This is a genomic window from Sporomusa sp. KB1 (assembly GCF_007830295.1).
GTDB lineage: Bacteria > Bacillota > Negativicutes > Sporomusales > Sporomusaceae > Sporomusa.
On the sequence record NZ_VLKC01000002.1, the window covers coordinates 4,954,346 to 5,012,016 of the forward strand.

Here is a 57,671-nt window from a genome sequence, read left to right on the forward strand (position 1 = left end):
TTGCCGCCAAACTCTTTTTTCAAGGAGGCCAAATACCAGCTGCCAAACCGAATGTTCAGGTCCGGATCTATCAAATCGGCGGTCATGTATTCTGTTTCTCCAAGCTGTTCGGCTATCCATCGACCGGTTTCAGGCATAATTTGCATTAATCCTAATGCCCCTTTGGGTGACCGGGCTTCACTAATAAATTTACTTTCTGTTCGAATAACACCGGTGACTAAAAATGGGTCGAGTTCTCGTTCCAGTGCATAGGTATATACGGCTTCCTGATATAAAAATGGATACATATACTTCTTCTGAAACCAATCACTGGCGAATACAGCATATACTCCTATGGCAGCTAATAACAGACCAATTATCAGGACTTTCAGCCAAGTCCAGATACGCAATAAAATCACTCCGTAATAAGAAAATCACTGTAGAAAATTATGTGTACACTCGCTAAAAAATACCACTAATTTTAACTGCTCTTCAATATATACAACATGTTACAGCCTGGATCTGCACATTTTAATGCGGAATATCTATCTCTTTCCAAGCTTTTTGGACATTTTTTTTGGTAATTTCGATAGCGTCACCGTTATTAATAACAACATCGGCATATTTCAGCTTTTCCGTAAGTGAAAGCTGGGCATTGATTCTGGCTTGTGCAGCCTCCCTGCCACTATTGTCACGCGCCATTAGCCGCTTGAGCTGCGTCTGTTCATTGACATAGACTACCCATACGGCATCAACCCTGGTATGCCACCCCACTTCAATTAAGAGCGGGGCATCAAGTACAACCACAGCAAAACCGCCTGCCGAGGCAGCAGCCATAGCCGCTTTTGCTGCTGCTTCAATATGTGGATGGGTAATCTCTTCTAGTTCAGAGCGAGCCTGCTTGTTGGCAAATACCAATTGGCCCAGATGTTTGCGGTCAATTTCGCCATTATCCTGAACAATATCCTGACCAAATTTTTCAATAATTTCTTGCCAGGCTGGTTTTCCCGGTTGCGTAACCTCTCGGGAAAGCTTGTCAGCATCAACAATAAATGCACCTAATTCACTAAGCATCCGGCTTACTGTGCTTTTACCGCTCGCAATTCCTCCGGTTAATCCAATTAAATACATGCTTTATCCTCCCGGCTACTTCTGGCAGTTAGGACAATAATGCGTACCACGGCCAGCCACTTCCTTGCGGGCAATGATACCGCCGCAGCGCTGACAAGGCTCGTTGGTTCGTCCATAAACCTGCAGATACCGCTGGTGACTGCCACTCTGGCCGGCGCCGTCGCGATAATCACGAAAGGTAGTGCCGCCATGCGCTATGCCGTCAGCAATAACCTGATTAATCGCCTGATGGAGGTAGTTTGCCTCTTGTGCAGTAAGGCTGCTTGCTATACGTTCCGGATCAATGCAGGCAACGGCTAAGGCTTCATCAACATAAATATTACCAAGACCGCCAATCAACTTCTGATTAAGCAGCACCGTCTTTATCTTAGCCCGGCGTTTACTTAGCATGTCAGCAAAATATTCTAATGTAAATTCTGCTGACAATGGCTCCGGTCCCATAGAGGCCAGGCCGGCAATACGCCACAGTTCCTCCTCTGGCATCAGATAAAGTGTTCCCAGCGTACGCGTATCAGCATATAACAAAATGTCATCATTATCAAGTTTAAATAAAATATGAGTAAACTTATCAAGCTCACTGCCTGGCGTTTTATAATACAAACGTCCGGTCATCCGTAAATGAATAATGAGTACAAAATTGTTATCAAGATAAAAAAGCAGATATTTGCCGCGGCGCACCAATTTCGTAATCGTTCTATCTGTAAGGACAGCCTGGAATTCAGCTGCTGTCGGCCATTTTACAAGGCGGGGCAAACCAATATCCACTCGAATAATCTTGCGCCCCTCTACCCTGTCTGCAAGTGTCCGACGAATTGTTTCGACTTCCGGCATTTCCGGCATAATGCATCCCCTTCTTACTTAGCTTTGGCCCAATTGGGGCCTGCTTTAACATCGGCCACTAACGGTACGGTAAGTTCCACCGCTTGCTCCATAGCTTGTTTTACAAGTGAGGTTACCTGATTAAGTTCCTCTGCTGTTACTTCCAGCAATAATTCGTCATGTACCTGTAATAACAGCCGGCTCTTAAGTCCTTTGGTCTTAAGGGCAGCGTAAACCTTATTCATAGCAATTTTAATGATATCAGCTGCAGCACCCTGAATAGGAGTGTTCATCGCCGTACGTTCCGCAAAGGAACGTTGATTAAAGTTGCGGCTATTAATATCAGGCAGCTGACGTCGACGCCCAAACAGAGTAGTTACATAGCCATCCCGATGGGCACTGGCAACACTCTCGTCAATATAGCGTTTTACCCCCTGGTATTTGGCAAAATAGCTGGCAATATAATGAGCGGCTTCTTTCCGGCTAACGCCGATATCCCGTGACAAACCATAATCACTGATACCATACACGATACCAAAATTGACGGCTTTGGCTCTAGAGCGCAGTTCTGGCGTAACCTCTGACATGGTTACACCAAAAACCTCAGCTGCCGTCCGGGTATGTATATCCTGATTATGCCTAAATGCCTCCAGCAAACTAGTATCTCCAGCCATATGGGCCAGGATGCGCAGTTCAATCTGCGAATAGTCGGCAGACATAATATATTGATAGCCCTCACCGGGAACAAATAACTCCCTGATTTTCCGGCCCATATCAGAACGAACAGGAATATTCTGCAGGTTAGGCTCAGAACTGCTTAGTCTGCCGGTAGCCGTAACCATTTGGTTAAAGCTGGTATGGATTCTGCCAGTTTCTGGCTGGATTAACACTTCCAAGCCATCAAGATAGGTTGATTTGAGTTTTGTCATCATCCTGTACTCTAACAGCTTGTCAATAAGTGGATGCTGACCTGCTAGTTTTTCCAATACTTCCGCGTCAGTAGAGTAACCGGTTTTCGTCTTTTTAATAATCGGAAGCTGCAACTTTTCAAACAGAATGACACCCAATTGCTTCGTAGAATTTATATTAAAATTTTCACCGGCAAGCAGATAGATTTCACTAACAAGCTGGTCAATTTTAGCGGCAATACTTACTGCCATCTCCTTAAGGTATTCTTGATCAACGCGAATGCCAGCGACCTCCATGGCTGCTAAAGTCTCGACAAGTGGTAATTCAACTTGTTCGAACAAGTTGTCCAGTCCGTCCTCAGCCAGTGCTGCGGCAAGACTGGCTTGCAATTGCCCCACAACCTTGCTGGCCCAGCAGGCAAACTCCGGTCGTTGCATCATCTGCTTGTCCCCGGCCGGCAAAGAGGCAGCCTGCCCCAAATATTTTTCTGCCAAAACATCAAGCGGGTAGGAAGCTGCCGTAGGTTCAAGCAAATAGGCGGCAATCAGCACATCAAATAGCTGTGCTTGTAATGCAGAGCCTCTTAGCTGGCAGATATGATACAGTTTCTTCGAGTCGTAGGTATCTACTATTATACCGGTATCAGCCAAAAGATCAAAAACAACCTCCCAGCCTTCACAGTCAGCAGGAATAAAAACGGTTTTATCTGCGCAAGTAATACCCAGACCGAGCAGTCCGGCTAACGGCGAATGCCCTGCCGGCAGCGGATAACAGCTGATTCGCTTCAGATCTTTTGCTTCCGTATAAAGTGCGATTGCCGCCGAGCGGCTGGTGACCGTAACCAACGGCAAAAACTCCACCTCGTTCGCAGGTTCCTCAGCGGCACCTGGCGCACAGTTTCCCGGAAACAGCGTATCGACCTTGTTTATCAGGCTTTTAAATTCAAATTTTATAAACAATTCTTTGACAGCTTGTTTTGCCGGAGTAATGCCCAAAGTTTCAGGAATAAAATCGATGTTCATATCACGAATAATGGTTGCCAATTGCTTAGATAATACTGCTTGGTCTGTATATTGCCGGAGATTTTCCTGCAGTTTTTTCCCGGCAACTTTATCAATATTATTCAGGACATTTTCCATGGAACTAAATTCGGCCAATAGCTTGAGCGCCGTTTTTTCGCCAATGCCTGGAACGCCTGGTATATTATCAGAAGTATCTCCCATTAACCCTTTCATATCAATCATCTGACTTGGAGTTAGCCCATATTTTTCTTTAAGTGCCGGAACATCAATGGTTTCCGTTTCTGTTATACCCTTTCTAGTAAGCAATACCTTGACTGCTGGTCCTATCAATTGCAACGCATCACGGTCACCGGTAACAATAAGAACTTCAAACCCCAGCTTAGCTGCCTTTTCAGATAATGTCCCAATAATATCGTCAGCCTCATAGCCTTGTTCCTCCAGGGTAGTTATACCAAGTGCCTGGAGTAACTCACGCACCAGCGGAAATTGTTCAGATAACTCACTGGGAGTAGCCTGCCTCTGCCCCTTATACTGCTGATAGACCTCTGTTCGAAAGGTAACCCGGCTTTTATCAAACGCCACAGCAACTAAATCCGGGCTGTACTCTGTTAACAGTTTGACAAGCATAGTAGTAAACCCATATACCGCATTAGTATATAGCCCATCTGCCGTACGCAGCATGGGTAATGCATGGAATGCGCGATGCACTAAACTACTACCGTCAATTATAATAAATTTTTGGGACATATGCCCACCACCTTATGCTCCAATATTGTATCCAGTCTATCTGTATTGGCTATTAGTACTTTAAATCCCTTCTCTATTTTTCTAAATATACTCCAACCTTATGTATTAAGAAAAAACGAGATTGCTTTCGCATACGACGAAGCAATCTCGTTTCAAAATAGTCCTTGCCTTTACGGATAAATAAATTCTATCGTTTTAGCTTCTTTATTCCAATATACATAGGCATTAAAATATTGATTGATATTTGTGATTTTGATGAACGGAACACTATCTACCATAACAATAGGTATGGTAACAATTTCCCCCTTAACTGCCATAGTTAATAATTGTTTCTCCTGATTCCAGTTAACTTTATACCCGAGAGCCTCTGCCAATGGCAGTGCCGGTACTGCTGCTATTCCCTGCAGCTCATGTACCTCAAGATTGACTGGCTTATCATTCAGGAAAACTCCCTGGTATTCCAAAAATAACGTATTTTCTTCGTTTTTCCAGCTTGGCTGGCTGGCAAATAATGCTGTCAGCTTGTCTGTAGCTACATATACCACATTGTCAACTACAATACCCGGTACGGTGGTTGCTCCATATTGAACGACCTTGGTTTTCTCATCCCACTTTATTTGCCGCTTGAGCGTCCCGGCAACCGCATAGATGGGAACATAGCGCACATCCTGAACAATTAGCCCTTGTTCACTTATTTGCTTACCGTTAACCTGAATCGCAAACCGATTTGCAATAACGACCTGCTCATCACTTGGATCATTAATCATTTCGCGCAATAACTCGTCAGGTACCAGCGTATTTAGGCGGTACGTATTCAGTTTGTTTCTAACATCCTGGACAGTAATACTGCTATAACCATAAATATCAGGATAAACAGCCAGTAACACCTGCCCCCGGGCATTGGTTCGAACCTTTACCCGGTCATAGGTTATTTTTACTGGTGTTCCGCAATTAACCAACTCAAAAAGTTCTTCTACATCAACTTCCTGCATGCGAATACAGCCATTTGACACAGCGTCACCAATTGACTCAGGTGCATTGGTACCATGGATTCCGTAATTATTCCAGATACCCAGCCAACGGTAGCCTAATGGGTTGTCTGGTCCGGATGGTACTACTTTCCCCGGCTGATCTGGCGGATACCAGGCAGGATTTATATCCTTACTGATAATAGCAAACGTACCAATTGGGGTAGGAGTAGATGCTTTTCCAATAGCTATGGGGAATTCTTTTATTACTTTATTGTCTGCAAACAGTTCAATCGTTCGACTAGGCAAATTCACCGTAATACTGGGTCCAGCCAGCGCAATTGTTGTGGAGTAGCAACTAACAATAATTAATAAAAAAAGTGTAGTAAACCAAAACCTAAACCGGAGTAACACTTGCATCCCTTCTTCACATTAATTTTTGTAACAATAACATAATATGAAGAATACCAGGCAATATTACCCCTACTTGCAATAATATTTGTAGTGATTTTCATTATCTCCTTACTGTAGGTTAAGTATCTGCTGATCTATTATCCGTAAATGCCGGTGGCGGTCATCAATTATAGGAAGATAGATATGGATACAAGCACCTGTGTTTATCTGGTTAGCTGGGCTGATATTGATAAAGCCACCATGCTCGCCAATAATCCGATGAGCAACAGGCAGGCCAAGTCCCATATGCTCAAGTTTCGTTGTATAAAATGGTTCAAATATCCGGGGCAGAATTTCAGGATTTACCCCTGATCCAGTATCACTGATAGCAATAACCAGCATATTAAGCTCAGAATTAAGCCAAGTCTTTACTGACAGTACCCCTTCTCCCGGCATTGCTTCCATAGCATTTTGCATTACATTTACAATGGCCTGTTTTATTAAATTACTATCCACCTTGAGCAGCGGCAGGTTAGGAGCCAGCTGTTTATCGATTTCAATTTTTTCACCATCCAGTTGTTTAAAGGTCAAAAGCAGTGCTTCCCCAATAGTGCGATTTATATCAATATTATCTTCTTTATTAACTGGTGGATTGGCAAATAAAACAAGTTCCTTTACTACACTATTGATAGCAGATACTTCATCTAGCATCATTTCCAGCACATCACGTCCCACCGTGTAGCGATCATCTTCCAAACGGCCGAGCATTACCTGCAAATAGCCGCTGATGGTAGTAAGCGGTGTCCGGACATGATGCGCTACCCCTGCCGCCAATTCGCCTAGCGACATTAGCATTTGCGTTACCTGTATTTGTTTGATTGTGGCCCGAACTGCTGATAAATCCTGGATAATAACAATCAATCCATTGGCTTGTCCAGCATTGCTCCGAAGCTTGAGCGTATCAATATGGGCATAGATAAATTGATCTTGTACTTTTAATTTTAAATTAATCGTATTTAATTCTTCATATTCTTGCAGATGAAAGGCTTGTAAAAATTTATCGCCATGCTGCTTAAAAACATCATCCGCCCTTCTGCCAATTGACCTGGCCCGCTCAACTCCACAAATTTTTTCAGCTTCGCGATTTAGATTTTTTACCCGAAAATCATTGTCTAGGAAAATAATTCCGGTTGTAGTGTCAATGGAGTCTTGATAATCATCTTCTCCGTGCAAATATACTATTTTACTGTTGAGCGCTTCTGCAGCCGACATTTTCGATCTCCTCCTACCGACCATTTTTATTAATTCTTGTAGTAAACATTCTTGTAAATTTTTGTAATTCCTGCCAAATCAGCAGAATAACTTTTCGTAAAAAACCGACACTTTTTAATATTTACATGTCGAATTAACTCCAGGCAGCCATTCAGACCTTTTGTTGTCTACTATTTTCACAGTTGCCTAATTCGACATGTTGCCGCCGTTCCGGATTACTATCCACTATTTTTGCAGCATAATAAGGTACTAAGCTTCATTAATTTCCATTATTTGTAATTCAATGAATTCTTTTTACATTTTTTACCATGTATTAGCCGAATATAAAAGGCAGCAGCCTAGGTAATTACACCTTTTGCCGCTGCCGTTTCATTTGTTTAGCCTTTTAAATTTATGCAAATAACCGCTGCCAGAATGACTTGGTTTTTTTGGTTTCCCTTTGCTCTATAGCCTGACGCAACTGGGTATCTACCAACTGGAAATGATCAGTCAGCTCTTTTTCCAGCCGTTCCTCCAATTTGTTTACCTCTTGCTTTAAATTGTGCAATTCTTCCTGCTGTTCATTAACAATACTAATCGTAGCCGCTATTTGCTGTAAAGCTTGATTTTGTGAAGCAACCACAGCCATTATCGCCGAACCGTCAAGCTGCGTTAGTGACGTCAAGGCTTGCGATTGATGGATTTCATCCTTTTGCGAATATGTTGCGCTGCTTTCCTGCGTTTTTTCCTCGGCCTCATTAACGTCAATAAAGCGGGTAAAACGCTGATTGAGGTCACTGGCAATATCATCAGCACTTTTGTTTTTATGCATACCTTTGGCAATAGTCTGAAACACGACAACCGCCTCGGGATAAAAGCGTTTCTTTTTCCCTTCACCGGCAGCTGGCAAATAATCCATGAATAAATCACGGTAATACCGCAAAGTGCTTTGAGGAATGCCCAGTTCCTGCGATATCTCTTTGATACTTAGCAATTCTGACACAAAAACCACCTCTGCAATTTTGTTGTTGCGATACTATTCGCGATCACAAAGTAGTTTTCCTGCTATTTTTATGAATTTATGTAAAAAAATTACAAATATTTTTTTTACGTCCTCATTTTACTATATTACAAAAAATATCGTAGACTAAAGAGTAACAAAAATGATATTGAGAGCAAACGAAAAAAAGTTCTAAGTAAACTTAGAACTTTTAATGGTGCGGGTGAAGGGACTTGAACCCCCACCTAGTTACCCAGAGCAGATTTTGAGTCTGCCGCGTCTGCCATTCCGCCACACCCGCATAAATTTTGAGGAGGAAATATCCCACCCGAGCAATTATTTTGTTTATGTCCTGCATCGGACATTTGTTATGATATCATTTAGGCGTATTATTGTCAAGTACGTTTATAGGGATTTTTTTATTTTATGTTTAAAGGAGAATATCGTTTGCTGACAAATATATATCTTGGTTAACCACTATAGCTGGGGAAAAGTCCCCCGCGCGATAACCAGGAAGGATTGAGCCTTATGCCGATAATGAACATCAATGGACAAAACATTACCTATACCATCCGAATGGATAAGCGTCGCAAGGCCATTCAGTTACGGATACTCCCCTCTGCTGTTGTAGAAATTGTCACCCCTGGTAAATTGACTCAGTCTGAGATTGAACATATTTTTACTGCCAAAAACAAATGGCTTAGCAAACGCTTAGACAAACTGGCTTCACTGGCTGAAAACCCTGTTAATCAGCAATTGGAATCTGGCTCACAGCTACTGTATAAAGGGGAGCCCCATACTTTGACAATCTTACCTGGCAGCACCAAGGTAGAATTAGTCTTACTTCCCTGCGAATTACAGTTGCAATTGCCACAGAACTATGCTGACCATCAACAGGCTGCAGCTATTGTGGAACAAATAGTAAAAGCCTGGCTTGTTGACCAGGCTGGGAGTTTATTTCTTGATAAAACCAAGCAGTGGGCCGCGGTTATTGGTGTTCGCCCTGCTAAGATAACTATCAGAGACCAAAAAACCCGGTGGGGCAGTTGCTCAAGCCTTGGTAATATTAATTATAACTGGCGGATTATCATGGCTCCCCTTTGGGTAACTGATTATCTGGTAATTCATGAACTGTGCCATATGCTTGTTCCTAATCATTCTGCTAAATTTTGGGAACAAGTCAGCCGGTTTTCACCAAACTACCAGGAATGCCGTAAATGGCTAACCGATAATGGCAAGCTGTTATCCCGGCTATTTTAGCTTATTTTGCTGGTACCAATTGTTTATTCTGGAGATATTTCAGCAATATCTCGGCAGTAGTAGTCGTTAACTTGAAACAAGTATGCCGTTGCTCCTTGCTACCAAATTCATGAGGGTTAAGCACCCGGCAACAGGTAGCACCAAATTGCCCGGAAAAAATATCATGGAACTCTTGCGCGCTGTCATAAACAGGTCCGCGGCTTTGCTCTTTATTGGACCGGCCTTGTAGCATTCCCAGTACCATCGTAGCACCGGAAAGCGCGCCACACATACAACCGGCATGTCCCAGCCCACCGCCAAAGCCTGATGACATCTTTAGTGCTTCATCAGAAATATCTAATTTATAAAAGTCCCGGAAGGCCCTAACAACTGATTCGGCACAATTAAAGCCGTCTTTAAAGTGTTGTCCTGTCAACTCCTTAGCTGTTAACTGTACCTGATTTTGTTCGCTCATAATATCCTCCATTTAGTTAGTGTTTTATTATTTTGCTATATTATCCTCAAATTCCTGCTTTAACACAAAACAATTCTGCCAGCGTTCTATCCAGAGAAAGTTAACCTCTCCATCTGGGAAAAAAAAGAACACTCCAGTGATGGAGTGTTTACCGAATACGTTTAACTACCAGCGAAGCCAGCAAGCCCCCCAGGGCACCAGTAACTAATTGCGGCCAACTCATTGCAAGCATTATCCCGGCAGCCAATTTGGAAGGAATGGCTATAAAGGTTAGCAACCAAGTAAATGCTAGGTATAAAAATCCCGTTTTGCCTACTGTTGCTAAAACAGTACCTGGAATGCGCCCCCACTTACAGGCAAACAAAAACAGGCAAATATAAGCCGCATTCCCTAACGCAACAGGAAGAATAAACACCGGTAATGGCAGCAGCATTTGAAAATAGGCTACCAACGGAGTAACTGCCGCAATAATGAGCGCCGGCCATAAACCTGCCTTTTCGGCAGCAATAAGTAATGAAGAGTTGACCAAACTTCCAATAATAAAAGTAGATAGAAAAGGCGGCAGGGGAATAAAAAACCGCAGTGACTGAAAAAGCAAAGTAAGCGCCAACAATAGTGCCGTTCTCGTAATAATCCGATTGTCTGACATAATTTCTCCTGTTATCTGCGCCGACGGCGAGTGTAGTCGCGGCCAAACATCATATAGGCTAAAAGAGCCAATAGAACAAGATTGCCAATCATTCCACCAATTATTCCTAAGTCAACCAGTACATTGACGGCGGTTAACCCGCCAAGAAACAGCATCGAATGCCTCATATCTGTAAAAGGATCGCGCCGTAATAACAAATAAGCTACTCCCAGTACGGCTAAATCAATAAACACCCACGCTAAGGCGCTGAAAACAAGATACTTAAGCATACTGCCGATAATCATCGCTGCCAGTATTTTAAACCATGTTTGATTCATTGTTACCTCCCTCTACTTTCTGTGATAGCCCATGACTATCCATTAACTAAAGCCTCACTAACAATTAATTATGCCCAAGTTTATAAAATTCCTGCCTTCCTCTGATTAACTATAAAAAATATCAGAAATAGTATATTTTTTTTAAAATAATGTTTATAGTTTTGTTAATTTGAGCATACTTTTTATTGCAGACTAACTTTCCAAGGAGTGAATACCATGAGTGAAGAAAGAGATTTTTCCTTTACATTGTTTGAGCCACATCGCACCCGCCTGCCCAAAAATGATCAACCGGCAGTGGAAGTACGTCCCAATGGCCGTATTGTCTTTAACAAAAATGCCACCCAGTTGTTAGAAAACAGCAACTTTTGCATGCTTGGTTATGATCCTGAAAACCGGGCACTCGGCATTTTGCCGACAGAAGAGTTGAAACCAAACGCTTTTCCTGTACGTTATGCAGCCAAAGGCGCCTATATCGGCGCAAAAAAGTTTTTTAAGCACTTTGATATCTTACCAAGCCAGTTAGTTGAAAATACTCCATTCAAAAGTGGTTCCTTTATTGGCCTAACTTTATAGCCTCTATATTTTATTATCAGACAAAAACAAAAGTTACTCCCAATGAGTAACTTTTGTTTTTGTACCCTAACAGCAAGGTTAGCTTTCCTTAAAAGAAAAGCGGATAAAGGCAGGTCCGGCGCAAACCGTATTTTCTTAAAAAAGAACTGTTTTCTCTTGTCAATTATTATCAATATGCTGTAAAATTAAAGCAACCGTTATTAAGAAGATAGGAGAACAAAAGATGGACAATCAATTGAACACACTCACTGCGGCAGAATTAAAAGTTGCTTTTGAGGCACAAGGATATATTAGTGATAAGGAACTAATAACTACGGTCTTTCTAGCCTTAAAACTAGAAAAACCACTATTAATTGAAGGCGCGCCTGGTGTTGGTAAAACTGAAATTGCCAAAGTCTTAAGCAGCGTATTTAATACTGAGCTTATCCGGTTGCAATGCTATGAAGGTTTGGATGAAAACAAAGCCTTATATGAATGGAATTATCAACGGCAATTAATTAAAATCCAAATGATCCGGGATAACGCTTCCCAAGATATTTCCGAGCAGGATATCTTTTCCCCGGAATACTTATTGGAACGGCCACTGCTCAAAGCTATTCGTGCCGAAAAACGTGCGGTGTTACTTATTGATGAAATTGATAAAACAGATGAGGAGTTTGAAGCTTTTTTATTTGAAATCCTTTCTGATTTCCAAATCTCCATTCCCGAGCTTGGCACCATCAAAGCCAAGCATATTCCTATCGTAATATTGACAAGTAATCATGACCGTGAGCTTTCGGAAGGCTTACGCCGCCGTTGTGTATATCTATATATTGATTATCCCTCGATTGAAAAAGAAATCAATATTATTCGCACGAAAATCCCAGAAGCTACAGAAAAACTAGCCCTGCAGATTGCCACCGCTGTCAACCACCTGCGGCATAGCCTGACACTCAATAAACAGCCATCGATTGCTGAGACGCTGGATTGGACAAGATCTTTGATTGCTATGCATGCTGATTACCTGGATTCTACATTAGTAAAACAAACTATGGGCTTGCTATTAAAAAACCGCGACGATTTGCTGGCATTTCAAAAAGATTTGGGCGTAGACGGATTATGTGCCGCAGTCAAACAGGCTACTGCCACTAATAAAACGCAAGCTTGTGACTGCCATGGCACAGCAAGCTGTAAGGGCTGATTATCTTGAACTCGCTTGCTGATAATATTGTCGGGTTTATCCAGATCTTGCGCCAGCTTGGAGTACGGATCAGCACGGCTGAAACCATTGATGCTGTAGATAGCTTAACAGTCATTGATAATTTTGATCAGACAGAATTCCGCGCAGCATTAAAAAGCACCCTTATAAAACATGCCGAAGATCAAACCGCCTTTAATCAGGCCTTTAACCTATTCTTTGTGCCGCCAGAAGCAAAAAAAGAGCAGCAAACTGCCTGGGATTCCAAACAGCAGCTTGATCTGGAACAAACCAAACAGGCCGAAGAAGAACTGGTTTTCCAGGGACGCCCGCTGGAAATTCCTGATGACCTTAAAGATGTCTATAAACGCTTACCTGAACAGGAAAAGCAGCGACTGCAGGAATTTTTAGAAAAGACCTCCACAGGTAACAAGGTCCAAGAATCCTTTCAACCAATAGTTGAAAACCTGCTTAGGAGTTCACTTTCCTTTTGGCAGCGCCAGCTATCACCTGAAGATTTAGCTCAGCTTGCTGCTGCCCGCCGTCAATTGCTGGGACACGACGAACTTGATCATGTCGTAGACTCGGCGGCAGGGCTTGGCGGTACTGGCGGCAACCCGCTCCTCTATAAAAATATGCAAGATATTGCCGAACATGAGATCCCACAAGTTACAGCCCTAATTAAACGATTAGCCAGCCGTTTAACAACCCGTATCTCCCGTCGCTTTCGCATAACCGGCCGACGCAAGCTTATTGATATACGCAAAAGCATCCGTCGCAATATGCGTTATGGCGGTATTATGATTTCCTTAAAGTATAAAACCAAAAAAATTCATAAACCTAATATTATTGTTGTTTGTGATGTATCCGCCTCGATGACAAAATATGTCCGGTTTACCCTACCGCTGCTGTTTGGCCTATCCAGTGTTGTAAAAAATATTGAAAGCTTTATTTTTGCCACTGATTTGGAAAAAGTAACCGATTATTTCCGCCGTGGTGCTGACTTTGCCCAGGTTACGGAAAAATTAGCCACAAATTCTTCCCAAATGGGACAGGGTACTAATTTATTTATTGCCTTATCAAGCCTGGAAGAAGATCATAAGCAATTGCTTACGCCATCTACTCTACTCTTTATTATCAGTGACGCCAACACATTAGCACCGCTGGAAACGGCCGGTCAGTTATCCCTAATCAGCAAAAAGGTTAAACGTGTTTTGTGGCTCAATACCCAGCCCAAGGAACGTTGGCCCCAAAACAGTGCCATACCACTGTTTGCCAAATTCTGCGCCATGTTCGAATGTTACTCGCTAGCCCACCTGACTAAAATATTATCTCTCAACCTAACTCGGCAATCTTGATATATACGTGCTTAGTATAAAAAAATAAAGGATGTGTTCTTATGTATTTCGACGGACCTTCATTGCTTGCCCACTACCAACGCTGGCTAACCACCTATCGTGAGCCAATTGAAGAAAAGCTCACTACTGCGCTAAGCCACAGAGATCAAAAGCAAGCAATGCACAACGCTATGGAAGTGCTGTTAACCGAAGTTTTACCGATGGCCATATCAGAAATGATTTTGTTTAACAATGGCCGACTGGAAGAAGCAATCCAAGAACAAGATGGCGGTTGTTCAAGCTGTGCAAGTAACATAATTAAATAAAAAACTGCTGGAAGCCTTTGGCCTCCAGCAGTTTTTTATCTTAGTACGCGAGTCAAGACTCTCCACCTGAATCCCCAATGTTTCAGCTATGCTGAAACGAGTTCACGCACTAGCACAACGTGCAGTCACCACAGCTTTGGGGAGGAATCGGCATGCCATACACGGCCAGCTGTTTGCCAAACAATGTGGTTTCAATATCAACGCGTAAAGGAACTTGGCCATTATAATTGATAATCGAACTATGAGCATAGACTTCAACACCATCAATAGTTACTGCTTCATAATCAGCTTGTTCATAATCCACGGGTTTTCCCAATTGTACAGTCGGCAGATCAGCTGTCTTCGTAGCCGTGCAGCTAGGTATCAGACGTTTGGCGATCCTTACCGAAATTACATTACCTTCTTGGGCAATATATTCCTGTGCCCGTTCTGTAACTGTCATGTTCATAATTTTCACCCTCCTTAGTTTACTTACGCTGACATTCTTTGTCAATCAAGGTCCAGTACTCCTTCTGAATTTTGCGAGTGACAGGACCAACGCTGCCGCTGCCAACAGGCTGATTATTTAAAGTTACAATGGGTGTAATCTCGGTACTGGTCCCTGAAATAAAAGCCTCTTGTGCCGATTTAACAAACGCCTCATCAAACTTTTTCTCGACAACCACAATACCCAGGTCTGACGCTATTTTTTCGATAACCAGTGTACGGGTGACACCAGTTAAGATCAGGTTGCACTTAGGATGTGTCCAGACCACATCATCCTTAACGACAAAAAAGTTACTGCTTGTGCCTTCGGTTACAATACCGTCACGAACTTGGATACCTTCCCAGCACCCTGCGCTCTTGGCCTTTTGTTTTCCTAATACATTACCGAGAAGATTAAGCGATTTAATATCACATCTGAGCCATCTTTCGTCTGGAATTAGCATAGCTTTGCACCCTTCGGCTTTATTCTTATCAATGGCAGCGCTGGAGGGACGAATTGACATTGTTAACCGCGGCACAACATTTTCGGGAAAGCTGTGTGTCCTGGGGGATACTCCGCGCGTGATTTGAAGGTAGATGGCTGCATCCATAATACCGCTTTCTTTGATAAGCAGCTCATGAAATTCAGTCAATTCTTCAAACGTATATACGGCCGGAATTGCTAGTTCACGTAAGGAACGGTATAACCTGTCCATATGTGGCTGCAAAGCAAAGCAATGACCATTATACACCTTTGTTACTTCATAGACCCCATCGCCAAACTGATGACCCCGATCTTCCATCGATACAATATTTTCACTTATATCTATTATTTTACCATCTACCAAACCGATTGGCTTCATGAAAAAATCTCCTTATAAATTATTATTATAGATAAGCTATTATTTATACAAATTATGCAGCATTTCATGATTTCCTGCTGCTATTATATATTTTTTTGCTTCTTTATCAGTAAGTATGGCTTCCGCTAGGCTACTCTTATCTTGCTGCTTATCTTGTTTTAGCCGTAAGACGCTCAAAAGACACATAACCTCTGGGAAATTAGGAGTTATCTGGTAATGTTATAAAAGTTTCTTGCAGCCAAACGCGTTACAGCCTATAATTGATAATAGTGTCTTATCTACTGGTAACAGCTAAAATAGTAATGTAATATACGCTGTGGCAACATAACCAGTTGCAGCTTACATCGTAAGGAGCAAAAAAAACTATGGCTAATCAACGCATTGTGGCTCTTGATTATATTCGCGGTATATCTATGTTAGGTGTGCTAGGCATCCATACCGGTGCTTATTCGCTGACATATGAGGCTGCTAATTTACATCTATTTGCTATCTATGAAATAGTTACCCGCTTTAGCGTGCCGATATTTTTCTTTGTATCAGCTTTCGGCTTATTTCTCAGTCAACCGCTAAAAAAGGAATTTCACTACCCCACGTTTATGGTTAAACGCTTTCGAACTGTACTATTACCTTATTTAACTTGGTCTATTCTTTATATGTTGCATTATACCTGGATAAGTGGCGCAACAGACCTCTGGCACAGGCCGCTTATATATAAATACTTTTTGTTTGGGTTAGCTTCTTACCAGTTATATTTTTTAGTGATTTTAGTTTGGTTTTATGCCCTTATGCCCTTATGGCGGCAACTTGTCAGCATGATTCTTAAAGCCCCGTTCGTAGGATTAGTCAGCTTGTTACTTGTTCAAATAGCTTTTAATTATTATTCCAGTTATCTGCTTCACGCAAATTATAATAATCATTATCTTAACCTTATGATCCAGCACCGCATGAGCTATTGGGTTCTTCATTATCTGTTTATCTTCATCCTTGGTGGAATTTGTGCCGAACGCTATTCACAGTTTCTCGCACTCCTAAAACAAAACAGCAGACGAATCACAGCCTGTTTTATTCTTACCTTAGCCGGAATACTGTCCCATTATTACTACCTTGTCTACCAACAGCACTACACGCTGGAAGCAACAGCTAATACTGTTCACCAGCTCAGTCCACTGGGTGTGCTATATACCGCCAGTGCAACCTTATTCTGGTTTAAAACCTTTACCAGACCATTACCTGAATCACTAGCCGCTATGTTACACCAATTAGGTAAGTACTCTTATTTAATTTATCTTATTCATCCATTGGTAATGTATTATTTACTTATTGAACTTAATCAACGTTCCCAGGCGTTAACGCCATTGACTACTATTGGCTTTTATGTAACAACACTTGCTTTAAGTTCTGGCTTGGCCTGGAGCATCAATAAGCTAGGGGTCCACGTCCCCTTACTCGGGTTGTTACTTACTGGTTCATTTCCCAAGAAAAACAGACTTGACGCGAAAGCATAAACAACTATAAGTTAAGGCGGACATACTAATTGTCCGCCTTTGGTTTAGGATAAATAACCTATTTGTTTCAAATGCTCCCGATCCGCCACTGTAATAACATTTTCAGCATTAAAGCTATCTTCTTCATCGAGCAGCATCTTCTGCCGGCGTTTAATCTGTGTACAATATTGAAATAGCAGTTGGCAAAACCGTTTTATCGATTTGTGTTGACCTGAATTAAGCGGGCACTTAATCCATTCTTGATATATCTGTTCAATAATATCTGCTATGGTTGTAGTAAAATTTTGTCTTGACACAAATTCTACCAACTGCAGGCATTCGCGTATCAGTATATAAAGCGCCTTTTGACGAAACAAATCACGCCTTGGAGCAGCAGTAAGTTCAGCAGCTAACAGACGGCGTCCTATTTCAAAGAGCGGGTAAATAACGGTAAAGCTTTCTGTCAAACTTCGCTGGGTTACAGCCAGTCTGGCTGCTTGAACAACCCCGTCAAGTGACTGTCGCCAAATACTAATGTTTTTAATTTCCACCGCTAATTCGAGGCTGAACATGGCTATCTGTCCACTTAACTGACTAAATGGATCAAGACTATCCATACTTGATAAATGAGCACATTCTACAATGAGGCTTGCCAATGCCTTCTCTGACAAAGTATTTTTTTCGGCCAATTGGTCAATATATTGCGTTATTAGCTCAAACATAGGAACATTACCAGCTTTAACTATCCGGTGTAGCCACGCTGTTAATACCCAGGCTGCCTGTTCGTGCAAGGGACTGTCTCCTTGTTCAGTCGCCAGCCAGCTGGCTATTTTTACCAATATTTCACGAACAAGGCCAGTGTCTTTCCGTCGCAAAGCAGTTAACCCGGTTAATCGTATAGCCCGAATAACAGCCCGACAAACAGCCTCATCCTGAATCCCGCTGACGGAAAAAATAACGTCCACCGCACGCGCTGCCAAAAAGTTCTGTCGTTGTTTCAAACTCATAACGGCAATCAAACCAAGCTGCTCAATAGCAACCGGCAGCTCTATCACAGTCATATTTTTCAGCAATGGCCGAAACGCGTCAATACAATGACCAGCAACATCAAGCTGGTTAGTGCGCAAAGCTAAATAAATAACAGCAGTCAATCGTGCTGGCTCTCCGTCCCTGCCCAGACCGTGACCTAACGCTAACTTTAGCAAGTCAAGAGCTTGATAAGCGTCATCTGCTCTACCGGCGGCCAGACTAGTATGCAGAATTTTATAGAGCGAACGCATACTGGCTTTGCCGGCCCTACTACCCACTTGCCGCTTTTGCGTAATAGTACTCAATTGAAACTTTATATGCTTAAACTGCCAAGCAAGCCGCCTAGTGTACAACCACCAAGCGGCTAAGCTTATCCCAGTAAGCACGATCAACCATACAGCCATAAAAGGGTTCTCCCTATCTAGCGTTAATTTCTCCCTGATATACAATACCGCGGGAAGCATCCACAGTGACTATCGCACCATCCTGTAAACGCTCTACAGCGCCTTCCACACCGACTAGCACTGGCATACCAAAGCTTACCCCGACAATAGCAGCGTGAGATGTAAGTCCACCCTCTTCGGCTATGATAGCAGCCGCTTTAGCAGCATAGGGGGCAATTTCTTCGTCAACACTATTTACAACCAGAATATCACCTGCTTTAAACTTGGTTGTAATTTCTTTAATTGAGGTAACCACAACAATTTGACCGGTAACAGCCCGCTGACCAATCCCAGTGCCACGCAGCAGAATATTGCCAACAACATGCACCCTAATCATATTGGTTGTTCCAGACAGCCCTGCAGGCACACCAGCCGTAACGACAACTAAATCACCATCTTTAACAACCCCGGCTGCTAATGAAGTGGCTACCGCACTTTGCACCATTTCATCCGTATTATTAAAGCTAGGTCCCAAAATAGGATAGACGCCCCATAATAATAGCATTCGCAGGACTGTTTTAGTACAAGGTGTAACAGCCACAATTGTGGACTGCGGACGATATTTTGATACCATTCGTGCCGTATAGCCCGACTGGGTTGAAGTCACAATCGCGGCAGCGCCCAGTTCATGCGATATTTGTACAGTAGCATGACTGATCGCATCTGTCGTAGTCCGCTGCAATTGAATCCCTTTACCAATCAGAATATCGCTAAGCTGCAGGGAGGTTTCTGTACGAACAGCAATACGGGCCATAGTTTGCACTGCTTCCAGCGGGTATTGACCTGAGGCTGTTTCACCGCTAAGCATAATCGCATCAGTGCCATCAAAAATAGCATTAGCAATATCGCTCGCTTCCGCTCTGGTAGGACGGGGATTAGAAACCATAGACTCCAGCATTTGAGTCGCGGTGATAACAGGCTTGCCGGCCTTATTACATTTTTGGATCAGCATTTTCTGTACAAGCGGTACTTCTTCTGCAGGAATCTCTACCCCGAGATCACCTCTGGCCACCATAAGGCCGTCTGCAACCTTGATAATTTCATCTATGTTTTTGACACCCTCGGCATTTTCAATCTTTGGAATAATTTCCATCGAATAATTGCCATCTTCCAATATCTTGCGAATAGCTAATACATCGGCTGCCCGCTGGATGAAGGAAGCAGCAATAAAGTCCATTTGACTTGCAATCCCAAATTTGATATCTGCTACATCTTGCTCAGACAGAGGCGGCAGATTAACAGCAACCCCCGGTGCGGCAACCCGTTTGCGATCACTGATTTGACCGCTGTTATTTACAGTAGTAATAATGTCATCGCCCTCAATAGCGTCAATATGCAGACTCACCAGACCATCAGAGATAAGGATGGTTTGTCCAACAGCTACCTCTTGCGGCAAAAACTTATGATTGACAGAAGCCATTTCCTTGGTACCGACTACCTCACGACCTGTAAGAACAAACTTCTGACCTTTATCTAAATCAACTTTACCTGCCGCAAACAAACCCAACCGCATTTCCGGTCCCTTGGTATCAAGCATCAATGCAATTGGTTTCTTTACATTGTTAGCCGCTTCCCTTACCCTGGCAATTCGTTTTGCATGCTCTTCATGTGAACCATGAGAAAAGTTAAACCGGGCAACATTCATACCCGCTTCCATCATTGATTCTAAAATACCTGACTTATCAGTGCTAGGACCTACAGTGCAAACAATCTTAGTCTTTTTAAGCATACTATTCACTCCTTCAGTCTTACTACTGCTTAGCGTATTACATATTGACATAAAACAGCATGGGCTTCATCGGCTTCTGATTCTAAAACCAAAATTTCATACAAGCCATCGCCTAAGGCTGAAACCAGTCCCGCCGGGCGTATATCGGCGAGCACCCCTTCATTACACAGCACGTTTTTAAATTTTTCGGCCTGTGCCCGATTAGAAGCTATATATACTACGGTCCACATACGTATCCTCCTATTAGCTTCTCTCTAATAATAAACCACTAACCGCATTAATCTAATAATGACATACTGACAATAAAGCTAATTATTAAACTTTGTTCTCCAAAGTTAGCTGTATTCCTGCTAAAAATAAAAAATAGTAGCCCGGACATAAGTCCGGGCTGCTGCCTGTCATCCGCAGGTAAGAATTCTTCATAATAGCAGAACCGGACTGATCGGCTTTGACATTGGCAGTCAACAGGCTGACTGCCACAAAGACAATGGAATTGGCAACTAAAGCCACAAATCCAGCATTCAGGTGTAAACCAGCAAAAGGCATCGGGTTCATTTTACCAAGGCATGGCCTGTACCTTGCTAATTTGCCCATAAGAGCAAGTTTCTATAATAAGACCTATCCCTGTTAGCAGAGTTGCAAATAAGGCAGCAAAAAGGCCAGATTCACGCCTGTAATAAATTCAATGCGGACACTACCATAATCTCCACCCCATGACTAAATCCGCTTTCATCCATGTCAAACTTAGGGTGATGGTGAGGATAGACAATTCCCTTGTCTTTATTACCGACACCAATGAACATAAAACAGCCTGGCACCTGTTGCTGATAATAGGAAAAATCCTCGGCAACCATCGTTGGACTCATCTCAAAAACAGCCGTCTTACCCAATACGGCTTCCCCCGACTTGGCGACAACCCTGGCTACCTCCGGATTATTAATAACAGGTGGGTAACCATAATAGCAATCTAAAACATAGGTTGCACCGGCGGCTGCGCAAATACCGCTGCACATCCGGTCAATCGCGGCAAAGATTGTCTCCCGGGTGCTTTGCGCAAATGTCCGTACGGTTCCCTTCAGAGTAGCCGAGTCAGGTATGATATTAAAAGTGTCACCGGCGTTAAATACCCCTAGCGATAATACGGCCAGTTCATTAGCATTCACAAGATTGCCGGTAATCGTCTTTAGTGCCAATACAATTTGTGCGCCAACATACAGTGGATCAATCGTCTGATGCGGCATAGAACCATGTCCGCCAGAACCCTTTATGGTAATAGTAAAATTATCAGGAGAAGCCATCATCGGACCATAGGTTAGCCCCAGGGTCCCCACTGCGAACGGTTGCCACAGATGCGCCCCAATTACAGCATCCACGCTCTCCACTGCGCCATCAGCAATCATTGCTATCGCACCACCCGGAAACTTTTCCTCGCTTGGCTGGAACAGCAGTCTGATCGTACCTGGCAGCTCTTCCTTAATTGTACTAAATACTTTCGCAATCCCCAGCAGCACAGCTGTATGACCATCATGGCCGCAGGCATGACAACGCCCGGCATTGCGTGAGCGGTACGGCTGATCAATTTCATCTTGAATCGGCAACGCATCAATGTCGGCGCGGATGGCAACTGTTTTTCCCTGTCGACCTCCTTTAATCTCAGCAATAACCCCAGTACCAGCAGCTGAACGGGGATTTAACCCCATTGCCGTGAGTTCGGCGATAATTTTCTTTTGAGTTTCAAATTCTTGACCACCGAGCTCTGGAAAGGCTCGAAAATGCCGCCGCAGGGTAACGACATAGTCGCTACCCTCTATTACTAATTCATGGATATGTTTGTTCATATGTGTCGTCCTTTCCCTTCTTGTTTCTGTAAAATTAGTCAATATTCTTTTTATACAAATACTACTAAAACTCCTGCATATTACAAGCTGACAGTTTATTGCACTATAGTATCTATTTTTAATTAGTATTCAGGGCAAAAAAATAAAGGCTAAAACCTCTGCGGTCCGCCTCGTATTATAAATTTCACCAATAATAATACATTTTATTTTTATCATATGTAATATAGCCGTGATGAGGCTTTTCTACCCTCTTGGAATCAGCCTTCATTGGGGTTAAATTTGTCTCCTGATCACTCAGTTTAGCCGCCTCAACCGGCGCAGTCGCCATAGTTAAGACAGCTATGGAAAGAACGGCAACAAACAACCTTCTTTTCATCGCTACCAGCCTTTCTTACTATTACTATTGGTAGTATTCGTCCCCTATAGGTCAGTTCCTGCAGCTAAGTTGCCGTTCTTGTTTAAGAATTATTTCCCAATAGTTTAGGAGATACTCTGCGAAGTTCCAGCCATAAAAAACTCCCAGTAAAAAGTGATGAAATGACATCAGATACCGGCATTGTCAACCATATTCCTTCTAAACCAAAAAATCGAGGTAAGATAATAAGTGCCGGTATTAAGATAATCACCTGCCGTGACATACTAAGAAAAATGGCATATCCTGCCTTGCCAGTTGCCTGGAAATAACTAGCGCCGATGATTTGAAACCCGATCAGCGGCAGCATAATCAAAGAAGTTTCAATTCCATCTGCGCCTAGTGCAATGAGCTCTGGATTGTTATTAAATAATCGGATAATCTGGCTGGACAAAAGTTGTGTTACCGCAAAACCAATTACCGATACCAAGGTAGCCGCATATGTGCCAAGCTTCACGACTTCAATTACACGCTTATAATTTTTTGCACCATAGTTATATCCCAGAATTGGCTGAACACCCTGGCTGATGCCGAATATAGGCATTAGTATTAGCATTGCCACTCTGTTAATCACCCCATATGCCGCTACAGCCAGTTCTCCTCCATAACTGAGCAGGCTGTAATTCGATAATATAGTTACCGCACTGGCAGCAATCTGCATTAAAAACGGCGATAAACCGATTTTGCAAATGTCGAAAACAATATTTTTATCAAGCCGCAAATTAGACCAGCGCAGCTTAAGAACCCCCTCATCGCTGATAAGATAGCGTAGTACCCATACAGCTGCAACTGCCTGAGCAGCTACTGTAGCCAAGGCCGATCCCGCTATCCCCAGTTTGAATACAAAAATAAACAGTGGATTTAGTACAATGTTCAGCACAGAGGCAATTAACATGGTTGCCATTGCCATTCTTGGATTGCCTTCAGCCCTGATAATATTATTGAGGCCAAAGCCGATATGCATAAAGATACTGCCTAAAAGAATGATGCGGGTAAACTCGCGGGCATATGGCAATACGTGAGGTTCTGCCCCTAACAGCACCAGTATTTGATCTAAATAGATAAGGGCAGCCACCGTTGTCGATAACACAGCCACAAGCATCAGGCTGCAGGCATTGCCAAGAATAATTTCGGCTTCGTGCTTATTTTGTTCGCCTAAACGAATGGATACCAGTGTCGAAGCACCAATACCAATCAACATACCAATTGCCATTAAAATAATCATGATAGGAAAAGCTATCGTTACCGCAGTAAGACCAATATCACCAACCCCATTACCAACAAAGATACTGTCCACAATATTATATAGCGCATTCACCACCATCCCAATAATGGCCGGCAGGGAAAATTCCCATAATAGCTTACTTATTTTTTTCTGCCCCAAGGCTCCAGATTGATCCATACTTTCCTCCACAAAATAAAATTTATATCTATCATAAACCATAATAAGCTTTGCGACACATAGCAATATTTTATTCAATAATTTATCTATCATACTATTTATCGTCTTGCTGCGACTTACTCTGGTAAAATTACCAAAGAGAACTAATGCGGGAAATAAAAACGAGATTGCCACGCGACCACCCGCAATGAGATGAATTCTAGTTCCCATCATTGCAGAAAAGGTAGGGCGAAGCAATTCTCGCTTTCGGCTTAGCTCTAAATTCGCAATTAACCTTTCAACCAGGACAAAGAGTATGTAAGCACAAAACTCTAACGATAATTCACTTCAGAATTTACACAAGTCACCAAGGGTTTACCTGCCAAACCAAGTAAGAGATTTTCTGCTGCCAGCATTGCCATCCGGTTACGGGTTTCGGTTGTGGCGCTGCCAATATGTGGAACAACAAGAATATTCGGCAATTGTAGCAAGGGATGGTTTGCCGGCAGCGGTTCAGGATCAGTAACATCCAGCGCCGCATAGGCAATCTGTTTGTCAGATAGCGCCTTGTATAAAGCCTGCGTATCTACAACCCCGCCTCTAGCCGCATTAATGAAATAGGCTGTCGGTTTCATTTGGGCAAACTCTTTTGCCCCGAACATTCCCTGGCTTTCAGGAGTCAGCGGGGTAAGCACAATAATAAAATCAGCTGCGGCTAAAAGCTCAGACAAAGTACGATACTCGGCTTTGAGCTGCTCCTGGTCAGGACGGGGATGGCGGTTATTATAGATGACTTTCATTCCACTGGCCTGAGCCCGTCTGGCAACAGCTGAACCAATAGCTCCCATACCGACAATACCAACTGTCTTATTATACAAATCTACGCCTAGCGGCAGTTGTCCCTCTTGCCATTTCCCGGCCCGTACCCAATCCCAGCCTTCATGAATACGCCGGGCTGCTGTCAAAAGTAGTCCGAAAGCCAAATCTGCCGTTGCCTCAACAAGCACGCCAGGGGTATTACCAAAAGGAATTTTCCGGTTGGTACAGGCCTTAATATCAATATTATCATAGCCTACCGACGATTGCGCAATCACTCTTACTTTGGGCGCAGCCGCTAATAATGTTTCATTTACTGCAATCTTGCCAGTAACAAACAATCCTTCCGCATCCTCCAGCCACTTTGCTAACTCTTCAACGCGCGGCGGCGTTGACTTCTGCCATTGGCGAACCTCACACTGCTCTTCAATGGCCGCCAGTGCTGAAGGTAATATTTCTCCGGTAATTACAACTTTATATTTGGTCATAAAGTCCACCGCCCTTACTTATAGAATGTTATTTGCACTATCATTTACTTCGCCGTTGTTTTTATTCCACCTGCTCGCAAAATTCACGACAGTTCTGATTGTACACACGGGTTTGCTCCTGTACTCATTTCCAAAAGGTGCATAGCTGAGAGTCAGGACCACCCGTCCATGAACGGGTGGTCCTGACTAAATACAAATACGAGTTGAAAAGGAAATATGTAAATGCCTCATCCGTCACAAAACTGGAGTTAAATTTGGGAGGGAGTAAAGGGCAATGTCCGCCTCGTTGCTTTTCCGATGATGGAGCGTTTGAGCATTTTCAGCGGAAAAGTCTGTGCACAGACTTAGGCTTGAGAACATAAAATGATTTCAGATGTTGGAATCACCCTCGGTCAAAAATGAGGAATTAAATCGGTTGAGAGTTCATTTCACACTCAGTTTATCAATCGCCCATTGAGCAACGTCCCGAACTAGGGGGTTTGCATTCTCCAGTGCCTTTTTTAGTGCTGGGATATGCGACTGGTCACCCGTATTACCAAGGGCGATAGCGGCGTTTCGTCGGAACAGATCCATATCCCTGATGTAGTTATACATGATGGGATAGACCACATTCTGATAATACTTCTCATCTAGGAGTAGAATCCGCTCTAAATCGAAGTCTTTTTTCAGTTCTTCCAGGAATAAATCTTTTTTCGATGCATTTGCCAATACCTTCTTATTTCGAGGGCAAGCGAGCTGACAAGCATCGCAGCCGTGGATCTTTGTACCAAGGCATTCACGTAATTCATAGGGGATAACCATGTTACTTAGATTATTCCGCAATACGCAATTCAACGGAAGCAGTCTTCTTGCCTGCGCTATTGCGTGAGTGGGACAGGCCTTTATACATTCCTGGCAATCTGGCGGACATTTGCAGATTATTGTAGGTTCGTCGCATTCGAGTTCCGTATCAACTACGAATGTATACAAAATGATGAAGGAGCCATCTTCCTCGGTGTAGGCGAAGTTATTCTTACCGTAGGTAATAACTCCGGCTCTCGCACATGCCATGCGTTCAGGAACAATGATACCCCCCTCATACATGGAGATGCCCAGAGATTTGATAAAATCCTTAAACGCATTTACGCGCAAACCACAGGAAGACTCCTCTAAAGGTCGATAGGAGCGGCTTAAATAGGCGCGGCCCACATATGGCGTCAGTTCTTCCGGGAACAGGATATCGCTGAAACCGTAGACAGTGCAAATGATAGATTTTCCTTCTGGATAAAATGTGCTAGGGCGGCATCCGTCAATCAAATAGCCGGTTCCCGGAGTATTAATCCAGGGAGTGTAGTCGGGACGGGAGTTCAGTTCCTGTTCGTACTCGACGAAATCATCTGCAGTAGTGGTGCCAATTTTGGAAAACCCTAGCTCCAATGCCTTCATTTTGATTTTCTTTGTCAGTTCCTTTTTATCCATCATCAATCATCCCTTCTCTTTTATAACTAGTTTAATCTTTTTCGGCACTATAATTAACAAAATTATGCTTGTCATATTGTTTTTTTTAATAAGCATCTATAAAATTTCTCTCACTTGCTCATTAAACTATAATTACGCAATAACCATGCCAATATTTTTGAATCCTTTAAAATGAGTCATTAACGACTTATCTTCTTTCTAATCAAAGTCATAATGAGATTAAAATATGTCTCGCCTGGTAAATCAGTTTCATTTTGACATTTAAATTATTGACATGAAGCTTCTAAGATCGACTGTCTTACCGAAACCAAAAAGGACGGACTTTCACCAACTAGTAAGCGTCCACCGGGCACACCAAAAAACCACCTGATGTAAAGCATCAGGCGGTCCAAAATCGACGAATTTTACAACCAAGAAGAAGCAAGCTCTGATTAGAAATTATAACATCTGTCCTGCCTGCCATAAGGGACGCACTTCAGGTCCCCCTTGCTTCTCCTTAGTCATTTTAGTACTATCAATTTAAAACTCTTTTATAACAATATCTTCCTTTTTCACGCGCGGTCTGGCCGCCGGCGCCTGGTCCGGATGACCGACAAGCAATACATTGACAATATGATAACGGTCATCAATGTCTAACAGTTCTTTTAAAACGACACCGTCATATAAGCCGATCCAGCAAGTTCCCAACCCCAAATCCACCGCCTGCAGGTCCATATGGGTTATGGATATGGCTGCATTGAATGCCAGGTTCGCCCGGATTGCCAACTCATCGACCCGCATTTTTTTCAGAAGGGCTTCCACCTCATCGGCGGGCATGCTCACGCCCAAAAAAGCACCTGCCTCCTGCAGTTCCTGGTACCGTGCCCCCTGTGAACGCATAACTTCCTGATCAATACAGCATATGATGATTACCGGTGCCGTGCTGAAAAACGAGACCGGCGATGCTTTAGCCAATTTAGCACGGACGCCGGCATCTTTAACAATAATATATCGCCAGGCCTGCAGGTTGCTGGCGGACGGAGCGAGCCTTCCCGCTTCCAAAATGCTCTCAATGGCTTCTTGGGAAACCGGTTCTGATTTAAACTTACGGATACTGTGCCTTTTTTTTATAACCTCCATAAATTCCATAGTAAATCCCCCTTTTATTTTTTCTGCTTATATGCAAAACTACTGCAGATTCATTTATCTTATTCCAGTAGCCGGCACCAAATTCTCGCATCTCCCCTTTACCGCCTAACGACAGTTTGTGCTTTTAGTTTCTCAGCATGTTAATCCTATATACCCTTCTCGCAAAATAAGCTGCGGCCATCTACTGCTAAAAACCCAAGTCCTCTCCCAAAATAACGATGTGAATTTCGGTCAGCGGCGGCCGTCTGCTTAAAACGGTCGTGATATTGCAGGCTCGCGTAGAACTATTACAATCCATGCATTCACCAGTCTTCAAACAGGGATTTTTCATTTCGTATCTCTTGACATTCATGGGAGCAGCGTACATCTTACTCCGCTTATCGGCCTCCTCGAAATCCCTGACTATTTTGTTAGTCCCAGCAATAATGATGACTTTTTTCGGTCCGAACATCATCGCAGCTACCCGATTCCCGAAAGCGTCGCGGTTCACGATTTTACCAGTCAGAGTGATCGCGTTCGCACCGGTCAGGAATATGTCGCAGGTAAGCTCTTATAGCGTTTTTCAACGCGTTCTTCCGGTGTTAATCCTTCTTGATTGTGGTTGAATATTTCATGCCCCCGCCCGGCCAGCAATTCCCAAAGTCCCAGTTCCATCCCAGTCCGGGAGCCTCCCAGGCCCACGGTGGCGCCGGGCGGAATAAGCTGCATAATCTGATCCACAGCTTCTTTACGGTCCGCAAAATAATACGCGCTGAAATTATGCTTTGTCAGTGCCTCTACCGCCCTTTGCCCAAGAACATCATTGTGCCACTGCGTTAATTCATGCATGATTTCATTTCTCCTTTTTCTCCAGTGTTTAATTTTGAATAACCAGTAGTTATGTGGTTTCTTCATAGTCGTTGCCGTTAAGTCATTTCATATCGCCGGTATCCCCCCGATCCCCCTGGGATTCCGCCCTTCACAAGGCACGGCTGTCTGGCATTTGCCGCAGCCATAACGGGGGGCATACTTTACTTTCATTTCTTCCACGTAATGCGAACATATGGCATTATCCTTACCCGCCTTACTGATGGCATGATCGCAGCATACTCGGAAAAGCTGTCCGCCGTGGTAACCCCCACCTGGCTGTAGCCTAAGTCTAGCGCGAATTCCTTATATTTCCATTCCTTCCACTCTGTTTTATTGGCTCCGATGATCGACCTTAGCGTTAGATCCCAATGGGTTGATACCCGCACGTCGCTACTGCCGGGTTATCTGCAGAAGCTTTCTGTCTACCAGTTTTTATGCATAAATTGAGGTTAGTCTTGGAGAATTATTTCTTCAAGACTAACCTCAATAACCACCTCCAGTTTATGTAGACTGGTCTGTTTATGCTAGTCAAAGCGAACTCGCCAACTGCTTTAATTTTGCCGAAAGATACATGCCAAGGCCGATAAGGCTTTCAATATGCAATAGATACGCAATGGAAGGATCGTAAAGAACAGTGGCATTGGCCCGAACTTCTTCGTCACCTTCCCACATAACTGCACATATAGGTATTTCGGGAAATGCATGAAAAACAACGGATGCACTGCCCAATGACGCTGGCTGACCTCCCAAAGCAGCCGCACAGGTCAATAGCTCTTGGGTCTGATTCCCAAAGGTTCTGATTAGAACTTCAACTGCATTCTTTCGAAATGCAGGGTAAAAGAGCGCTCCACCGTTAGGTATTTCTTTTAGGGATACCCATTTTTGGTCTAGCTCAGGGGATGTGTCTGAGAATGATAGGTAGTTAAGAATTATTATGGATGCTATAATCTCAGGAATCTGCCCGTCGGTTTTTCTGGTAATGGTTTCATTGTCGCAGTCCAGAATATACTCTGAATTAAAAAATGGCATGGTGAATTGGCGATTGCTGCTGCAGTAGGACACTGAGCGTCTAGAGACGATCTCTTCGGGTACCTTCTTCTTTAAATCCCGCCATCCTTTATCATATGCTATGCGATAATTCGTTTCCATTGGCAACCTCCTTTTTTATGGACTTAAAACCGATTGAAATATTCCCTCCATCTTTGGTGTATATGCACTAAATTAACAAGAAAAAGGGATAGACTATCAAAGTTCAATTTTGCTACCAACAGCTGTAACTTACACCATCTGCAATTATTTTAATTGTTATAGCCTTCGCAGCATGTCCTGACAATTTGTAAAGACGGCACTATTCGTCTTGTCATCGCTTCAAGGTGTATATACACTGTAGTTATTATACTGCTCCCCTGCAAGCCACGTCAAGGCGTTTATAAAAGCCTCTTCTCATTAGCCAGGTGGTTAACGTGCTTCGTGGTCACTCCTTCTCTTCTCTATACTCCACTTATAGATGGTTACATCCGTTAGGGTAGGTTACCCCTGTCCCTCGCTGGTCCCATTAAAGAGAATAAGAGCGACATAGGAGACGGTATTTTTACCATTATAATAGGGAATTCCACATACCTTTTCCAAATTCATTACGTCTATCCCATGTGCTTCTACGGAAGAAATTGCCTTATCAGGAAACCTGCATTGCTCATTATCCAGATACGCGCATTTGGGACAATACAGGCATGGACCGGCATTCAATGGCAGCATATCAAGTGACGGATATTTATTTTCAATATTAGCAACTATTTTCCGGAATCGCTTTTCGTGTTCGACCCCTGCCGCCAGCATTCCCTTGTAGTCTAAGGAACTGGCTAACTGGTGCACCGTCTGAAATAACAATCCTTGCTTATACTTACAGACCTTGGCTATTAATTCGCCAATTGGACCAACTGCAGGTGGACACATCCAATTTGTGTTATATCTTCTGCAGGTATTTTGCTCACAGGCTTTTCGAAACTCTTCAACAAACTTAATTTTCGATACTTCAGCAATTGCTGCATGGTCTGCTTGTAACGCAAGGGCATCTTGTACTAACTCATTAAAATTAATTTCCATAATTGATTAAACCTCCTGAATTTTTTGTTATATTTACTATTCTATTTCGGGAAATTCAATATTGCTGTATTACCAACCGACTGAATGTCTTCCCGCTTAAAAATAGTTCTAAGCTGGTGGATTAGTTGTTTGTTTGCCGAAAAGGTGTTCAAGTGTGACTGTCTCCCCGGAATTAACAACAATGAAATCTTCATCCCATGGACCGATCAGAATCTTTTTCAAGTAATCAATCGTACCGGGAATGATTCCACACCTTAATTTCAGAAAGTTCGCATATTTTTGCGACTTTTCAAGCATTTCTTCCATTTCGAAAGAGCCGGTATCGATTAACCCTATCCGCTTATAATGCTTAAAGGTAATTTGCGATATTTTTTGGGCTTTCTCTTTACCATAGCGCTGCAAAATTCGCTCGTATTCCCCAAATACCGTTCTTTCCATCAGCTGAGAACTATCCAGCCAGCCTTTTGAAAAAAAGAGTGTCGGCATATCGCGTTGGACTTCGGTTCGCCTGGCCTGTGACCCAAGCAATATAGTTATACAATCATCGGCCTTGGGAACAACTAAGTTGAACCCTTCCGGCTTGAGTCCAAGGATCGCATTACCGCAGAAGCCCATCATCAGCAACACCTGATCTACATTGGAAATTCGATCAAGTGTTGCTTGCAGGACCTCTCTCAGTTTATCTGGTTCGTTATGCAGTGCTGATTCAAGGGTTAATAACGAATAGTTACAACTGGTTTCCTCAATTGCCTTATCAACTTCTGCTTTGAGGGTACGACAGGTGATGATGATTGACTTCATAACTCCACTCCCTCCATATATATTTTTTTTACTTGAGCTTCTCTAAAAACTTTGTATACCATTGAAAAAATTTCCGGTCAAGAAGATTATATAAGCACCTTCAATTAGTCTTATACAGAATATGCAAAAATTGCTGCTTATTTTATGCATAAATTATCAGTCAAACATCCATAAAATACCCTAAATTTGCGTATTTTCCTGAAAATTTTGAATATCAGTTTCCAAAAGACTAATTGAAGTATGAGCACATGGAATTTTTTCATGCAAATTGATGGAAAGGCCATTGTCCCTAATAAATACAACCCTAGCCTATAGTATCACTTTATTTCGCGTTGGGGGTACCACCGATTTCTCCGGACGGAACGACGATTCACGTGTGTCAACGCCGGAATAAAAATGACCGAAACGCCGGTTATGGTTCAGCGAGTTTATCGGAACCGTGACGTCAGCCGGAGGAACGGTTTTTGAAGTGGTTTTTTTACCAGTGAGCAAGCTGGAAGCCTATTTCTTCTCTCTCACCTATGCGCCGTTACCGGTTCGACAGAAACTTCAGCCTCCCGGATCGGCAAATTCACCAAGGCCGCAACACCGGCAAGCAGCATATCGGCATACCACATCCACTGGTAGTTGCCGTCATGAGCCACCGCGATTCCACCCAACCATGCCCCCAGAAAACCGCCGATCTGATGGGTAAGAATTGCCAGGCCTAATAAGGTAGCCATATAGCGCGTGCCGAACAGCTTGCCTATCAGCCCGGCTGTGGGCGGCACCGTCGCCAGCCAGGTGAACCCCAGTCCGGCGGCAAAGATATAGAAGGTAAGCGGCGTTTTAGGAGCCAAAAGATACAGGGCAATCATAGCGACGCGGCTGGCGTACATAACGGCCAGAATATATTTCATCCGGTACCGGTTGCCCAGCGCGCCGGCTGCCAGGCTGCCGGCAATATTAAACAAACCGATGAGTGCCAGCGATGTGGCCGATACACTGGCCGAATGGCCGCATAACGATACTTCGCCTGGCAAATGGGTGACCAGAAAAGCCACATGGAAGCCGCAGGTGAAAAACCCGGCGTGCAGACACAAATAACTGGGATTACGCAATGCTTGCCGGACTTGCGCAGCCAATCCGCCCGCAGACTGATTGGCTGCGGCTAGAGGTGCCGCTGATTGTCCGCACAGCACGGCGGCCAGCGGAATACTCAGCAGAGCGGTAGCTGCCATGGTAAGCATGGCCGCTACCCAGCCGAAGCCGCTAATAATAGCTTGTAATAAAGGGAGGAAAATAAACTGGCCCAGCGAGCCGCCGGCATTGATAAAACCGCCGGCGAACGCCCGTTTTTCGGCCGGCAGCCGTCCGCTGGTGGCCCCGATCAGGATCGGGAAACTGCCGGCCCCCGCACCGACCGCGCTTAAAATACCCATTGTCGCCACCAGGGCCCATTCCGATTGTACCAGGGACGTCAGTGCCGTACCGCCCGCCAGCAGGAATGTGCCAAAAACGAGTACATGGTAGGGGCCTTTTTTGTCAGCAATGGCGCCGAATATGGGCTGGGCCAGGCCCCACACAAACTGGCCGATAGCCAGGGCAAAGCTAATCGAGACAATGCCCAGACCCGTAGCCGCATCCAGCGGGGTGACAAACAGTCCCACTGACTGCCTGGCCCCCATCGTAATCATCAAAATAGCTGCCGCACTCAGCATTAATCGCCAGGCAGCCTTCGTTTCTTGCGTGGTATGCAGATATAAACCTCCTTGCGTCCGGTTAAGGCCATCTCGCATAAATTGCTCTCTGCGGCAAGTAGCCTTGCAACAACTATAGAAAAGACGGCACCGAATCATTTCAGATGCCATCTTTTCAAATTCCAGCACTTGCGGTCGAAATTATTGTTGATCAAAAATACAGCACGTTCCATCAAGACGAAAACATTTAGTACACGAAATGCACTTTGCCGAACTTGTTTCACCAGCCTGCCAGCGGTTAATCAGGTCACTTTCACGGATCAGCGGGCGGCAGAGGGAGATATATTCAATCCCTGTTTGGTTTATAATTTCCGTCAGTTGGCCTACCTGCCGGTTGCCGCCCACTACTATGATCGGCACCTTAATCTCCTGTGCGATTTCCGCGGCATACGACTTAAAATACGGTTCCTGCTCAGCCGTAACCTTCCGGATCGTTCCTTCGCCGGGCCGCGACGAGGGTGTGCCGCCGCTGATTTCAATCGCGCTTACGCCGAGTTCGGCCAATTTGTGGCACACATATTTGCAGTCGGCAAAGGTCAGTCCCTGCTCCATGAAATCATCACAGTTGATTTTGATAAGAACAGGATAGTCAGGGCCCACCTTGTCCCTGATTGCCTGGTATGTTTCCAGAACCATTCTTGCCCTGTTTTCGATAGTGCCGCCATAGCTGTCGCTTCTGCGGTTATAATAGGGCGTCAGGAATTTGCTTAAAAGGTAGCCATGCGCCACATGCATCTGAACGCCGTCGAACCCGGCCTTCTTGGCCCGGAGAACCGCCTCGGCGAATGATTGCTGAACCTGGCGGATATCCTGCGCAGTCATTTCCTGAGGGGTGTTTTTTAACCCCAGGTCTGTCACTGCGCTTGGCCCCCACATAACTTTCCCGCTTGTACCGGGAGAAGCTTGAGAACCAAGACTGACTAACTGAACAATAATCCTGGCATTATACCGATGGCTCATCTCTGTCAGTTTTTTATATTCTTCGATAAATGAATCATCGTAGATACCCATCTGAGCTTGATAGGATTCTTCCAAATCGCTTACATAGGTCAGACCGGTAATAATGGCGCCGACTCCACCCTTGGCCAGCTTTTCATAAACCTGAAACAGTTCTTCCGTCATGTGCCCCTTTTCATCTGAAACTCCATCGTACGTAGCCGAACGTACAAATCTGTTCTTCAGCGTCATCCCCGCTAACTGTGTCTGGTCAAACAATGATTTCATTTGTTTTCGCTCCTTTTTTTTATATTACTTTCCCTGCACCAAGTCCGAAGTGTTCTTCCCGGACTGTTTCATAGGGCGCAATGTGAATAAACAGGTCCCGGCGCCAAGGACCATTGACCAATTTGCCAATGTATGAAAGATCGCCAGGTATTGTCTCATGCCGTAAGTTTAGTATTTCAGCCTGCTCGTACGACTTTTTCAGACCGCGTTCCTCTTCTTGGCAGCCTGTACGAATAAATAAAATGCGCCGGTAACCGTCGTACATTCTGGAAAGAATGCGCAGCGCCTTTTTCTCGCCATATTTTTCCATAATTCGCTGCCGTGCGAAGAAAAGATCTTTCCCGGCAGTCGTCCAGCCACATGTAAAATAAAAAGTACCGGGCTCTTCCCTGCTTAGGCAGTCATATCGTTCTCTCGATCCCAAAAATAGGGATATGCAATCGTGAACCCGCGGTATAATTAATGGGTTAGCCCCTGCTTGTAAACCCTTGGCAGCCCCGCCGCAGAGACCAAACGCCAGAATGATTTTTTCGTATCCCACCGAATCATTAAGCAGCCTTTGCAACTCACAATGCAGTTTCTTAGGATGCGAATGAAGCCCCATCGGAACGACTTCAATTTCGATATTTTGCTTGGTTTTTACGGTAAGAAGTTCTTCCCGCATGACCTCACAGGCAATTATTTTAATTGTCATATAGCCTCCGCAGCATGTTCCTAACAATTTGTAAAGAGGGTCACTAGATACGCTAGCGGCACAATTCGTCTTGTCATCGCTTTAAGGTGTACATACACTCTAATCGTTATTATTATACTGCTTCCCCGCAAGCTTCGTCAATCATTTATAAAAGTGGAACATCCTTATATTTACATGCCACGAAATAGTATTAGACATTAGTCAAAATTTGACCAATGCCTTATTTACAGCGTGAGTTAGAATCACCCCCGACCCCCTAGATGCACTTTGAAAAGGACTACTATTCACTGGCTGGAGTTTTTTTACTTTTCCGAACTACCCGCTATGAGCCCGTCAATCAGCAACTCTATTGATTTATCCTGCATTGCTCATTACTCCTAATTCGGCCGGGACCGCCGGCGGCCTGCTGGTCGCAACCATTCTAACCCTGCTCGTACTACCTACGATGTATGTCACCTGGTTCCGGATCGGCAATTAAACGTTCATTCCTTAAAACCTAATAAAGCCGTTTCATTCCCAGCCGGGATGAAACGGCTTTATTAGCGTAAGCTTATTGTCCTGTTGGCATTTCGCTGATATCTCTGCTCACGCAGTACTGGCACACCGACGGCACGCCAGGTAATTGTCGGCTTTTGACCGGACAGTAAAACGTATTTCCATGGGCAGTCAATCGTTGCCCGTCTGCAAATAGCAGGCCCGGCGGGTGCAAAGGCTTCCGGGCGATAAAGATAAGATAGGTGGCAGTAAGCCGGACATATCTCTGTAAATTTTCCTGACCGGGGGCATTATCTGCCAGATATTGGGTAAGCAGCAACGTAAACTCATTAAAGACTTCAAGATCAATGTCGGCTATCACATCGACACTGTCTCTGCTCTTAATCTCCTGCGGTGTCTGCCGATTGTACTCAGCCACCTGGTTGGCAAGATACCGGTGCCGTTTGCCAGGTTGCGGTGCTGGTCCGTTGTCCGAAACTCCCGGGGCAACTTCTGCCATAACCAAAGTACACCGGCTTCTTTTTTTAACACATGGAGCAACTCCTGATTTGTCATGCTGGTCTCTGCTCTGCCGCTGCTATAGCCTGCCGGATTGCTGCCACAATATTTTTCTTAAATTCGTCCAAGCTTCCCTTCTGAACTTCAATAGGCACCCTGGTATATTCAAAAAATTCCAGTAGCTGTTCATCACTGATCTCACCGATACCGGTATCGGTAAACAATATCCGGTCATAACAGGCAAAACTCTGTCTTATGGCAACCTCATCCACACCCCAGCCCGGATCAAAAAGTTCCCGCCATTTAAGCATCCACCCGGAAGTCAGGTAAAAAGTCCGGGAATCCATCCCACTCTCCGGCAGGCCTTCGCCCATAACCAGTTCAACACAGTTGGACTGGTCAAACCTGACGATTGGATAATCCTGCAGGAATAAATCAAACTCAGGATGACATTTCGAACCATAGAGCAGAATAATCCGGTCTGCGTTTGCAGCATCCAAGGCCTCCAGGACAGCCGTTTTCAGTTTTTTCAAATCGATATGCAGATTGATCGGCAGATAGGTTACCGTAAATTCACAATCAAACAGCTTTTCCACTTTAATCTGAGCTAAAGCCTGTTCCAGTTCCGGCTGGTAAATCCCGCAGCCCAGAAGACATATTTTCATGAAAGGATGACCTCCTGTCGTTTATCCGCTAAGACAATCCAATGGGACAGCTTTTCAGGCAGTTGAAACACATATAGCACCCTTTATATAGTTTTTTGCGTGTATATGCACTATTTTTAAAAAAGAAAACACGGCTCGCCGAGCATTAGGAGAAATCGCAAGCCGATGTTGTCCTTATCAAAACTAACGTTATATTTTCTTTCAGGACGAAAAAGTTACGGCACCAGCGCTTCCAGTTTAGAAATCAAATGATGAAAGTGCCTGCTGTCGTCCCCCAAATATTCCTGTAGCGAAGCCTGCGCTTGATCCCATAATACTGTTGCATTTGTCAACGCCATCTTGCCTGCCTTGGTAAGAGTAACTTCCCTCGAACGGGGATCTTGACCCGTATTAACCTCAATCAGGCCAGCTTCAGTAAGCGGTTTCATATTCCGGTTCAAAGTAGTCCGATCAATGCGCATGATTTTGGCAAGTTCGGTAATTTTTACCGGCTCTACCTGCTCAAGATGACGCAATAATGAATATTGTGTAACTTTAAGCCCGCTTGGCTCCAAAATCTTCTCATAAAATTCAGTTACTGCCCGGGAAGCCCTACGTATGTTAAGACACAAGCATAGACTAGGGGCTTTGGGGTAGTATCCATCGACATGTTTCACTATTGCACTCCTATATTATTTACTATTGTGTATATACACTCATGTTGTTATAGAATATAATATAGTCTATAACAACGCTTGTCAATACTAAAACAAAATTATGTATAAAACACAGTATTGAATATTATCTTTAGTTCTTGTTTTTTTTTAGCTATTACCCTACCCATTTGGCTATTTCACTTGCGTTTTCTAATACCACTACATGTGCGACGGTCTACGTAAAACCAGGAGATGCTGTTTGGCAAATTGCTAATAAAAAACCCTATCGCCTGCGCGAAAGGGCTTTACTTACTTTACTTACTATTGAAGCGATTCAATGCGGGAAATTACCTGCTCAGGCGTCATACCTGCCGCATCAATAACAGGAGCTTTAGTAATAGTATTTTGAATATCCATTAGGTTGTTATCCATACCCATTACTACACACGCCATTATACCACCGTCTTTGCTCGTAGGACTTACAACCGTGTAGCCACTCTTTTCCAGTGCTTGCTTAATTGTTGATAAATTATCTTCTACAGCTACCTTTTTTGCCACAAGAACACCTCCTTTGAGCTTATTATTGCCCAAATATAAGCCTTCCATTACTTTTACAAATCAGGTATGGTATCGAATCCCCAAATTACTTTGGTCCCCTGTTCCTATTTCTCAACATGATAGACGGGATAGGAACCAAGGTTTTTATACCATAAGCATTTTTTCTCAATCGCACTAACTGCGGCAGCAATATTGCTTTCAGTTGCATTGCCTTCGATATCGAGAAAGAAGATGTACATACCCAGTCCAGTACGGGCAGGGCGGGACTCAATCCGCATTAGGTTCACCTGTCTTTGGGCAAATTCCCCTAATAGATTATACAAGCTGCCTGGATGCTCGCCATTAATCTGGCAGACTAGTGTCGTTTTACAGTTTCCCGGTTTACAGACAATCGGCTGCCGCTGCAAACCGATGAAGCGGGTGGAATTAGAAGCAATATCCTGGATATTGCTTGCTGCAACTGTTAATCCATTAAATTCACCGGCCCGTAAACTACCTACAGCCGCACATAACCCATCGCTTGTTGCCACTATTCTGGCCGCGGCGGCAGTGCTTTCAACTGGTTTCAGTTTAGCTTTCGGATACAGTTTTCCCAGTGTTTTTCGGCATTGAGCCAGGGCCTGGGGATGAGACACAATGACGGCAATTTCTTCACTGCCTTTTTTCATTAACAAATTATGTCTAACAGGCAAAACAATTTCTTTTGTAATATATAGATTAACATCATGCGCCATAGTGTCTAATGTAATATTGACAGAACCCTCCAGTGAGTTTTCCACAGGCACAATGCTTTCATCCACTGCACCTGACCCGACTGCCCGAATGGCATCATCAATCCCAGTAAACGGTTTCAGACAAACATCTGTTTTACCATATAAGTGTAAAACGGCTTCTTCACAATATGTTCCCTGCGGGCCAAGATAACCAACTGTCCTCGCCATAATCATCATCCCTCCAGTATAAAATAAAAAACTCCCGTCCCTGAAAAGGACGAGAGCAACTCTCGCGATACCACCTTTGTTATCCGCCTAACGGCGAATCACCTTGTAAAGTACGGGCTAACGCCGATACTCTCCTTCATTGATAACGGTGAAGGGTTCCGGCTACACCTACCATCTGCGACTCCTGTCAGACCAGATTTCAGCAAGCAACTCCAAGGCGAACTTCAGTAGACCAATCCCTGCCGGTTCTCAGCCTCCCGGCTCTCTGTGAAGAAATCAGTATACCTACTTTTCCTCTTCTTAGTCTTTACTGCTATTTTTTTTACTATAGCATGCTATTGGTATTTATTCAAGTACAATCTACTTTATCTTGTCTTCACAAGAAAGTTCTCCAAAATTTTACTACCCTGTGGTGTGAGAATTGACTCAGGATGAAACTGTACCCCTTCTACCTCGAATTCTTTATGTCTAAGCCCCATAATTAAACCATCCTGTGAAGTAGCCGTAATTTCAAGGCAGTCAGGCAATCCGGTTTTATCAACAATTAGCGAATGATATCTACCAGCCGCAAAAGGTTTGGGCAAATCCTTGTAAATTCCCTTTCCCCGGTGAATAATATACTCGGCCTTGCCATGCACCGGCTGTGGCGCGCGAATAACCTTGCCGCCAAACACCTCACCAATAGCCTGATGACCAAGGCAGATTCCCAGTATTGGAATCTTGCCTGCAAACCGGGCAATAACTGCTTTGCATATCCCGGCCTTAGCAGGTGTTCCCGGTCCTGGCGAAATGATGATCCCGCTATAATCTGTACGCTCTATTTCCTCAAGTGTTATCTTGTCATTGCGGATGACAGACACTGGATAGTCCAGATTGGCTACATACTGGTACACATTATAGGTAAATGAATCGTAATTATCAATCAACAAAATCATGTCACTCAGCCTCCTCAATGAGTTGCATTAAAACTCTGCCTTTATGCATGATTTCCTTATATTCCATCTCTGGCACAGAATCGGCAACAATCCCGGCCCCTGTTCGTACAGTAACCAGCTGACCATCAATAATTAATGTGCGGATGGTAATGCAGGTATCCATATTGCCCCGAAAGTCAAAATATCCTACCGCACCGGCATAAGGGCCACGGCTGTCGCCTTCCAACTCATAAATGATTTCCATTGCCCGTACCTTTGGTGCGCCGCTTACCGTACCTGCCGGAAAGCAGGCGGCCAGCACATCAACCGCGGAAAACTTAGGATCAACCTGACCTGATACCTCTGATACAATATGCATGACATGGGAGTATTTTTCCACTTCCATCATCCGGTCAATCGTAACGGTTCCTGGCAGACTGACCCTGCCAATATCATTGCGACCCAAGTCTACCAGCATCGAGTGTTCTGCACATTCCTTAGTATCAGCTAATAATTCGGCAGCCAACGCTTCATCCTCTGCCGGAGTTTTGCCCCGGCGGCGTGTACCGGCAATCGGACAAGTCAGCACCTTACCATCTTCCAGCTTGACTAGCCGTTCCGGGGATGCGCCAACAAGCTGCTTTTCGCCAAAATTAATATAAAACATATACGGCGACGGATTAGCCTGCCGTAACCGGCGATATAGCGCAAATGGGTGCTGGGTCAACTTGTAATGAAAGGGACGCGATAACACAACCTGAAAAATATCTCCGGCTGCGATATATTCTTTAGCCTGTTCTACCATGTTGATATACTGCTGCTTACGGAAAGCTTCGTCCTCCTCACCATGTAGTTCAACCGAGTTTACATTGGATTGGCTGTCCTGAGCGGACTGATCGTCAGGCAAAATGACAGGCTGGCTGAGTTTAGCCACAAGCTCTTCCAGTTCCTGCAGTGCCTGATCATATTCCGCCGCAGCCTGAACTTCGGGGGTAAGGTGTACCAAATTGATCAGTTGCGTGCAATGAGTAAGATGATCCATAACAATGATATATTTACAAACCAATAATTCAATGAGCGGCAAGTCATCTGGTATTGTCAGACCACATACCCGTTCCCAGGAAGCCACTGATTCATAAGCGGCATAGCCCACCGCACCACCGGCAAATGACGGCAATTCCGGCATTTCCGGCATGGAAAACTGCTGCAAAAAATCAGCAAGCAATCGGTGCGGCTGCCCTTGCTCTTTAAAAATACAGTCACCAAAACTGAGTTCAGCCTTGTTGCTATAGGCAGTAAATGTAGCCAACGGCCTAGTTCCAATAAAGGAATAGCGGCCAAAGTTTTTGCCGGTCTGGGCACTTTCTAAGATAAATCCCGGCTCATCGCCTACCAGTTTATAATACAGAGAAACCGGAGTTTCCATATCGGTTGGCAACTCAACACTTACCGGCATCACGGAGTAGGTTGCCGCTAACCGGCAAAATTCTTCTTTTTCGGGAAATGCTTTCATCCTTGCACCCCCCTATCAAGTGCCTGCCTAAGCGTACTGGTAAACTCCTGCACAGCGGCAACACCTTGTTTTGCCAAACGATCCACAACCGCGCTGCCAACAATAACCGCATCCGCATAGTTGGCTGCCTGACACGCAGCTTCCGGAGTGCCGATACCAAACCCAATCGCCAGCGGCACTGTGGTTTCCTTGCGCACATCAGCCAATAGCGGTGCAAGCTGGCTATAATCAATCTGGCGCACACCGGTAACACCCGTATTTGATATGCAATATATAAAGCCAGACGCCTGACTGCAAATGGGTTTTAACCGCTGCGGTGTCGTAGTCGGCGCAATAAACCTGATTAAATCAATTCCCGCCTGCTGACATGCAGGTTCAACAACAGCAGATTCTTCTATTGGCAAATCAGGAAGAATCAGACCGCTGATACCCGCCTTGGCAAAGTCGGCGGCAAATTTGTCAATCCCATACTGTAATACGATATTATAGTAGGTCATAATCGCCAGGGGAATTTTCGTTTCCTTAGTAAGCTGTTCTACCAATTTGAGCGTTTTGTCAACAGTAGCCCCGGCGGCTAATGCCTGCGCAGCCGCCTTCTGGATGATGGGACCGTCAGCCATTGGATCAGAAAATGGCAACCCTATCTCAACCAAATCGGCACCGGCTGCTTCTACTGCCTTGACGGCCTGTAATGTCGCATTATAGTCAGGATAGCCGGCTGTTATATAGATAATCAGCCCCTTGCGGCCAGATGACTTACAATCCTGCATTTTTTCTGCTAGCTTCATTATGCTAACCCCCCCAATACATTTGATACCATCTGTACATCTTTATCCCCGCGTCCAGACAAACAGACAACAATCGCATCTGTTATTTCGGTCTGGGGCATTAAATGCTCTAAATAGGCGAGCGCATGGGAGCTTTCCATTGCCGGAATGATGCCTTCCACCCGTGACAGCCGTTGAAAGGCGGCTAACGCTTCTTTGTCTGTAACTGCCGTATATTGTACCTTGCCGGCATCCTTGAAGAAGGAATGTTCCGGCCCGACACCAGGGTAATCCAGGCCGGCTGATATCGAATAAGCCGGAATTACCTGACCATCACTATCCTGGCGCAAATAACTTAAAGCGCCGTGAAGTACTCCTGGTTTGCCATTAGTCAGCGATGCCGCGTGTTCGTTGGTATTTAACCCTTTGCCGGCAGCTTCAACACCAATTTTGGTGACTGAGGCAGTATCCCGGAACTGATAAAAGATTCCCATGGCATTACTGCCGCCGCCAACGCAGGCTACTATATATTTTAGATTTTCCCCTTTTTCGGCAATCTGCGCTGCCAGTTCCTGACCGATGATCGCCTGAAAATCCCTGACGATCATCGGATACGGATGCGGCCCGGCTACAGTACCAATAATATAATGCGTATCCCGAATATTAGTAACCCAGTATCTGATAGCTTCTGTGGTCGCGTCCTTTAAAGTACCGGTACCGCTGGTGACAGGTATAACCTTGGTTCCGAGCAGCCTCATCCGAAAAACATTCAGAGCCTGCCGTTCCATGTCTTCCTCGCCCATGAATACGCAGCATTCCATGCCAAACAGTGCGGCCACCGTAGCACAAGCCACCCCATGCTGCCCGGCTCCAGTCTCAGCCACAATGCGTTTTTTCCCCATTCGCCGTGCCAACAGCGCCTGACCGATCGCATTATTAATTTTGTGAGCACCAGTGTGCAGCAAATCTTCCCGCTTTAAATAAATTTTCCCCTTTCCATAATGCTTGGTTAAATTATCGGCAAAATAGAGTTTGGTCGGTCTGCCGGCATATTCCTTAAAATAAAATTCTACCTCAGCTTTAAATCCGGGATCGTCTTTTAATTTGCGATAATTATCATCAAGCTCAATCAGCGCCGGCATAACTGTTTCCGGCACAAACTGCCCTCCATATTGTCCAAACCTTCCCTTTTCATTAGGCATTGCAACCTCTCCTTTCTTATTTTGAACCGCTTAACGCCAGTTCACGTGTCATAACAGCCACATCATTGGCGATAACCAAGCTTTCACCAACCAGAATGCCCTTTACACCGGCCGTTTTTAGCTTTTGGGCATCTTCCCCGTTTTTAATACCGCTTTCACTGATAAGCACGCGGTCTGGCTCACAATGCTTCAACAACGTGAAGGTCTGGGCAATAGTAGTTGTAAAAGTCTGCAAATCCCGGTTGTTGATTCCTATCAGTTGGGCCTCCGTTTGCTGTACCCGGATAAGTTCTGCCAAGGTATGCACTTCCACCAAACAGTCCATTCCTAACTCCCTGGCAATTTGCAAAAAGCGCACCAACTCAGCATCTGATAATATAGCGGCAATTAGCAGTACAGCGTCGGCTCCGGCTGCTCTGGCTGCATACAGTTGATATTCGTCAATGATAAATTCCTTGCAGAGTACCGGCAGCTCTACTGCTGCTTTTACTTTGGCAATATCGTCGATATGGCCGTGAAATGCAGTATTGGTATGCACCGATAAGGCGGTAGCACCATTACTGGCATAAATCTGCGCCAATTCAAGCACTGTGTACTTATTACATAACGTTCCTTTGGCCGGCGAAGCCAGCTTGCACTCGGCAATTAGTGCCCATTCGGCTTTTTTGATTGCCCCGCTAAAGGCAAAGCTGCCTGATACTACCTGATTTTCTATTTTCGCCAGTGGTTCATCCATTTTGGCTGCCGCAACCGCCAGTCTTGTTTGCACTACAATTTTATCTAACATACTGCACCTCGGTTCTTCGGACAGCGGCAATAAACCGCTCTATTTTTGCTGTATCCTTAATCCCATTGGTTTCAACACCGCCAGAGACATCAACCCCATCCGGCTTAAGGACCTGAATGGCCTCAGCCACATTGTCCGGTGTTAAACCACCCGCTGCCAATAGTGGCCTTGGCGCTTGCTGCACCAGTACCTGGGCTTGCTGCCAGTCAAAAGCTATCCCTGTTCCGCCCTGCTGTCCGACGCTAAAGCTGTCAAACAGAGTCCAGGCCGGCTGATAACCAGTAAATGCCGTTACACTAAATTCAGGGCTGATGCGGAAGGCTTTTATAACCGGGTAACCAACCTGTGAGCAGTACTCCGGTGATTCATCGCCATGGAGTTGAACATAGTCTAGCCGGCACTCACGCGCCACTGACTGTACTTCACTTAGTGGTGCATTGACAAATACACCTACTTTTTTAATGCCTGAAACCTGGCGGGAAATTTTTTGCGCCTGTTCCAGCGTAATACGTCGCTTGCTGGGTGCAAATACCAATCCCAGCAAATCAGCGCCAAATTCCCTGGCAGCCAGTGCTGCTTCCAGAGTGCTAATGCCGCAAATTTTTATAATAATGGCAATTCGCCCCTATCCTGGTAGTTTTGCGTAAACTGCTGCAGCGCTTCCAGCTTGGTATACGCAGTGCCGCTGTCAATGCTTTTAGCTGCTAATTGAATCCCTTCCTCAAGATCACCTGCTGCATCGGCGATAACCAGTGCGGCAGCAGCATTCAGCAACACAATATCCCGTTTAAATCCTTGCTCACCCTTAAGCAGTCTGATGATAATCTGCGCATTTTCTTCGATAGTGCCACCTTGATAATCGGCCAACGTGCATCGCGTAAAGCCATAGGCTTCTGGTTCAATTACATAAGAGCGAATTTCCTCACCGCGTACTTCGGCAACTTGGGTTGGCGAAGCTGTTGATATTTCATCAAGCCCATCAAAACTATGCACAACCATGGCGCTTGTTACCCCCAGTTCAGCAAGCGCATGAGCCACCTTGGTAGTCAACGCCTGATCATACACACCAATAAGCTGACAGTTTGCGCCGGCCGGGTTAGTCAGCGGACCAAGCAAGTTAAATACAGTGCGAAAACCAAGTTCTTTACGTGGCTTTACAGCATACTTCATGGCCTGGTGAAAACTAGGAGCAAAGATAAAGCCAACACCAATCGTATCAATAGCCTCAGACACGCCTTCAGGCGGTAATTCCAGCTTTATTCCTAATGCATTCAGCACATCGGCACTGCCACAGGAGCTGGACACGCCCCGGTTCCCATGTTTAGCTACATTAAGTCCGGCTCCGGCCAAAACAAAAGCTGCTGCTGTTGAAATATTAAAGGTCCCCCGCCTGTCACCACCAGTGCCGCAGGTATCAATTATTTTATTTGAGCTGCACTCTACCTTAAGCGCCTGACTACGCATACTTTCAGCAAAACCGGCAACCTCTAAACTGGTTTCCCCTTTCATGCGCATAGCTGTTAAAAAAGCACCTATTTGCGCTTCACTGGCCTGGCCGGACATGATTACCTGCATAGCCGCTCTGGCTTCCTCCCGTGAGAAGTCTTGACCAGCAATTGCCTGTGAAAGATAGTCTTTTAACATAACTTTCCGCCTCCTTCAGAAAATAAAAAGAACCATTTCGCCGTAAAAGGGGCGAAATGGTTCGCGGTACCACCCTAAATTGGAAAGTGCAGGTAGAAAATAAAAAGACCATTTCACCCCAGGGGCGAAATGGTCGCGATACCACCCTATTTGAAAAGCCTAACACTTTCCCTTGTTCAGGTACGGGATATAATACATCCGATACCCTAGCCTGTTAACGGTGGCATCCGACCCAGCCTACTTGCATTTGCGTTTGGTGGGCAGCTCACAGGTCCATTCCATATGCTCTCAAGGCCGGTCATCACACCTCCGGAAAATCCGGTCACCAGCTCGCTGAACTAAAGTGTACACATGTACTCGTCCTGCTCACAGCTATTTACAGTATGTAAATTTAAAGTTAGTATAGCGCATCAGTTTTGTCTTGTCAAGACCATTTTTCGTTTTTATTATTGATAATTTTATAACGTCGCGCGTAAAACCCCGCGCCCTTAGGACAGTGTCCTAAAGGAAGCAAGTAAACTCATGGCGGGCGGCGGCGTTATCATAACAGCACCCGGCCCAATACACCACAGGCAAATGATAGTGGAACACATCACGCCCAAGCTGTTCCGACAAAGCGCGGTTACGCTCGTCGGCGTGCATGACCGCCGACAAAACGTACTGTTCGCCTCCAGCTTCCTGAACCGCCAAGCGGTAGGCTTCCGCGAAAAATTCCTTTGCGTATTCATAGCCGCCGTTGCGGTCAAAGTAGGCGGTATTTACATCAAATACAAGCTCGTCAATGACCTTTGCGTCAGGTTGCTGTTTATGTTTTGTGTTTTTTTTGGACAGGAATCCATATCTCATAATATCGTTTATGTTTTTCTGTTTGTGAACACAAGTGATAAACCTCGACTTCGTAATCACTTATTAGTTCATATCCCGAATCCGCGAACCATGCGTCAAATATCTGCTCACGGAGTTTTGGTAGTTCATCACCGGCGAAACCGCCATACCCAGTAGTAAAGACTGCATATGTTCCGCTTGGAATTTCATGTGCTTCCAGTCCGTCAAAATCGACCTCGTCTTTTGCTTTTGCAACCCAATATCGACCGTTGTCCCATATGCCGTACCACACTCCGGGAATTTCTTTGCACAACTTGCTTGGACAGTCGTCACATTCTCTCGCCCACATTATGTGTTCCTGCTCAAAACGGTTGCCAGCAGTTCCCGAAAATTGTTTCGACAATCCGCACAGTATGATTCCATTCGTTTCGATAATTTTGAAGTTCATTTCCTGTGCTCCTTTAATCCAAATGTGAAATGAAGCAGGGGGATATACTTTCAGCGGTGCAATCAACGAGCGGGCTTTTGTCGGCGTAATGCCATGTTGTTTGATAAAAGCTCTTGTGAAAACATCAGCACTGTCATACCCATATTTCAAAGCGACATCAATGACTTTTATATCGGATTCGCGTAGTTCATAAGCGGAGAGAGTGAGCCGTCTTCTCCGAATGTATTCGTTGAGTGTCATTCCAGTTATATAACTGAAAAATCTACTGAACCCATCCGGTGTGTAAAGAGTTATATGCGATAGCTCCTCCATATCAATCTCATCACAAATATGAGCTTCGATATATGTAATTGCATCATTAAGTCTTTTCAATATATCCACGTTGTTTCACCTCCCGATTGTAATTGTAGCAAATTATACTACCTATTGTCCGACCTTTTAAGGACAAAATTTGGAGGTATATTAGTTCCTATTGTACTTGCTATGGCTGGTAGCGTTAGTTTTCACTGCATAATTCTCCTTTCAAAAGTTTAAATATAAGTCTATACTAAAGTATATAGAGCATTTCAATAGGGAGATATGTTATGCCAACTATCACCAAAACCATATCCGTAAAAATTGATGACCCGACTAAAACCAAACTGGAAACATTACAGGACTTACTCACCATTAGTGCGGACTTATCGCACTACTACGTTGCAAAAATGGAAGCTTTAGACACAGAGTCAAAGAAAGTCCTACATTGAAACCTACAATGAAGTCAAAACCATGTTTCCTGACATTCCTACCGGGCTCATTCAGAAATCTACTTCCCTTTGCTAGTACAATGAAAGAGCATAATGTTAATCTTATCTGAGGATGTGATGATAGAAAATGCGTATTGTTGTAGCACCAGACTCCTATAAGGGCAGCCTATCTGCTGTAGCTGTGGCTGCAGCTATGGAACAGGGAATACTTGCGGTTTTTCCCAGCGCTAAGATACATAAAGTGCCAATAGCCGACGGTGGCGAGGGAACGGTTGAAGCCTTAGTAACGGCCACAAACGGTCGTATCATCCGCCAGGATGTCCTAGGTCCTTTAGGTGAACCGCAAAAAGCGTACTGGGGTCTATTAGGAGATGGCAAGACTGCGATCATTGAAATGGCTGCTGCTTCCGGCCTGCCTCTTGTTCCCAAAGCAAAACGCAACCCCGGGCTAGCTACCACTTTTGGTACAGGTCAACTAATGAAAGCCGCGCTCGATCAGGGTATCTTGAAAATTATTATTGGTATTGGCGGCAGCGCAACCAATGATGGCGGGGCCGGTATGGCGCAGGCGTTAGGAGCCAAATTCTATGATGAGTCAGGCAATGAACTGCCTTATGGCGGCGCAGCTCTAGCTAAGCTTGCCAGCATTGACCTCTCCGGCCTGGATACCAGATTAAAAACGGCTTCTATTTTAGTAGCCTGTGATGTTGACAATCCATTATGCGGCCCCCAGGGAGCTTCGGCAGTATATGGACCACAAAAAGGGGCTACACCGGAAGTAGTAGCCGAATTGGATGCTGCCCTCAGGCAATTTGCCGTTGTCGCCCAAAAAGCCACCAACAAGGATGTAGCCGAATTACCAGGCGCCGGTGCTGCCGGAGGCTTAGGCGCCGGTCTATTGTTCTTTACAAATGCCCAGCTTAGACCAGGAGTAGAAATTGTCCTCGAAACTACAGGCTTTGCCGATATTGTTAAAGAAGCCTGCCTCGTCATTACCGGTGAAGGCAATACGGATTTTCAGACAGCTTTTGGCAAAGCTCCTGTCGGCGTAGCCAAAATTGCCAGGCAGTTTGCCGTTCCCACTGTTTGCCTGTCAGGCGGTCTTGGCAAAGATCACGAACAAGTACTGCAGCACGGTATTGACGGGGTAATGAGTATTGTTCCCCATCCCATGTCACTTGAAGAATGCATAAACTCTGCAGCAACACTTGTTGAAGCCGCAACTGCCAGAGTATGCCGCTTAATTAGTATCGGCATTACTTTAAAGTGAGGCTAATTCTTTCCTGCGGGTAACACTTATAGTAGTAACTAGGGCAACGGGGGCGACCTGAAATCTGCAGGTCACCCTTCTTTTAAGTGCTTAGTCATCCGGCAAACTGACCCCAATAATATGCAAATACCAATCCGACAACAAAATAAATCAAACAAAAATGCCAGTTCCAAGTAATAGCTATATCTCGGGGTCTGACATTAATCAATTTGGCAGTTGTCATAACCAGTCCGGCAAAAGGAGAAACCATATAAGATATCGACCCGCCTACAGCAAGACACAGTGCTACTGTAAGCGAAGTAACTGGCAACGCCAGCAGGGTAAGGATTTTTCCAAACATAACCAGGGTTACAAATGGGTGGAGTCCCAGCACCGCAGTAACAATAATTAATAACGGTATCATGGCAATAGAAGCTATCCCTAACCAAGCTGCGAGCTGCTGCAAACCAGTTTGGATAATTGGCATAAAGCTGGAATGTTCTAAGGCTGTCGAAAAAATCCCTATTGCAATAAAAAACGGGGCTAAATCAGCTGTTTTTAAAACGCCTTCTTGCCAATAACTGCTGATAACTGCCCCCGTGTTCGGGTTGCGGATAAAGCTTACCATCCATACGGAAATAACTACAAAACCAGCCAGAATAATTCGATTATATGCAGCCCCCACATGCAGCTTATCAAAAAACATTGTAAGTGAAATCAGACTGCTAACGACTAGTATGATATGCAGAGCTTTTTGCCCTTCCTGCTTATGACTAATTGTCACCGTTTCATCAGCGGCGGCCGATTGGCTGGTTTTACTGCTTAGATTGCCGTTCAATTCAAGAAAATAAGCAATACCCATACCAATTATACTTAACACCACCCCAGGCCAGAAAACTGCGGACCAGCTTATACCAGTCGCCTGAATGACCAGAAAAAGATTAATCGCTCCAGGCGCCCACAGGGAGGTTAGTGCATATCCACGCGTAATAGCTACTGCAATAAACTGTTTATAGTTCTCAACAGAATTTTTTAGAGTGTGTCCCATTAGAGACACCATAACAGGAATAGCGCCAAACATCAAAAAGCTTGTAAATAGATGGGTAGCGGCCATAGTAAATAAAAAGAGTGCGCCCTCACCTTTGAAAGTTTTATTGAGCCAATAGCGTATTGCCTCATTATATTCGCCAATTCTTATTGGCATAGAAAAAGTCTGCATGACTACCAATATGGCAATTACATTGGTCATGGAGTTCACGCCTGCTATCCAAATCTGCATAGGCTGCGCAAAATAAACCAACATGGCAGTACCTAGTACCAGGAAGGCCAGGGTAGCTTTAACAAAGCCTTTTCCCATCATAGTCAAACCTGTTAAAAGCACTGCAAGTGCGGTCACAAATAGTGCCTGTGATATATCAATCGTAATGAACGGTTTTATCAGATGCAAAACGGCTAGCAGTAAAAGAGTGATTTTGCAAATTAATTTCATCTTATCTTCTCCCAACTTGAGAAGGGTTACTTTTTGGCAAACCCTGTAAGGACGGATATAATATTAGCACAACTCTTGGTTTCAGGCAACAGCGCCTCTGCGATATTTGAGTCATGATCTGAAAAGTATAGTACAGGCTAATTCCCACTCGCTTATATTGAGTTTGATGCGAATATATTCAAGCCGTTCATCTGCCAAAAGTAATGATAACCCTTGTAATATAAAGGGTTATCATTACTTTAATGAGCAATTTCCGCATCAATTATTTACGTCATACATAAAATGCGATAAAATAATATTATGTATGATGTAATCGAGGTATAAACCATTCAACACCCGCAATATAACAGAAAAATAGTAATTTAATTGAATTTTAATCTCGCCACTTGTTCAACGAACGTCAAAACCGGAAGTTTATCTACAATCCAACCTCGGGTATAAAAATATGTAATCCTAACTTGCCCCCAAGTGGGTGGGTTGGGCAAAATACCCATATTGGAGGATAGTGATTATGACCCAACGATGCATGAAAAATTTAGATATCTTTTCCGCTTTAAGTCACACTGATCGCGAACAGATTGGCGATCTCGCTCTTAAGAAAATTTACCGTAAAAATGAGCTGGTTTTCACTGAAGGAGTGGAGGCAGACTCGATCTACCTCATTAAATCCGGTAGGGTGAAGCTATATAAGATATCAGAAGATGGTAGGGAATTTACGCTCGACTACTTGAAATCTGAAGACATTTTTGGTGAAGTCACTTTTTTCGAGAACGCTGTGCATACCATGAATGCCGTAGCCATGGAAGACACATTTATATGCTGCTGCACTAAGGAACTCTTTATCAAGCTCTTAAGCAATCCCCAAACAGCGTTCAAAATTGTCCAATATCTGGGCAAAAAAATGAATGCGTATACTGAGCACATGTCTCACACCGCCTTTAAAGACGTAAAAGGCAGGGTGCTAGGTGTGCTTTGCCGATTGGCGGAAAGCTACGGGACACCAACCGGTGCCGGACTTACCATAGCACTGGATCTCACACATCAGGATATCGGTAGCCTTGTCAACGCCTCTCGAGTTATGGTGACAAATGTGTTAGGTGAATTACGCAAAGAGCATCTGGTTCATATTGATGGTCATCGTATTACCTTGCCTACTGAAAGCATTACGATGCATCAGAATCGGGGCATTTAAGTAAATTATTAGTCTGGTTTATAATCTTTTAATAGAAACATGAGCGTGTCGCAAAACGTTTTTTGAAAAACGCAGAGCGACACGCCTTTTTGGGTAATTTAGGAAGGAAACTCCTAGTAGGGAGAATGAAAAAAAGAAGCCGCAGTCGGTTTATGTGCACAACAAAACAGAGGAAGCCTCTTCCTCTAAAAAAATCTGTATATAGTTGTCAGGCCGCTTTGGGAATATGTAAATAGGTTCCACAGCGGCCGCTTTGGATTTTGTTATGGAGTTTGTTTAGGTTATACCCCATACATAGCAGCAACAACTCGGTCTGGACCTTGCCTTTGCCCCTCAGCAGAAACCGTCGGAAGCCCATGTCCTGTTTAAGTACACCGAACGCTCCCTCTACCTGGATGGAGCGGTTTATGCGCAAGAGGACACCTTCCTCACTTTGAATGCGCGCCTGCATTTCCTGCCTCTGCCTGAGAAAGGTTTTGGATACGTACAGGTTCTTGCTCCGTTCTTCGAGCGGCGTCTTGCTCTTGCCTTTAATGCATTGGGCCTTATACGGACAGCCGGCACACTCGGTGCAGGCGTAGACCGTTGTCACAATGGGATAACCCGCCTTTGACTTGGTTTTTTTTTCATACGCCGCCTTGATGGGGTGGCCCCTGTGGCAGCGGTAACTATCGCTTTTCGCATCATAGGGCATATTCTCACGCTTGCCGATGTCACTTTGGTATTTGCGGGTTTTGGCTTTATCGTGATTCGACGGCTTAATAAATGCTATTTGTCCGTTTTCTTCGCACCAGGTGTAGTTTTCTTCACTCTCGAACCCCGCGTCCGCTACAGGCTTGGTATATCCCAGTCCTTTGAGCGTCTTCAGCATCGGGATGAATGTTTGGCTGTCGCTTCGTTCCTGACTGATCATGGCAGATACGATATATTCTGCATCTACCGCCAGTGTCGCGTTGTATCCCGGTTTAAGCTGCCCGTTTTTCATATGGTCTTCCTTCATCCGCAGGAAGGTGGCGTCTCTGTCCGTCTTGGAAAAGCTGTTGCGTTCCCCGAAGCTGTGGTTGTAGTCGTTGTACTTCTTCTGCCGGGCAAGATATTCGTCTACCGTTTCTATCGCCCGCTGCAGTGGCGCCTTACGCTGTCCCTTGCCGTGGACAAAGACGATGCCGCGTTCGGCTTGCAGCGCTTTGAGCCGTTTGCGCAGCTTTTTCAGGTCTTTGGCCTTGATCGTCTGACCGACAGGAAAGCGCAGACCGAACTCTGCCGCCAGCACCGGGAGCTGAGCTTTCATTTTTTCCTGCAGCTTCTCCTCGTTCTTTTGCGTCGATTTCTTCCAGACAAAGCTGTAGCGGTTGGCATTGGCCTCCAGCTTGGTTCCGTCGATGAAGGCGCTTGACAGTGACAGTTCGCCCGCATCGGCCAGCAGTAGCACAAGCTGGGTAAACAGGTCGTCTACAACCTCTGCCAACCGCTCGCTGCGAAACCGGGCAATCGTGGCGTGGTCCGGTGCTTTTTCCCGGCCCAGCAGGTACATGAAATTGACGTCTCGCCGGCAGGATTGTTCCAGTTTGCGGCTGGAATAAATGCCATTCATGTATCCATATACGAGAATTTTAAACAGACGTTTCGGTGACTTCTCGATTCTCCCCAGGCGGGAGTACGCGGCATACAATCTTCTGTAATCCATCCTTTCCATGACCGCGTTGAGTAATCGCACCGAATCATCTGCCGGGATCATTTCTCCGATGTCCATGGGGATAACCAGTTGATATACATTCCCGTTTGTTGTATAATCTGGTTGTAATTTCTTTGTTTTCACAAACTTGATTTTACAACAAAAGACGGCTCCCGGCTACATACCGGGGCCGTCTTTTGTTTTTTTAGGCCTGCTTTAGTGCAACAGCCCCATGTTTCTATTTTGAAGTAAGTTACACCATCAGCAACTTTCGCAAATTTTCCGAATCAATAGAAACAATCTCTATCGGGACTTCGGTAAAGTCAAAAAACTCTAGAATCTTCATCTTTCAATATGGCGCAACACAAAAATTGTTTTGGTTTATTACTCATCATACTTCCTTTTTAAGTATCTCGGTAATTAATCTGCCCAATCTACTAGCTTCTTCCATTGATGGCTGATCTTCGAAATTGTTAACACCGGCTTTTGCTACCGTGGCGGTCGGACCTAATAGCATTTTAAGACCAGATATCTCACACGTGTCACCAACGCCGCATCTGATACAAGGCACGTTACCCATGACTTTCACCCCACCAAGATAGTTCATTCCTTCCTCCATCATATAGTACATGATGGAATTTTGCCCCATAGAAGCCGCCTGCGGCAACTCAAGATTTTCTTCTGGCGCTGCATGTGTAACCACGGAAACAGCTGGTTTACCTTTCATATAGTTCTTTAAATGCCGGTTAGCAAAACATCTCTCCATGAAGGCCTTTGTACGTGAATCCAATGATGAGTAAGGCGTCCATCCTCCTATCACAATTGCAGCTGCTTCCCTAGCTTTTTCAATTAGCATAGGACCATCGTCATCTGTAATTGCGCACTTATTCGTGTATACACATTTCAGACAGTGCATGCAACCAGAGAATTTATAATCGCTCAATTTGATAAACTCTGCTTCCAATCCTGTTGCATCCAATATTGCCTTGACAGCGCGGTCGGTATTGCTGTTGGAAATAGGTGAGCCTGAAACTCCAAGTACTTTCACTATTTTTTGCCTCCTTTAAATTCTGCTGATCACAACTATGTTGTTAAAAAATATATTATACTAATTTTCTTATTATAGTTGTAAAGTGTTTTACACAATCTAAAAAAAAATTAAAGGTATCCGGCCTGAGCGGGTGCAGTGGACTTGACTTCAATTGCTTCGACTCTTACACTAATATTATTAATTAACCTAGGGAGGAGTCTCCCGATTTTTATTGTATAGTAACGTTGAGGTGTTTAGATGCGTGTACATTTACTTTTAGTCCTTGTTGCTTTTCTCTGGGGAATAAACGCGCCGATCATGAAGATTGGACTTATCCATATTCCGTCCATGCCGTACAATGCAGTCCGCTTGTTTGCTGCCTTAGCGGTTGGCTGGCTTGTTTTACGGCGGATGTGCATATGGATACCCCTCAGGCGTGAAGATTGGAAAACTCTTACGATATCCAGTCTGGGCTTCTTCTGTTTTCAACTCTTTTTTACCTTTGGTGTGCAGTTAACCACTGCTGGTAATGCATCACTTATTTTGGCCTGCCTACCTGTCAGTATCGCCATTATCAACCACTTTCACCAGCTTGAAAGCATCAAGTCACATACCATCACGGGTATCCTCCTCTCGCTGGCCGGCATATCCCTAATGGTAGCTGGTACAAACACAGAAATCAGCCTTGCGGGAGATCATACTATCGGTGCTGTGCTGCTTTTGTTTGCTCAATTGAGTTATGGCTACTACACGGTCTTTTCCCGGCCATTATCAGCCACTTATTCAGCCTATCAAATTACTGCTTATATTTTGCTGATTTCCACCGGGCTGTTTACCCTTGTATCTTTGCCATCAGTTATCGCCGTAGACTGGCAGGCAGTACCCTGGCCTGGCTGGGCCAGTATAGTATACTCAGGGATTTTTCCGCTATGTTTGGCCAACTGTCTTTGGATATGGGGAACAGCCAAGGCTGGCAGCACCACCGCATCCCTGTACAACAACCTGTCACCTGTTTTTGCCGTCGCTGGCGGCTACTTCTTCTTGGGAGAAACCTTTGGTTGGTTCCAATTCATTGGCGCAGTTACCATCTTGGTTGGTCTGTATGTTTCCAAAGGCAAGAGCACAAAAACTGTAACAGAAAAATGCAATGAGTCGGCATAGCTTGCAAAAGCAAACATCCCGCATTCCGTTAGTTTGGAGTGCGGGATTTATTATATTTCGTTACTGCTCTACCATGCAATATCAGCACCGCTGCCAATATCTATTGACATGATCTTCCCATCCTTTGTTGAATTACAAATCGCCTCAAACCTCGTGGCCTGCACTTGTCAAAGCAGCAAACCTACTCCCTTTATCCTTGGTCAACGACAGATAATCTCCCCGCTCTACGACTCGCCCCTGTTCCAGCACATAAATCTGATCTGCCTGCCGGATGGTCGATAATCGATGGGCAATAACAACGATTGTCAGCTTGCCATGCAGCTCTTCAATCGCCTGTTGGATTCGTCTTTCATTCTCAGTATCCAAAGAGCTGGTTGCTTCATCTAAGATTAACACCGATGGGTTTCGCAGCAAGGCTCGTGCCAGCACAATGCGCTGCCGCTCCCCGCCAGACAGTCGCACCCCGCGGTCGCCTACAACAGTATCCAGTCCCTCCGGCAGACTCTGGACAAACCCGTCCACCGCCGCTAACCCCAGCGACTCCCACATGGCAGCCTCAGATGCCTCCGGACAAGCCCACCTTAAATTGTCGCGAACACTGGCATTCCATAAAAATGAATCCTGAGGGACATAGCCGATGGATTGCCGCCATCCATGCAGATTCTCCGTCAAAGGCCGTCCGTCAACGAAAATGCCCCCCCACTCTGGTGTCAATAGCCCAAGTAATAAGTCCACCATCGTACTTTTCCCCGCACCGGACACACCTACAAAAGCAGTCGTCGTACCGGCAGCAAGCACCACACTCACTCCATCCACAGCATAATCAAACCGCACGGCATCATAGCCAAAGGAAACCTCGCGAAACTCTATTCCCTGCTCCAACTCCAACCTAGTGGAATCAGGTTCCTCTACCAACAACTCTTGCTCCACCAGACAGCGGCGTTCCAAGTCCAAAACGACCCGAAAAGCAGGCAGCATCATCACCACATACTGCAACCCTACCTGAAACGAGGAAAACCGCGGCCACAAACGGGCAAAAATAACGACAATCAACAGAAACTCCTGCGGATTGAGTTTGAAAACCGTAATGGCGCTGTAAAAAAACAAGCTGATAAAAACCGCGGCGCCTACTTTGTAATACAAATCGGTCTGGCTTTGAATGACCGTAAACTGGACAAAGTTTTTCTCTATTGTATGGCGCAGCTTAGCAAAATTCTGTATCTGTACCGGCTCCATGCCATAGCTTTTTACTTCCTTGATACCATTCAAATGCTCGGTAACCTCAAACATTAAATTCCGGGTAAATTCAGAAATTGACAGCCCCATACGGCGCGATTCACGGATAAACGGATAGGAACAAACAAACAAAACCGCACCGCAGCCCAGCACCAGCAGCGTTAAACCAGGAGCGATAAGAAAAGCAAGCCCGATTTGAACCATCGCAATCAGCCCGGTGGCGAACAGTTGCAGGAAAAAATGAGTTCCAGTACTGACACGCGTTAATTCGTTAGTCAGAACATGGGTGATATCCGCTTTTGCCTGTGACAGCAAAAACAACCACCTGCTATACGCAATCGCCCGGAATAGCCTGATGCTCAAAAAACTGTTAAAAGACTGCTGAATCTCCACATTGCGAATGGCCTGTGAACGCTGCAGCCAGCTTTGCCCCGTAATAATCGCGATATACAGTCCTAATACGACAGGCAGAGTCGGCGTCAGACCCATCGTCTGAAATAAGCCTTCGATGTATAAAACCAAGTTACCGCCAGACGACATGCCAGGCATAACCCCAGCCAAACTAAGTAAAGGGATCAGTAATAACACACCGCCCCCCTCGATAAGGCCGAGAAAAACCATCAGCACAAGATTGACAATCAACTTAATTTTGCAAAAAGCATACAGTTCTTGCATATAAGAGATCAGAGTATTCATAGTACCATCTTTCCGACGACCGTCTATTCTTTGATACTTGTACAGTAAT

The 57,671-nt window shown here is 44.6% G+C and carries 57 protein-coding genes, 1 tRNA gene, 1 pseudogene and 2 other annotated features (2 of these 61 running past the window's edge); of the genes and pseudogenes, 9 read left to right on the plus strand and 50 right to left on the minus strand.

The genetic code is table 11. The features are described from left to right. The 8 genes from SALPA_RS26790 to SALPA_RS26825 all read right to left on the minus strand — a co-directional run. Positions 1-389: the 5' portion of a lytic transglycosylase domain-containing protein gene (locus SALPA_RS26790; protein ID WP_145101285.1), read on the minus strand. 181 nt of this gene lie to the left of the window's left edge; only the first 389 of its 570 coding nucleotides appear in the window; its start codon is at positions 387-389; its stop codon lies beyond the left edge, outside the window. Positions 390-510: 121 nt separating this feature from the next. Further along, positions 511-1,110 carry a dephospho-CoA kinase gene (coaE, locus tag SALPA_RS26795; protein ID WP_145101286.1) on the minus strand — a complete coding sequence of 200 codons (600 nt, stop codon included), beginning with the start codon at positions 1,108-1,110 and terminating at the stop codon, positions 511-513. Positions 1,111-1,125: 15 nt separating this feature from the next. After that, positions 1,126-1,950 carry a bifunctional DNA-formamidopyrimidine glycosylase/DNA-(apurinic or apyrimidinic site) lyase gene (gene mutM, locus SALPA_RS26800; RefSeq protein WP_145101288.1) on the minus strand — a complete coding sequence of 275 codons (825 nt, stop codon included), beginning with the start codon at positions 1,948-1,950 and terminating at the stop codon, positions 1,126-1,128. A 14-nt stretch (positions 1,951-1,964) separates the two neighbouring features. Beyond that, positions 1,965-4,607 (minus strand): DNA polymerase I, encoded by a 2,643-nt coding sequence (polA, locus tag SALPA_RS26805; RefSeq protein WP_145101290.1) that lies wholly within the window; start codon positions 4,605-4,607, stop codon positions 1,965-1,967. A gap of 170 nt (positions 4,608-4,777) precedes the next feature. Next, on the minus strand, positions 4,778-5,989 hold the full coding sequence (locus SALPA_RS26810) for a L,D-transpeptidase family protein (protein WP_186451246.1): 1,212 nt from the start codon (positions 5,987-5,989) through the stop codon (positions 4,778-4,780). 108 nt (positions 5,990-6,097) lie between these two features. Then, on the minus strand, positions 6,098-7,240 hold the full coding sequence (locus tag SALPA_RS26815; protein WP_145101294.1) for a nitrogen regulation protein NR(II): 1,143 nt from the start codon (positions 7,238-7,240) through the stop codon (positions 6,098-6,100). Positions 7,241-7,631: 391 nt separating this feature from the next. Beyond that, the gene (locus SALPA_RS26820; protein ID WP_186451247.1) at positions 7,632-8,222 is read right to left on the minus strand and encodes a MerR family transcriptional regulator; all 591 of its coding nucleotides are present in this window, start codon (positions 8,220-8,222) and stop codon (positions 7,632-7,634) included. 212 nt (positions 8,223-8,434) lie between these two features. Beyond that, positions 8,435-8,520 (minus strand) — tRNA-Leu (locus SALPA_RS26825). Positions 8,521-8,747: 227 nt separating this feature from the next. Here SALPA_RS26825 and SALPA_RS26830 point away from each other — a divergent pair. Continuing rightward, on the plus strand, positions 8,748-9,479 hold the full coding sequence (locus SALPA_RS26830) for a M48 family metallopeptidase (RefSeq protein WP_145101298.1): 732 nt from the start codon (positions 8,748-8,750) through the stop codon (positions 9,477-9,479). 1 nt (position 9,480) lies between these two features. Here SALPA_RS26830 and SALPA_RS26835 read toward each other — a convergent pair whose 3' ends face one another. From SALPA_RS26835 to SALPA_RS26845, 3 genes are all read right to left on the minus strand, one after another. Beyond that, on the minus strand, positions 9,481-9,933 hold the full coding sequence (locus SALPA_RS26835) for a C-GCAxxG-C-C family protein (protein ID WP_145101300.1): 453 nt from the start codon (positions 9,931-9,933) through the stop codon (positions 9,481-9,483). Between the two features lie 148 nt (positions 9,934-10,081). After that, a complete protein-coding gene (locus tag SALPA_RS26840; RefSeq protein ID WP_145101301.1) occupies positions 10,082-10,582 on the minus strand; it encodes a hypothetical protein in 501 nt (166 codons plus the stop codon). An 11-nt stretch (positions 10,583-10,593) separates the two neighbouring features. After that, the gene (locus tag SALPA_RS26845; protein ID WP_145101303.1) at positions 10,594-10,899 is read right to left on the minus strand and encodes a hypothetical protein; all 306 of its coding nucleotides are present in this window, start codon (positions 10,897-10,899) and stop codon (positions 10,594-10,596) included. A gap of 216 nt (positions 10,900-11,115) precedes the next feature. Here SALPA_RS26845 and SALPA_RS26850 point away from each other — a divergent pair, with 216 nt between their 5' ends. From SALPA_RS26850 to SALPA_RS26865, 4 genes are all read left to right on the plus strand, one after another. After that, positions 11,116-11,472, plus strand: a complete 357-nt coding sequence (locus SALPA_RS26850; protein ID WP_021170311.1) for a hypothetical protein — start codon at positions 11,116-11,118, stop codon at positions 11,470-11,472. Positions 11,473-11,695: 223 nt separating this feature from the next. Beyond that, a complete protein-coding gene (locus SALPA_RS26855; RefSeq protein WP_145101305.1) occupies positions 11,696-12,652 on the plus strand; it encodes a MoxR family ATPase in 957 nt (318 codons plus the stop codon). Between the two features lie 5 nt (positions 12,653-12,657). Beyond that, complete coding sequence (locus SALPA_RS26860) at positions 12,658-14,007, plus strand: VWA domain-containing protein (RefSeq protein ID WP_145101307.1); 1,350 nt, start codon at positions 12,658-12,660, stop codon at positions 14,005-14,007. A 41-nt stretch (positions 14,008-14,048) separates the two neighbouring features. Next, complete coding sequence (locus tag SALPA_RS26865; RefSeq protein ID WP_145101309.1) at positions 14,049-14,312, plus strand: hypothetical protein; 264 nt, start codon at positions 14,049-14,051, stop codon at positions 14,310-14,312. A gap of 109 nt (positions 14,313-14,421) precedes the next feature. Here SALPA_RS26865 and SALPA_RS26870 read toward each other — a convergent pair whose 3' ends face one another. Both SALPA_RS26870 and dat read right to left on the minus strand, forming a co-directional pair. Beyond that, a complete protein-coding gene (locus SALPA_RS26870) occupies positions 14,422-14,760 on the minus strand; it encodes a CC/Se motif family (seleno)protein (protein ID WP_145101311.1) in 339 nt (112 codons plus the stop codon). A 19-nt stretch (positions 14,761-14,779) separates the two neighbouring features. Next, on the minus strand, positions 14,780-15,640 hold the full coding sequence (gene dat / locus SALPA_RS26875; RefSeq protein ID WP_145101313.1) for a D-amino-acid transaminase: 861 nt from the start codon (positions 15,638-15,640) through the stop codon (positions 14,780-14,782). A gap of 365 nt (positions 15,641-16,005) precedes the next feature. Between dat and SALPA_RS26880 the strand changes: the two genes are divergently transcribed. After that, a complete protein-coding gene (locus SALPA_RS26880; RefSeq protein ID WP_145101315.1) occupies positions 16,006-17,145 on the plus strand; it encodes an acyltransferase in 1,140 nt (379 codons plus the stop codon). A 44-nt stretch (positions 17,146-17,189) separates the two neighbouring features. Here SALPA_RS26880 and SALPA_RS26885 read toward each other — a convergent pair whose 3' ends face one another. The 32 genes and pseudogenes from SALPA_RS26885 to SALPA_RS27040 all read right to left on the minus strand — a co-directional run bounded on the left by SALPA_RS26885 (position 17,190) and on the right by SALPA_RS27040 (position 47,529). Then, positions 17,190-18,557 (minus strand): hypothetical protein, encoded by a 1,368-nt coding sequence (locus SALPA_RS26885; protein WP_145101317.1) that lies wholly within the window; start codon positions 18,555-18,557, stop codon positions 17,190-17,192. A gap of 13 nt (positions 18,558-18,570) precedes the next feature. Beyond that, positions 18,571-20,325, minus strand: a complete 1,755-nt coding sequence (gene pyk, locus SALPA_RS26890; protein ID WP_186451248.1) for a pyruvate kinase — start codon at positions 20,323-20,325, stop codon at positions 18,571-18,573. A 29-nt stretch (positions 20,326-20,354) separates the two neighbouring features. Beyond that, complete coding sequence (locus SALPA_RS26895; RefSeq protein WP_145101321.1) at positions 20,355-20,555, minus strand: hypothetical protein; 201 nt, start codon at positions 20,553-20,555, stop codon at positions 20,355-20,357. Positions 20,556-20,640: 85 nt separating this feature from the next. Beyond that, positions 20,641-20,880: a hypothetical protein gene (locus tag SALPA_RS26900; protein WP_222428135.1), complete on the minus strand. Its 240-nt coding sequence runs from the start codon at positions 20,878-20,880 to the stop codon at positions 20,641-20,643. A 110-nt stretch (positions 20,881-20,990) separates the two neighbouring features. Beyond that, complete coding sequence (locus tag SALPA_RS26905) at positions 20,991-22,163, minus strand: M20 family metallopeptidase (protein ID WP_145101324.1); 1,173 nt, start codon at positions 22,161-22,163, stop codon at positions 20,991-20,993. 184 nt (positions 22,164-22,347) lie between these two features. Continuing rightward, complete coding sequence (locus tag SALPA_RS26910; RefSeq protein WP_145101326.1) at positions 22,348-22,539, minus strand: hypothetical protein; 192 nt, start codon at positions 22,537-22,539, stop codon at positions 22,348-22,350. Between the two features lie 82 nt (positions 22,540-22,621). Continuing rightward, a complete protein-coding gene (locus SALPA_RS26915; protein ID WP_145101328.1) occupies positions 22,622-23,977 on the minus strand; it encodes an MATE family efflux transporter in 1,356 nt (451 codons plus the stop codon). Between the two features lie 311 nt (positions 23,978-24,288). After that, the gene (locus tag SALPA_RS26920; RefSeq protein ID WP_145101330.1) at positions 24,289-25,260 is read right to left on the minus strand and encodes a D-glycerate dehydrogenase; all 972 of its coding nucleotides are present in this window, start codon (positions 25,258-25,260) and stop codon (positions 24,289-24,291) included. A 423-nt stretch (positions 25,261-25,683) separates the two neighbouring features. Next, positions 25,684-26,721, minus strand: coding sequence for an epoxyqueuosine reductase (locus tag SALPA_RS26925; RefSeq protein ID WP_145101332.1), 1,038 nt, complete (start codon positions 26,719-26,721; stop codon positions 25,684-25,686). A 516-nt stretch (positions 26,722-27,237) separates the two neighbouring features. After that, positions 27,238-27,846 (minus strand): nitroreductase family protein, encoded by a 609-nt coding sequence (locus SALPA_RS26930; RefSeq protein ID WP_145101334.1) that lies wholly within the window; start codon positions 27,844-27,846, stop codon positions 27,238-27,240. A 187-nt stretch (positions 27,847-28,033) separates the two neighbouring features. Next, positions 28,034-28,740, minus strand: a pseudogene (locus SALPA_RS33355) (lactate utilization protein). A 122-nt stretch (positions 28,741-28,862) separates the two neighbouring features. After that, positions 28,863-29,081, minus strand: coding sequence for a hypothetical protein (locus SALPA_RS30635; RefSeq protein ID WP_145101336.1), 219 nt, complete (start codon positions 29,079-29,081; stop codon positions 28,863-28,865). Between the two features lie 142 nt (positions 29,082-29,223). Beyond that, complete coding sequence (locus SALPA_RS26945) at positions 29,224-29,844, minus strand: DUF3786 domain-containing protein (protein WP_145101338.1); 621 nt, start codon at positions 29,842-29,844, stop codon at positions 29,224-29,226. 381 nt (positions 29,845-30,225) lie between these two features. Then, positions 30,226-30,798 (minus strand): DUF2284 domain-containing protein, encoded by a 573-nt coding sequence (locus tag SALPA_RS26950; protein ID WP_145101340.1) that lies wholly within the window; start codon positions 30,796-30,798, stop codon positions 30,226-30,228. 108 nt (positions 30,799-30,906) lie between these two features. Continuing rightward, positions 30,907-31,599, minus strand: coding sequence for a DUF1638 domain-containing protein (locus SALPA_RS26955; protein WP_145101342.1), 693 nt, complete (start codon positions 31,597-31,599; stop codon positions 30,907-30,909). A gap of 515 nt (positions 31,600-32,114) precedes the next feature. After that, positions 32,115-33,275 carry an MFS transporter gene (locus tag SALPA_RS26960; RefSeq protein ID WP_255451382.1) on the minus strand — a complete coding sequence of 387 codons (1,161 nt, stop codon included), beginning with the start codon at positions 33,273-33,275 and terminating at the stop codon, positions 32,115-32,117. Between the two features lie 204 nt (positions 33,276-33,479). Beyond that, positions 33,480-34,562, minus strand: a complete 1,083-nt coding sequence (locus SALPA_RS26965) for an NADH:flavin oxidoreductase (protein ID WP_145101344.1) — start codon at positions 34,560-34,562, stop codon at positions 33,480-33,482. Between the two features lie 19 nt (positions 34,563-34,581). Beyond that, entirely contained in the window at positions 34,582-35,256 is a 675-nt protein-coding gene (locus SALPA_RS26970) for a DUF1638 domain-containing protein (RefSeq protein WP_145101346.1), read from the minus strand. A gap of 550 nt (positions 35,257-35,806) precedes the next feature. Beyond that, positions 35,807-36,250 carry a DUF2115 family protein gene (locus SALPA_RS26975; RefSeq protein ID WP_145101348.1) on the minus strand — a complete coding sequence of 148 codons (444 nt, stop codon included), beginning with the start codon at positions 36,248-36,250 and terminating at the stop codon, positions 35,807-35,809. 52 nt (positions 36,251-36,302) lie between these two features. Then, positions 36,303-36,914: a DUF1638 domain-containing protein gene (locus SALPA_RS26980; protein WP_145101350.1), complete on the minus strand. Its 612-nt coding sequence runs from the start codon at positions 36,912-36,914 to the stop codon at positions 36,303-36,305. Positions 36,915-37,129: 215 nt separating this feature from the next. Further along, positions 37,130-37,570, minus strand: coding sequence for a MarR family winged helix-turn-helix transcriptional regulator (locus SALPA_RS26985; RefSeq protein ID WP_255451383.1), 441 nt, complete (start codon positions 37,568-37,570; stop codon positions 37,130-37,132). A gap of 300 nt (positions 37,571-37,870) precedes the next feature. Further along, entirely contained in the window at positions 37,871-38,107 is a 237-nt protein-coding gene (locus tag SALPA_RS26990; protein ID WP_145101354.1) for a YkuS family protein, read from the minus strand. A gap of 104 nt (positions 38,108-38,211) precedes the next feature. After that, the gene (pheA, locus tag SALPA_RS26995) at positions 38,212-39,048 is read right to left on the minus strand and encodes a prephenate dehydratase (protein ID WP_255451384.1); all 837 of its coding nucleotides are present in this window, start codon (positions 39,046-39,048) and stop codon (positions 38,212-38,214) included. A 42-nt stretch (positions 39,049-39,090) separates the two neighbouring features. Further along, positions 39,091-39,359, minus strand: a binding site (T-box leader). Positions 39,360-39,413: 54 nt separating this feature from the next. Continuing rightward, on the minus strand, positions 39,414-39,983 hold the full coding sequence (locus tag SALPA_RS27000) for an aminodeoxychorismate/anthranilate synthase component II (RefSeq protein ID WP_145101358.1): 570 nt from the start codon (positions 39,981-39,983) through the stop codon (positions 39,414-39,416). A 1-nt stretch (position 39,984) separates the two neighbouring features. Further along, entirely contained in the window at positions 39,985-41,475 is a 1,491-nt protein-coding gene (gene trpE / locus SALPA_RS27005; protein WP_145101360.1) for an anthranilate synthase component I, read from the minus strand. Beyond that, the gene (gene trpA, locus SALPA_RS27010) at positions 41,472-42,263 is read right to left on the minus strand and encodes a tryptophan synthase subunit alpha (protein WP_370516724.1); all 792 of its coding nucleotides are present in this window, start codon (positions 42,261-42,263) and stop codon (positions 41,472-41,474) included. Before trpA ends, trpE begins: the two co-directional genes overlap by 4 nt. Further along, positions 42,263-43,444: a tryptophan synthase subunit beta gene (gene trpB / locus SALPA_RS27015; RefSeq protein ID WP_145101363.1), complete on the minus strand. Its 1,182-nt coding sequence runs from the start codon at positions 43,442-43,444 to the stop codon at positions 42,263-42,265. Before trpB ends, trpA begins: the two co-directional genes overlap by 1 nt. A gap of 16 nt (positions 43,445-43,460) precedes the next feature. After that, complete coding sequence (gene trpC / locus SALPA_RS27020) at positions 43,461-44,231, minus strand: indole-3-glycerol phosphate synthase TrpC (RefSeq protein ID WP_145101365.1); 771 nt, start codon at positions 44,229-44,231, stop codon at positions 43,461-43,463. Continuing rightward, positions 44,221-44,850, minus strand: a complete 630-nt coding sequence (locus SALPA_RS27025; protein ID WP_370516746.1) for a phosphoribosylanthranilate isomerase — start codon at positions 44,848-44,850, stop codon at positions 44,221-44,223. Before SALPA_RS27025 ends, trpC begins: the two co-directional genes overlap by 11 nt. After that, positions 44,835-45,875 carry an anthranilate phosphoribosyltransferase gene (gene trpD / locus SALPA_RS27030; RefSeq protein WP_145101369.1) on the minus strand — a complete coding sequence of 347 codons (1,041 nt, stop codon included), beginning with the start codon at positions 45,873-45,875 and terminating at the stop codon, positions 44,835-44,837. Before trpD ends, SALPA_RS27025 begins: the two co-directional genes overlap by 16 nt. Before the next feature lie 44 nt (positions 45,876-45,919). Then, positions 45,920-46,254 (minus strand) — a binding site (T-box leader). A gap of 122 nt (positions 46,255-46,376) precedes the next feature. After that, complete coding sequence (locus SALPA_RS30640; protein ID WP_222428136.1) at positions 46,377-46,721, minus strand: plasmid recombination protein; 345 nt, start codon at positions 46,719-46,721, stop codon at positions 46,377-46,379. Then, the gene (locus SALPA_RS27040) at positions 46,681-47,529 is read right to left on the minus strand and encodes an AraC family transcriptional regulator (RefSeq protein ID WP_145101371.1); all 849 of its coding nucleotides are present in this window, start codon (positions 47,527-47,529) and stop codon (positions 46,681-46,683) included. Before SALPA_RS27040 ends, SALPA_RS30640 begins: the two co-directional genes overlap by 41 nt. A 492-nt stretch (positions 47,530-48,021) precedes the next feature. Here SALPA_RS27040 and SALPA_RS27045 point away from each other — a divergent pair, with 492 nt between their 5' ends. Then, positions 48,022-49,164 carry a glycerate kinase gene (locus SALPA_RS27045; protein WP_145101373.1) on the plus strand — a complete coding sequence of 381 codons (1,143 nt, stop codon included), beginning with the start codon at positions 48,022-48,024 and terminating at the stop codon, positions 49,162-49,164. Between the two features lie 94 nt (positions 49,165-49,258). Here SALPA_RS27045 and SALPA_RS27050 read toward each other — a convergent pair whose 3' ends face one another. After that, positions 49,259-50,632, minus strand: coding sequence for a hypothetical protein (locus SALPA_RS27050; RefSeq protein ID WP_145101375.1), 1,374 nt, complete (start codon positions 50,630-50,632; stop codon positions 49,259-49,261). A 511-nt stretch (positions 50,633-51,143) separates the two neighbouring features. Here SALPA_RS27050 and SALPA_RS27055 point away from each other — a divergent pair. Continuing rightward, positions 51,144-51,824 (plus strand): Crp/Fnr family transcriptional regulator, encoded by a 681-nt coding sequence (locus SALPA_RS27055; RefSeq protein ID WP_186451249.1) that lies wholly within the window; start codon positions 51,144-51,146, stop codon positions 51,822-51,824. A 208-nt stretch (positions 51,825-52,032) separates the two neighbouring features. Here the strand turns inward: SALPA_RS27055 and SALPA_RS27060 are convergent, their stop codons facing one another. After that, the gene (locus tag SALPA_RS27060) at positions 52,033-53,643 is read right to left on the minus strand and encodes an IS1182 family transposase (protein WP_370516725.1); all 1,611 of its coding nucleotides are present in this window, start codon (positions 53,641-53,643) and stop codon (positions 52,033-52,035) included. 247 nt (positions 53,644-53,890) lie between these two features. Continuing rightward, positions 53,891-54,547, minus strand: a complete 657-nt coding sequence (locus SALPA_RS27065; protein WP_145101377.1) for a flavodoxin family protein — start codon at positions 54,545-54,547, stop codon at positions 53,891-53,893. Between the two features lie 240 nt (positions 54,548-54,787). Here SALPA_RS27065 and SALPA_RS27070 point away from each other — a divergent pair, with 240 nt between their 5' ends. Further along, positions 54,788-55,690, plus strand: coding sequence for a DMT family transporter (locus SALPA_RS27070; protein ID WP_145101379.1), 903 nt, complete (start codon positions 54,788-54,790; stop codon positions 55,688-55,690). 144 nt (positions 55,691-55,834) lie between these two features. On the opposite strand, the gene SALPA_RS27075 is transcribed toward SALPA_RS27070, so the two are convergent. After that, positions 55,835-57,601: an ABC transporter ATP-binding protein gene (locus SALPA_RS27075; RefSeq protein WP_222428137.1), complete on the minus strand. Its 1,767-nt coding sequence runs from the start codon at positions 57,599-57,601 to the stop codon at positions 55,835-55,837. Continuing rightward, a protein-coding gene (locus SALPA_RS30645; RefSeq protein WP_222428138.1) for a hypothetical protein crosses the window boundary here: on the minus strand, positions 57,570-57,671 show its end. The gene runs 111 nt beyond the window's last position; only the last 102 of its 213 coding nucleotides appear in the window; its start codon lies beyond the right edge, outside the window — the gene reads right to left on this strand; its stop codon occupies positions 57,570-57,572. Before SALPA_RS30645 ends, SALPA_RS27075 begins: the two co-directional genes overlap by 32 nt.

Excerpts from the sequence above, each read along its gene's own strand:
- SALPA_RS26865 (WP_145101309.1), top strand. The coding sequence starts at position 14,049 with ATGTATTTCGACGGACCTTCATTGCTTGCCCACTACCAACGCTGGCTA.
- SALPA_RS26815 (WP_145101294.1), bottom strand. The coding sequence starts at position 7,240 with ATGTCGGCTGCAGAAGCGCTCAACAGTAAAATAGTATATTTGCACGGA.
- pyk (WP_186451248.1), bottom strand. The coding sequence starts at position 20,325 with ATGCTTAAAAAGACTAAGATTGTTTGCACTGTAGGTCCTAGCACTGAT.
- SALPA_RS26980 (WP_145101350.1), bottom strand. The coding sequence starts at position 36,914 with ATGAAAATATGTCTTCTGGGCTGCGGGATTTACCAGCCGGAACTGGAA.
- SALPA_RS30640 (WP_222428136.1), bottom strand. The coding sequence starts at position 46,721 with ATGAGATATGGATTCCTGTCCAAAAAAAACACAAAACATAAACAGCAA.
- SALPA_RS26900 (WP_222428135.1), bottom strand. The coding sequence starts at position 20,880 with ATGAACCCGATGCCTTTTGCTGGTTTACACCTGAATGCTGGATTTGTG.
- SALPA_RS26835 (WP_145101300.1), bottom strand. The coding sequence starts at position 9,933 with ATGAGCGAACAAAATCAGGTACAGTTAACAGCTAAGGAGTTGACAGGA.
- SALPA_RS26905 (WP_145101324.1), bottom strand. The coding sequence starts at position 22,163 with ATGAACAAACATATCCATGAATTAGTAATAGAGGGTAGCGACTATGTC.
- SALPA_RS26920 (WP_145101330.1), bottom strand. The coding sequence starts at position 25,260 with ATGACCAAATATAAAGTTGTAATTACCGGAGAAATATTACCTTCAGCA.
- SALPA_RS26960 (WP_255451382.1), bottom strand. The coding sequence starts at position 33,275 with ATGATTACGATGGGGGCCAGGCAGTCAGTGGGACTGTTTGTCACCCCG.
- SALPA_RS26895 (WP_145101321.1), bottom strand. The coding sequence starts at position 20,555 with ATGTGGACCGTAGTATATATAGCTTCTAATCGGGCACAGGCCGAAAAA.
- polA (WP_145101290.1), bottom strand. The coding sequence starts at position 4,607 with ATGTCCCAAAAATTTATTATAATTGACGGTAGTAGTTTAGTGCATCGC.
- mutM (WP_145101288.1), bottom strand. The coding sequence starts at position 1,950 with ATGCCGGAAATGCCGGAAGTCGAAACAATTCGTCGGACACTTGCAGAC.
- SALPA_RS27055 (WP_186451249.1), top strand. The coding sequence starts at position 51,144 with ATGACCCAACGATGCATGAAAAATTTAGATATCTTTTCCGCTTTAAGT.
- trpB (WP_145101363.1), bottom strand. The coding sequence starts at position 43,444 with ATGCCTAATGAAAAGGGAAGGTTTGGACAATATGGAGGGCAGTTTGTG.
- SALPA_RS26855 (WP_145101305.1), top strand. The coding sequence starts at position 11,696 with ATGGACAATCAATTGAACACACTCACTGCGGCAGAATTAAAAGTTGCT.
- SALPA_RS26925 (WP_145101332.1), bottom strand. The coding sequence starts at position 26,721 with ATGATGGATAAAAAGGAACTGACAAAGAAAATCAAAATGAAGGCATTG.
- dat (WP_145101313.1), bottom strand. The coding sequence starts at position 15,640 with ATGAAGCCAATCGGTTTGGTAGATGGTAAAATAATAGATATAAGTGAA.
- SALPA_RS26955 (WP_145101342.1), bottom strand. The coding sequence starts at position 31,599 with ATGAAGTCAATCATCATCACCTGTCGTACCCTCAAAGCAGAAGTTGAT.
- SALPA_RS26880 (WP_145101315.1), top strand. The coding sequence starts at position 16,006 with ATGGCTAATCAACGCATTGTGGCTCTTGATTATATTCGCGGTATATCT.
- SALPA_RS26930 (WP_145101334.1), bottom strand. The coding sequence starts at position 27,846 with ATGGAATTTATGGAGGTTATAAAAAAAAGGCACAGTATCCGTAAGTTT.
- trpD (WP_145101369.1), bottom strand. The coding sequence starts at position 45,875 with ATGTTAAAAGACTATCTTTCACAGGCAATTGCTGGTCAAGACTTCTCA.
- pheA (WP_255451384.1), bottom strand. The coding sequence starts at position 39,048 with ATGGCGAGGACAGTTGGTTATCTTGGCCCGCAGGGAACATATTGTGAA.
- SALPA_RS26950 (WP_145101340.1), bottom strand. The coding sequence starts at position 30,798 with ATGGAAATTAATTTTAATGAGTTAGTACAAGATGCCCTTGCGTTACAA.
- SALPA_RS26845 (WP_145101303.1), bottom strand. The coding sequence starts at position 10,899 with ATGAATCAAACATGGTTTAAAATACTGGCAGCGATGATTATCGGCAGT.
- SALPA_RS27045 (WP_145101373.1), top strand. The coding sequence starts at position 48,022 with ATGCGTATTGTTGTAGCACCAGACTCCTATAAGGGCAGCCTATCTGCT.
- SALPA_RS26840 (WP_145101301.1), bottom strand. The coding sequence starts at position 10,582 with ATGTCAGACAATCGGATTATTACGAGAACGGCACTATTGTTGGCGCTT.
- SALPA_RS26850 (WP_021170311.1), top strand. The coding sequence starts at position 11,116 with ATGAGTGAAGAAAGAGATTTTTCCTTTACATTGTTTGAGCCACATCGC.
- SALPA_RS27000 (WP_145101358.1), bottom strand. The coding sequence starts at position 39,983 with ATGATTTTGTTGATTGATAATTACGATTCATTTACCTATAATGTGTAC.
- trpA (WP_370516724.1), bottom strand. The coding sequence starts at position 42,263 with ATGAAGCTAGCAGAAAAAATGCAGGATTGTAAGTCATCTGGCCGCAAG.
- SALPA_RS26910 (WP_145101326.1), bottom strand. The coding sequence starts at position 22,539 with ATGAAAAGAAGGTTGTTTGTTGCCGTTCTTTCCATAGCTGTCTTAACT.
- SALPA_RS27070 (WP_145101379.1), top strand. The coding sequence starts at position 54,788 with ATGCGTGTACATTTACTTTTAGTCCTTGTTGCTTTTCTCTGGGGAATA.
- SALPA_RS27050 (WP_145101375.1), bottom strand. The coding sequence starts at position 50,632 with ATGAAATTAATTTGCAAAATCACTCTTTTACTGCTAGCCGTTTTGCAT.
- SALPA_RS26945 (WP_145101338.1), bottom strand. The coding sequence starts at position 29,844 with ATGGAAACGAATTATCGCATAGCATATGATAAAGGATGGCGGGATTTA.
- SALPA_RS26965 (WP_145101344.1), bottom strand. The coding sequence starts at position 34,562 with ATGAAATCATTGTTTGACCAGACACAGTTAGCGGGGATGACGCTGAAG.
- SALPA_RS26870 (WP_145101311.1), bottom strand. The coding sequence starts at position 14,760 with ATGAACATGACAGTTACAGAACGGGCACAGGAATATATTGCCCAAGAA.
- coaE (WP_145101286.1), bottom strand. The coding sequence starts at position 1,110 with ATGTATTTAATTGGATTAACCGGAGGAATTGCGAGCGGTAAAAGCACA.
- SALPA_RS26970 (WP_145101346.1), bottom strand. The coding sequence starts at position 35,256 with ATGACAATTAAAATAATTGCCTGTGAGGTCATGCGGGAAGAACTTCTT.
- SALPA_RS26915 (WP_145101328.1), bottom strand. The coding sequence starts at position 23,977 with ATGGATCAATCTGGAGCCTTGGGGCAGAAAAAAATAAGTAAGCTATTA.
- SALPA_RS26885 (WP_145101317.1), bottom strand. The coding sequence starts at position 18,557 with ATGGCTGTATGGTTGATCGTGCTTACTGGGATAAGCTTAGCCGCTTGG.
- SALPA_RS26975 (WP_145101348.1), bottom strand. The coding sequence starts at position 36,250 with ATGGCAGAAGTTGCCCCGGGAGTTTCGGACAACGGACCAGCACCGCAA.
- SALPA_RS26830 (WP_145101298.1), top strand. The coding sequence starts at position 8,748 with ATGCCGATAATGAACATCAATGGACAAAACATTACCTATACCATCCGA.
- SALPA_RS27075 (WP_222428137.1), bottom strand. The coding sequence starts at position 57,601 with ATGCAAGAACTGTATGCTTTTTGCAAAATTAAGTTGATTGTCAATCTT.
- trpC (WP_145101365.1), bottom strand. The coding sequence starts at position 44,231 with ATGTTAGATAAAATTGTAGTGCAAACAAGACTGGCGGTTGCGGCAGCC.
- trpE (WP_145101360.1), bottom strand. The coding sequence starts at position 41,475 with ATGAAAGCATTTCCCGAAAAAGAAGAATTTTGCCGGTTAGCGGCAACC.